The sequence below is a fragment of the Hominimerdicola intestinalis genome (assembly GCF_054655215.1).
Map to the genome: position 1 here is coordinate 1 of NZ_BAAHNZ010000003.1, position 57,671 is coordinate 57,671.

Here is a 57,671-nt window from a genome sequence, read left to right on the forward strand (position 1 = left end):
GGGTAATACAGCAAAGGCCTTCCTGCTTCTGTCCTATAACGACTACGGGGATCCTAAGCTCGTCTATAAGTTTCTTATGCTCGGAGGAAAGCTTGACTGACATCATAATTATCCCGTCTATCTGCCTTTGATTCAGGGTTTTAAGGTATTTAAGCTCTCTTTCAGCTTTAAGACCTGTATTTGCAAGCAGAATATCATAATTATTCTTTTCGCATTCCTCCGACGCCCCCTCAGCTATCTTTGACATCGACTCCGAGGAAAGCTGAGGTATAATAAATCCGATAACGTTGGTTTTCTTGCCTTTAAGAGATTTAGCCACGCTGTTAGGCACATATCCCGTTTCTGTTATTATCCTTTCAACGCGCTCCCTTACCTCTGCGCTTACATATCCTGAATTATTTATTACTCTTGATACAGTAGACGGAGCAACTCCGGCAATTCTCGCTATATCCTTGATCTGCATTCTTATTATCAAGACTTCCCAAGGGAAGCTTTTCTCCTTTCACTATGTACCGCCTTTTCCGCACTGCTTACCGACAGCAGTACGAAAAAAGGCTGATATGCGTTTACTTACGCCTCGTCTTTAAAGCCCAGAAGCCTGGTCGCTATAAATGCTCCGGCAAAAGCTATAGCCATGCCGATTATATACATCAGTATAGAGCTAGACTGAACTATGGCGATTCCCGGGATACCCGTAACGCCTATTCCTGTCATTCCTACCTTCATAAGAACAACAAAGCCTCCGCCCAGCGCTCCTCCTATTGCCGCCGCTATAAACGGCTTTACAAGCCTTAGATTTACGCCGAAAATCGCTGCTTCGGTTATTCCCAGAAGACAGGAGAACGAAGCCGGAGCGGCAACTGCCTTTAGCTTTTTGTTCTTTGTCATCATTGAAACCGCAAGAGCCGCTCCGCCCTGAGCAACGTTAGCCATTGACCAGATAGGCAGCAGGAAGTTTGTTCCTACGTTTCCAATAAGCTCTGTTTCCACTGCATGAAAGCTGTGATGCATTCCCGTAAGCACAATTGACGAGTACGCCCCGCCGAATATAACGCCTGCGATCGCTCCCAGCTTATCATAAAGGAAAGTGAGAACAAATGAAATACCGTTTCCGATAAACCTTCCCGCAGGGCCTATTACTATAAAGGTAGCAAAGCCTGTAATAAGCAGAGTAAAGAAAGGCGTAAGAAGAAAATCAATTGAATTAGGCATGATTTTATGCAGACGCTTTTCTACAAAGGCCATAAGCAGTACGGCGATCAGTATGGGAAGCACAGTTCCCTGATAGCCTATCTTTGCAATATCCAGCCCGAATATCGAAACGTATTCCGTAGTCTGTCCCGCTTTTCCCATATTCCATGCATTCTGCAAAGCCGGATGGACCATTATTCCGCCCAGCGCCGCGGCAAGATAGGGATTGCAGCCGAATTCCTTAGCGGCTGAAAAAGCTACGATTATCGGAAGAAATGTAAAAGCCGCATTGGAGAAAATATCAAGCAGCTGATAAATTCCGCTTTCGGTATTGATAACATTAAAATTTGTCAGCATTCCAAGCAGTCCCATTAAAACACCGCTTGCTACGATAACGGGAATTATCGGAACAAAGATATTTGAAAGAGTTCTGGCAAAGCGCTGAAACCAGTTAAGCTTCTGAGCCGCTTCCTTTTTAAGCTCCTCAGAGCTTACCTCTTTTATATCCCCCTCTCCGGTCATCGCCTCGTATACCTTATTTACATGACCCTGACCGATTATTATCTGCAGCTGTCCTGAGTTAACGAAAACTCCCTTTACTCCGTCAAGCCCTTCAATTGCCTCCTTGTCGCATTTCAAATCGTCTTTAAGCACCATACGAAGTCTTGTGGAGCAGTGGGAAACACTCTGGATATTTTCACTGCCTCCGGTAAGAGTCCGTATCTGTTCGGCTAGTTCCTGATAATTCATAAATATGACCCTTCCTTTCCTGATTTTAAGTTTGCACCGATAAACTCAGCTGTGCAAATCTCTGAAATTTTACCAAATATTCTTACGTTCACTTGTGACCTGCTTATATTCCGGAATTTGTAGCAAATCGTTTCCACAATCTCATTATAGCATATGTGGAAACGATTTGCTAGTGTTTTTTCACAATTTTATAAAGTTTGTATACTTGAATAAACGACACGTTGTATAGTTGTACAATCTGCACAAAATTAACATATCTGTATCTTCAAATATAAGTATGTGTAATATCAGGACTCCGTAAACATAAAATCTGAACAAAAACCAATAATTTTTTATCACATCTTATTTTCGCCGTAAATCCCTTGACCTTTTAAAACATATGATGTATAATTACTTAGTTAACGTTCATAAATATAAGATAAAATTTTTCAGGAGGTAAAACTTGATAGACATTTTACTTGACGCATTGCTTGATACTCTGAAAACGCTCCCGTTCCTTCTGGGCGTTTATATCCTGATCGAATATATTGAACACCGCTCTTCAGATAAACTAGTCAAAGGACTTAGAAAGCTGGGACCGTTCGGAGCAATAGGCGGCGGACTTTTAGGCGCAGTTCCTCAGTGCGGATTTTCCGTTGCCGCAGCAAACCTTTTTTCAGGAAGACTTATTTCTGTCGGAACTCTGGTCGCCGTTTTTCTTTCGACAAGTGATGAAGCGATCCCCATGCTTTTGTCCAATCCATCAAGCGTCGGATCACTCTGGAAGTTTATTGTAATAAAAACTCTTATAGCTATTGCGGCAGGAATTGCCGTAGACGCAGTTTTGAAATTCTTCAAGCTTGAAAAGCAGGAGGAGCCGTTCAAAGAGATCTGTGCTCACTGCGACTGCGAACATCACAGTATTCTAAGGGCAGCGCTGTCACATACTGTGAATATTATAATATTTATACTTATTGTAAACATAATTCTCGGCTTTGCGATCGAATTTGCAGGTGAAGAAAATATCCGAAGAATAATGATGACAGATTCGGTATTTCAGCCGCTTATAACAGCTCTGTTCGGATTTATTCCAAACTGCGCCGCTTCGGTAGTTATTACACAGCTTTATATAGACGGCATAGTTTCATTCGGCTCGGCGATCGCCGGACTATGTACCGGAGCCGGAGTCGGACTGCTTGTACTTTTCAAGACAAATAAGCACATGAAGCAGAACTTCGCTGTAATGGGTATCCTTTATATTACAGCGATCGTTTCCGGAATTATTATAAATTTTGCAATGTAACCGCAAAGATCCGCCGCATGAACAAAAATTCATGCGGCGGATCTTATTTTACCGTAAATTTTTCTCTGAACTCTTTTGGTGTCATATCCTTTTTCGCTACCAAAAGCGGATAGCGTTCTCCTGTATTCTCATAGCCCTCTGACTTTTCCTTGTCAAAGTACTGCCATATGCTCCAGTTATCGCAGAAATTCGGTTCATTTGAAGTGGATATTACCCATATCAAAGCTTCTGAAAAATCAGACCTTATATAGCTTTCATAGCTGTTCTTATCACAGATAAGAAAAACTCCGCAGCCGTATTTGTCGAAAACATAATCACAGAAATCTGAAATTCTTCCGCATACCTCCGCAGGATCTTCATCAAATATCTTTTCCCTGATATTCATTGTAAGATCAACCGCAGGATACAATCTTCCGCTGATATTTTCGCCAAGAAGCGAGCAGAAATGCTCAGCCTGAGCCGTTCCGTCCTTCTTGAAATCAAAATCATGTACAGCTCCTGTCATAAGCTCAGAATCCGCTGACCTTTTCCAATTCTCCTCAAAGCTTTTATCAATAAAATCCGTACCCTTTGAGGCCTGTATATAAACGTAAGACATATTTCGGTTAGCAAGCGTCCCCCACTTTATTTCCCCGAGCCTGTCAGAAACAACGGCTCCTCTGGCTGGATAGTCCCGTTTTCTCGGTTCGTTTACCTTAATAACGCCGCTGAATACAAGTACAGCATAATTCAAAGCTATTACGGCAATACAGACGATCGCCAGCCTGAATAGAAAACGCCGCCGTTTTCTGCGTTTCTGCCTAAGGTAAGCGTCGTCCTCGTTCGGAAATTCTTCGTCTATCAGCTCTTCAGCTTCCCTGCTGAGCCTGAACTCCTCCGCCCTTCGGCTTTGTTTATTTTTTCTGCGGTGAAACAGCATTCTCCTTTTCTTCCTTTGTGAATTCTTCAGAATTTGCTATCAGATCAGCAAAATTGTAGCTTTCCAGCTTCCGTCTTACCATTTCCGATATTTCACAGAAAGCTTTCTGATAGCAGCATACCCCAGAGGCTCCCCTGCTGCATATTCCGTCGGGTGACAAACACCTTGAGAAATAGTATGTACCTTCGATAGCTTCGGTTACCATTTTAAGGTTAATATCCTTGGGGCTGTGATTTATCTGATACCCCCCCTGAGTTCCCTTATAGGATCTTACTATTCCTGCGGAAACCAGCTTTCTCAGTATCTTCAAAGCAAACCGCAGCGTAACTACGGCTCTTTCCGATATAGCCTTCGCCTCTACTCTTCCTCCGTCAAGACACAGCACCGAAACGATTCTTACAGCATAGTCCGTTTCAAGAGTTATATGCATTCTTATTCCTCCGATTAATCCAGGTAATCCCTTACCTTATTGCTTCTGTTAGGATGACGCAGCTTTCTGAGAGCCTTTGCCTCTATCTGGCGTATTCTCTCTCTGGTAACATTAAACTGCTGACCTACCTCTTCAAGAGTTCTGGAACGTCCGTCCTCAAGACCGAAGCGCAGTCTTAAAACCTTTTCCTCGCGCTCCGTAAGAGTAGAAAGCACCTGATTTATCTGCTCCTTCAGAAGGACCTGAGAAGCCGCCTCAGCAGGCGCAGGAGCGTCCTCATCAGGAATGAAGTCGCCGAGATGCGAATCCTCCTCCTCACCTATGGGAGTTTCCAGAGAAACGGGATCCTGAGCTATCCTCATTATTTCCCTTACCCTCTCAACAGGCATTTCCAAACGATCGGCAATTTCCTCAGGGGAAGGATCGTGACCGTTTTCATGCAGCAGCTGACTTGATACCTTTTTAACCTTTGTAATTGTCTCGACCATATGGACAGGAATTCTTATCGTTCTCGCCTGATCTGCTATCGCTCTGGTTATAGCCTGTCTTATCCACCAGGTAGCATAAGTAGAAAACTTGAAGCCCTTTGTATAATCAAACTTCTCAACTGCTTTAATAAGACCCATATTGCCCTCCTGGATCAGGTCAAGAAAGGACATCCCCCTGCCTACATACCTCTTTGCGATAGATACGACAAGACGAAGGTTGGCCTCGGCAAGACGCTTTCTTGCGTTTGAAGCCTCCTTTTCATTGTTTCCGCCCATTTTCTCAGCAAGCTGGATCTCCTCCTCCGATGAAAGAAGCGGAACGCGTCCTATTTCTTTCAGGTAGATCTTTACAGGATCGTCAATAGCGATACCGTCGGTAGAAAGCCCTATATCAACCTCGTCGGGAGTAATATCGTCCTCCGGATTTACAAGAATAAGCGTATCGTCCGGTACAATATCGTCGATTATCTCAATATTGAGCGCCGAGCAGTTGTCATAAAAAGCGTCCATCTGGTCAACGTCGTAATCAAGCTTTTCAAGCGCGTCGGTTATCTCCTTTGTGGTAAGCTTTCCCGTAGCCTTTCCCTGTTCCATAAGATTATCCATAATACTCTTTTTATTGTCTGTCATATCAAACTCTCCAATCATTGTGATTTACTTATATAATTCCTTTTTTCCTTTTAAGCTGTTCCCTGAATTTAAGAAGCTCGTCGTCCGACATTTCCTCTGCTTTCGGTTTATCCGGACTGTATTCCAGCAGAGCGGACACACAATCGTAAACCACGTTTTTATCTATTCCCTTATCATCATATTCCGAAAGAATCGAGGTTATTTTACCCACTTCATCTGCCGAAAATTCATCATTGAACGAGGATACCGAATAATCCTCTCCGTTGAGTATTTTATTCACCAGACTCTCATAAATACGCCTGTTGAGCGATGTAATCATTTTTTCCGGCGAAAGCCTTCCGGCAATATCCTCACAGAAGTCGGGATTCGTATAAATAAAATATATTATCTCCTGCTCCGCCCTTGCCTGCTTTGTATGAGCCGCCGCCTCAGGATTAAGAGGATCCCGACGGTCGGCAAAACTCTGTATACTGCGCCATTCCTGCTTTTTCTTCTGATAATTGCGTTTCCTTATAAGACTGTTTATTTCCTCGTTCAGCGCCTGCTTTGAGATACCCTGCTCAAGAGCTACCTTTGAAATATAAATATCCCTTTCGACCGGAGAATGTATTGAAGCGAGAATACCGTAAATTTTTTTCATATAATCCGCTTTTCCGACTTCCGTATCCGTATCAATTCCGTCCTTGGCTTTCATAAGCTCAAAATTGACCGCACCCTCGGAATGATCCAGAAGATGCCCGAATCTTACCGCGCCGAATTTATTTATATACTCGTCCGGGTCCTTTGCGTCCTCCATTTTTATAACAGTCGCCTTCAGCCCCGTTTCGCCGAGAATATATATAGCCTTTTTAGTCGCCTTCTGCCCTGCCTCGTCCGAATCGTAGCATATTACCGCTTCGTCGGCGTAATTTGAAATAAGCTTCGCCTGCTCGGGAGTCAGCGCAGTTCCGCAGGAGGCGACGGCGTTTTCAAAGCCAGCCTGATTAAGCGATATAACGTCCAGATTTCCCTCGCATAAAAGTATCCTTTTATCCTTGACCGCCGCATTTTTTGCGAAATTCATAGAAAACAGAAACCTGTTTTTATTATATACCGCCGTATCCTTTGAATTAAGATATTTTCGCTTGTCATCAGGACTTAAAGCCCGTCCTCCGAAGCCGACAATATTCCCCCTGAGATCTATAAACGGAAACATTGCACGGTTAACGAAAAAATCATATGTATTCTTAGTATTCTTCAAGGATCTTGATATAAGACTTGCGTCTATAAGCTCCTGCTCCGAATAGCCCTCTGAAAGCATATAGCTTTTAAGTTCAGACCAGCTGTTCGGCGCAAAACCCATTCCGTATTTCATGATCGTTTCGGCTTTAAGTCCGCGCTTCGCCAGATACTCCCGGCATGGCCTGCCCTCAGGAGAACGCAGCCTGTCGTAGAAAAACCTTGCGGCTTTTTTATTTATCTCGTAAATACGCTTGCGCCTGTCGATACCTCCGCTTCTGAACTGACCGTCCTCAGGAAGAGGTACTCCGCCACGCTCAGCAAGCAGCTTAACTGCTTCCCAGTAGTCAAGGTTATTATATTTCATTGTAAAGGTTATAACGTCCCCTCCGGCTCCGCAGCCGAAGCAATGAAAGTATTCTTTGTCGGGATGAACGTGACAGGACGGGGTTTTTTCGTTATGGAACGGACAAAGACAGATATAATCCCGTCCGGTTCGTTTAAGACTTACATAGCTGCCCATTACCTCCGCAATCGGGTTAGCGGCTTTAAGTCTGTCCAGAAATTCAGCAGGCAACGGCATTTATGTATCATCTCCTTAAATAAAAAAACCTAATTCTCCTCAACTGTAAACCAATCAAAAAAACAAAAAGCTTTTCTCAGTAACAGTCAGTATATCCTTGCTGTCATAATCTGTAACATTATAATTAGTTTTCTCTTCACCATCAATAACATACTGCGTTTCACATATTTCGACGCCGTATAAAATATCCACCGTATAAACTCCTTCGTCCGAGTCGGCGTCTATTTTGATATTATACTTCTCTTCATTGTCGTTTGAGTATATAGTTGTACGATTCATACATTGGCAGAAGATCCGACACATCGGTAAGGCTGTATTCAAAGGTATCAGATTCCCCTATATATCCGTCATCCTTCAAACATTCTATTATTTCATCACGGGTCTCGCTGCTTACACAGCCGGTCATCACAAGCAAAACAGCCGGAATAAACAGCAAAAAGACTCTTTTCATAAACTACCTAACCTTCCATGCAGCAGGTACGAACAGCTCGGTAAATACGTCAACAGCATAGCTGTCGGACATTCCCGAAATATAATCGCATACAGCCTGATCTATTCCGTATTTATATGCAAGATTTATATACAGCGCCGGCATTTTTTCCAGATGAGCGGAAAAATATTTATAAAGCTCCTCGATCATCGCCTGTGCCTTTGCTTCCTCCGATTTGCATTTCGGATTCCTGTAAACGCTTTCAAACATAAAAGCGTGAAGAGCCTTATAAGCTATTTCAACCTCTGACGACATTCCGACTGCGGCATACGGCTCGGCAGGAGGCATTTCTCCTCCGTCAGGAATCTTGTCGGTCATGTACACGCCGTTTTCCACCAGTGAATTAACGAGAGTTGTAATCCTCTCAGACTTTGAATTACCCAGTACAGAGGTTATTGACTTCGGAATATCCTCTTCGCAGATAATTCCTCCTCTTACTGAATCATCAATATCGTGATTGATATACGCGATTACGTCGGCATAGCGGACTACACAGCCTTCAAGCGTTTCAGCAGTCCGGTTGGTATGCTTTAAAATCCCGTCACGGACCTCGTATGTAAGATTCAGACCACGGCCTTCATTTTCTATACAATCGACGACCCTCAGTCCCTGCTCATAATGATGAAAGCCGTGGGGCGAAAGCTCGTTGAGTATACGCTCGCCTGCATGGCCGAACGGAGTATGTCCTAAGTCATGACCCATAGCGATCGCCTCGGTTAAATCCTCGTTAAGCTGCAAAGCACGGGCAATAGTACGTGCTATCTGCCCTACCTCCAGCGTATGAGTAAGACGCGTACGGTAATGATCTCCTGTCGGAGAAAGAAATACCTGAGTCTTGTGCTTGAGGCGTCTGAAAGAATTGCAGTGGATTATCTTATCTCTGTCACGCTGATATTCGGTTCTGTAAGGACATTTTTCAGCATCGTACGCCCTTCCTTTGGTTTCTGACGAAAAAGCGGCGTTTTCGCACAGCATTAATTTTTCAAAGCTTTCGTATCTTTCTCTCGGCGTCATCGGCGTCACGTCCTCTCTTTACTGCGGAGTATGCAGGCTTCTAATATATTATACAAAATCCGCAGTAAAAAAGCCTTTACTGCGGACAAAATTTTGTATATATGCACAAATATCAAGCAAAATCATGCCATAAATCTGTGATTTCCGATATATTTATTCTCCCGTTTGAAACGTCGGTAAGTTTTGCCTTAAACTTATCGGCAATCTCCGATCTGACGAGCATCGTAACGCTTACGTCATCGGCAAAGCTTTCGTTCGTTACCATAGCTCCGAATTCCGGAAGAATATACGCCAGCTTTCCGTACAGCGGATAACCGCACCTGACGGTAATTTCCGAACAGCGGCACATTATCATTTTCTGCGCCGCATCTACTGCAAGTTTACAGGCGTGTGAGTAGGCTCTTACAAGTCCTCCGCCGCCCAAAAGCACTCCGCCGAAATAGCGTGTAACCACTACGCAGACGTCGGTAAGCCCCTCCTTTTTCAATACGTCAAGCACAGGAACTCCTCCGGTTCCCTGCGGCTCTCCGTCATCGGAATACCTTGAAGCGTTATTTTCCCTGACAATATAAGCGTATACGTTATGCCTTGCCTTTCTGTGCTTTGCCCTGACGGAATTTATAAACTCTATAGCCTCGTCCTCAGACTTTACAGGACATATCTGACCTATAAACTCCGACTTTTTCTCGACAAAGCTGTCCTCGGCAGGCAGCTCAACGGTAACATAATCGCTTTCCGCCACAGCATATTCCCTCCAAAACAAAAAAAGAGCGGAATGATCCGCTCTTCCGATTATCAGTCAAGATTAAATCTCTTCTTGAATCTGTCTACACGTCCGCCTGTATCAACAAGCTTCTGCTTTCCTGTAAAGAAAGGGTGACACTTTGAACAGATTTCAACCTTAATATCCTTCTTTGTAGAACGGGTATTTATTACGTTACCGCAGGCGCAGGTAATCGTAGTTTCCTCGTACTTAGGATGGATTCCTTCTCTCATTAAAAACGACCTCCTTCCAAACTAAAAATTATGAACTCATAGAAGCCCATCATCCTCAGTTCAGACAGTAGTTCTATGCAGTAATCACATTGACTAAAATATTATATCACAGCAATACAGATTTGTCAAGTGTTTTTTATACTTTTCGCCGAAATAAATTTTGCTGTCTTCAAAAATATATTTTATCCGTTTGCTTTCTTGTGAAGCGACCTGAATTCCGCCGGAGAAAGCATTTCATGACGCTTGAAAACCGCACAGAAATAGCTGCAGTCATTATAGCCTACCATTGCCGCTATTTCATTGATATTTTTCTGATCTTCAAGCAGAAGAAGCTTCGCCTGCTGTATCCTTTTCCTTGCGAGATACTCAAAGGGACGCATATTAAGACATTCCTTGAAAAGCCTGCAAAGATACTGCGGAGAAAGGTCTATCAGATCCGACAGCTCCACAAGAGTCAGATCTCGCCTGTAATTTTTATCTATATAGTCGATAACCGGCTGGAGCTGATTCAGCTTAGCTCCGTCCTTTGTTCCGTTCTGAAGATTTACCACCCTGTTAAGCTCGATAAAAAACTGATACAGGTGAGCGGAGCACTGATGACCGCTGTAATAGTAATTCGTTTTCATAAGATAAAGTATTTTCTTGAATATGGCATCTACGGCGTTTATATCGTGAATGTGGAATACCTTTGCCCTGTCAAGCTTGATATAGTCAAGCACAGGCTTTACCTCTCTGCCCTCAAAGGTTATCCAGTGAGTTTCCCAGATATCCTCCGACGGATAATATTCATGAGGGATATGCGGCGGCAGATAAAAAGCGTCACCGGCAGCTACTGGATATTCCTGACCGTCAAGCTTTAAAACTCCTCCGCCCCTTATACAGTAAACTATCTGATGATTCGGATATCCCTCCTCACGGATAAAATGAAATTCCTTATCTCTTGCACCTACTCCCAGCACATACATCGGAAGATTTATTTCGTCGCTCAATACGGGATAATAGTAATCGGTCATAATATCACTCTTTTCTTTCTGAAAAACAGGCGTTTTATGATTTCATATTCTACTATTATATAATATCATGGCATGGATATATTGTCAAGCATTTATAAAAATTTTCAAAAAACAGTTGTACAACAGATAAAAATATGATACAATAATATGTAAGAAAAGTATCATAAGGAAATAAGGGTGAACTCTATGTTTAAAAAACTGTTATGCATAGCCGCCGCACTTGCCGTTTCCGTTCTTTTCGGTACGGTCTGCTACGCTGAAACCGAGTTTGAGGACGTTGAGGTGAACGTTCCGCCGCAGATGCTTTTTCTCGGAGATTCCATTGCCTCTGGCTACGGACTCGACGGCTACGATACCGGGCGTGAGAACTGTCGGTCGTACGCCAATATTCTTGCAGGAGAGTATTCCGGGGAGCTTTCCCAAAGCTGCGGATTTTCTATGACTAATCTTGCCGAGGACGGTCAGACTTCCTCCGAGCTTCTGGAGAAAATGAATAACGGAAAATATGACGACGATATAAAGAACGCCGACTGTATAGTTATTTCAATAGGCGGAAACGACTTGCTCGGAGTTATGCTCGATACCATAGTTTCCTCCGGTATAGGAGGAGATCCTTCATCTGATATAAGCTTTGACCTTAAATCTCTTATTTCAGGTATAAAAGATATGTCGGAAAGATTAGACAAGAATCTTGACAGCTTTGATGAAAACATAAGCGGAGCAGCCGTATATATAAGGAAAATAAGCTCTGCAGAAATAATAGTTCAGACGCTTTACAATCCGCTGGAGGACTTTGAAATTATTCCTTCCTTCAAAAAGCTTGCAGATGAAAAAATCGGAAAACTCAACGAAATAATCAACAGCCATTCCGAGGACAGGAACGGCGGATATACGGTCTGCGACGTAGCTTCGGCGTTTTCGGGGAAATCAAAGGAGCTAACAAGAATCTCCCAGTTAGATATTCACCCTAATTCCAAGGGACACGAGGTAATTGCCTCCTGCGTTGACAAATCGGTAAGAAGCCGCAGCTACAGCTATAAAAAGGCAATAGAAGCTTCTGCTGAGATCAGTAAGAAAAAGCCGACTGCACTTACGGCGGCTTTGGCAGGATCGATCATAATCCTTACGGCTTTTGCCGCATTCGCAGTCCGTATGATAATATCCGCAAAACGAAACAGGCATTAACGCCCGAAACATTTTAACATTTAATATACTTATGAAGCAAAGGAGGAACCATGCACCGTCTGAATGTGCATGGAAAACTGTATGAACGCATATCTGATAGACTTTGAAAACGTAAAATCAAAAGGACTTATCGGTATCGACAGGCTGTGTGAAAACGACAAGGTAATTATTTTCTACAGTGAAAATTCAGATACCATAAGCTTTGAAATGCACATGAAAGTAATGGAAACGCTTGCAGGCGTAGAATATCTGAAAGTCAGGGTGGGCGGAAAAAACGCACTGGATTTTCAGCTCTGCTCCATGGTCGGATTCCTCGCCGCGAAGGACATCTACACAAATATTTCTATAATCAGCAACGACAAGGGCTTTGACAAGCTGCATGATTTCTGGAATGTCAACGATCTTAACCAGACCTCATGTACAGTATTCAGAAGTCCTACGATATATGCGGCGCTGATAAATTTCGGTATAATAGAAAAGCCGGCTTTTGCGGAGGACGCAGACGATCCCGTACAAATCCAAAGCGCAGCCTCTGCACCGTCTGTACAGTGTGAGGTCAAACCTGCAGAAAGCACAGATGCCAAGGCGTCGATAATGCAAAGCGAGGTATCAGTTTCGGTAATTAAAGCTGAATTGACTGCTGAAGCGGTAAACAGTGAGGAATTGCCGTCCGGCTGCGTAAGCTCAGGCGCAAATGATGATAAATCTGCCCCTGATATGGTCATTACAAAGATACCCGCAAAAAAAAGAGGACGACGTCCGAGATCAGTTTCGGGACAGATAAGAAATACTCTGCTGGGCATTTTTGACTTTGAAGCCGAGGATATTGAAGAAATAAAGGAATGCATTAACAACTCTGTTTCAAAGGAGGACTTTCATAATTCTCTTGCCAAGGTCTTTAAGCAGCAGGCAAGCGAACTTTATAAAATTCTCCGTCCGAAGTACCTAAAGCTCAAGGCTCTGCTTGATTATGAAAATGAAAGAGCAACACTTGATGAACCTCATGAAGAGCCTCATGTTGAAGAACCTGACTACAGCGAACAAGCTGAAGCAGCTGAAGAGCCTGGATCTGAAAATTCGCAGGAAGCCAATGAGACTGAAACTGAGGCAGCGGCTGACTCAGAAGAAAAGGAGCAGCCGGTTCTGTTCAGCGAAATAAACCGTCTGCTTACCGGCTTCTGCTCTGATGAAGAGATCAGCGACGTTTATAAGATAGTCAACGGAACTGATACAAAGCAGCGTCTTTATCTGACTATAGTAAAAAAATACAAAAAGGACAGAGGCTGTGAGATCTATAAGCATATCAAGCCGGAATATACTAATCTGGCAAAGCTGAAGGCTGAGGCGAATGCATGAAACTCATGATAGCTTCTGATATTCACGGCTCAGCGTATTACTGCCGAAAACTGCTTGACGCATTTGCAATGCATAAAGCTGATAGGCTGCTTCTGCTTGGAGATCTTCTGTATCACGGCCCGAGAAACCCTCTGCCTGAGGGACACGATCCGAAAGCGGTCGCTTCAATGCTTAATGCCGCAAAGGATAAGCTTCTCTGCGTAAGGGGCAACTGCGACTGTGAGGTCGATCAGATGGTACTGGATTTCCCCATACTTGCCGAATATGCATTGCTGTGCGCTGACGGGGTTACGGTTTTTGCGGCTCACGGTCACAATTTTAATCCCGATAATCTTCCGCCGCTTCATAAAGGCGACGTACTGGCTAACGGACATACTCATATTCCGATCATTAAGGATATGAACGGATTTACCTATATAAACTGCGGCTCTGCGGCGCTTCCTAAGGAAAACTCTCCGCACAGCTATATAATAATGGAAAACGGACAATTTGCCTTACATGAACTAAAATAAAAAAATGTCCTGAGCATAGATCTTACATTCTGCTCAGGACATTTTTATGCTTTAAGCTATTTCGGCTTTGAAGTTTTCCGCTTTTTCAGATCATATGCCGCAAAAACCGCACATATCAATAGTCCCGCCGCTGAAACAGCGATTCCCTCACGCTGAAAAGGAGCGGTATAAACTATTTTTATATCATGACTGCCTTTTGAGATCGGAAAGCCTATGAACGCAGTATCGACCTTCTCATAATCCTGCCTGCTGCCGTCCACATAAATCTCAAAGCCGCTGTCATACGGAACGGTAAGCTCAAAATATCCGTCTGAGGAGCAATCAATACTTCCCTCCATCACGTCGCCCTTTGTTTTGTTTTTGTCAAATACCAGCTCGTCATAGTATGGCGTTGGATAATCAATTGTATAAGCGTTTATCTCGCTGATCGTATAATCGCCCCGGCTGAATTGAAACTCAAGCTCAGACAGGCTTTCTTCATTTCCGCTTGTAAGCACATATTCAAAAAATGTATTTTTGTTATAATACTTCCATTCGGGATTCGTTAGAGTATTTTTAATTCCGTTTATTGATATTTTCACATCATTTCTTTTTCCCGTTTTGTTATCTGCTTTTATTTCTATTATAAATATCTTATTCCTCGGTATCGGCTCCGTCAGCTTAACAGAGGCTTTAAAATTCTCAGAGCTTTTTATTCTGTAGCCTCCGGAAAGCGCTGTAATATTTTCACTTTCTTCAAGCAGTATCTCTCCGTACTGCTCCGCCGACGATTTATACCCCTGCATCTCTTCTCCCTCAGTTACGATACAGTTAACAAGAGCCTCCATTCTCTGCACTGAATTCAGCTGATGATAATCAGCGGCGCTTATTACCCTGTCCGTACTTCTTCCTACAGGGAGGGCGTTATTATTTTTGTAAAGCCTTAACTCTCCCATACTGCATACCTGCTCATAGCCGGTTTCGCTGTGATCCTTATCGGTTATGAGATATTTATTTCCCATAAAAATATCAAAAAGAATATTTGACGAACGAGTTGTAAGAGCTGAATTTCTGTATTCGTTTTCGTTTCGTATCTCATTGAAATAAAAACTGTTGTAGCCTTTATGATGAAGCGACGAATATACATACGGACTGTAGTAATCTATATTATAGACCATATTTACCGTATCCGACCTGTTTACTCCGCAGGAGCTTCTTACCAGCTTTTCATCAGAAGCTATTATATCCGCAAGATATTCAAACTGCTCTGAATTTTCATATTGAAGAGTTTTAAGCGGAACAAGCTTATCCGACAGATTGAAAGAAAGCATTGCCGTAAAAGGAACCGCCATTGCAGCAAACCAGAGAAAAACTTTTCTGCCGAGCCTTTTAAAGCATATAATGCATATCGTCAGAACCAGCATATCTGCCGCCATAAATTCCCATGTACCTTCCGATCCGTCGTAAAAAACTGCTCCGGCAGCGTAAACGATAATAAATATACCAAATATAATACGATAAGACCTTTGCCCTGCGCAAAGCTCCTCATAGCAATCCCCAAGAAGAATAATACAGAGGGGAATAAAAGGTATAAGCACCTTTGCGTCAAAATACATCGTTCCGTTTAATATATAAACTATCGCAGGAAAAACAGAGACCGCCGCTATGACACAGCCAAGAAACCGCCTTGCGCCGTTTCTGCTGAATAGAGCCGCAGTAACAGCCAGAACCGCAAAACAGGACAAACCCATTGAATATGCGGACATTCCTATATAATTAAGCTTAAACTGAGGTATAAATTCAGACCAGTCGATTTTTACGTTTGCAGAATCCCGTCCGGACAAAAGCGCAGCAGCAGTAGGGAGCAGCACAACTCCCGCAAGCATAACCGCAGTAAAAAGCCTTCCTGCATACCCAAAGCCGGCTTTAAGAAGGCTTTTCAGCTTTATACTGCCGCTGCTGACGGAAATATAGCTGTACGCTCCGTAAACAAGCAGCGCCGCAAGCGCCGAAACGCTGAAAAACCAGCTTGAAAGAATAATCATAAGAGTCCAGAAAATAAGCCCTGATTTCTTCCCCTTTTTAAAATATTTATCCGCCGAACCCAGTGCCAGAATAAGAAACGGCATATAGCTTACGAACATGATATGCCTGTGACTGTGAAATATAAGCGGTACTGCGCACATAAAGGCAAAAGACAGCAGAAACGCCGTATTATCGCTGAACTTAGTCCTCATAAAACGATAGAAAAGCACTATGCTTATTTCCATTCCGATAATACTTACCGCCTGGATATAAACGGACATTTTGACAAACGGCAGAAGATAAGATATAAGAATTACAGGCGAATAAAGACCGTAATAGGAGAAATTATAAATATTTTCTCCTGCTCCGAGATTTGCCGCAAAGCTCGGAAATATATCTCCGGTATCATAAAAAAGCTTCCTGAAATAATCGGGAATAGCGTAATGCTGTCCCCCCCAGTCGATCTTCGAGCCGTAAGCGTATTCAAACCGCATTATAAGCAGCACAGTCAGAGTATAAACGGCAGTAAGAACTGCAATATGTATTATATTTATACGACCGAATTTTTTAGCGTCCTTCAAAATCTATGCTCCTTAGGTTATGATTCGACAGTTAATACGGGCGGCATATATTTCTCCCACATTTCATAGCTGTTCATATGACTCAGATGTTCAACGGTTCCGCTCTGCGATACATAAAGCTTTTCAAGATTTTCCTTAAAGCTGATCTGCTGCGCCGTCATAGGAGTAAGGGTATTTTTAGCGTCTTTAAGCTTAGATCTCTTGAAATACTTTCCGAAGCAGTAAAGCTGAGTATCTATCTCATCGTCGTTATATATCTGAGTTACAAAGCCGTGCAGCATCTGATGATGAGCATGACCGTATTCTCCGTTTTTATTGTGAGTAACTATAAGCTCCCATTTTTTATATTTCATTACCTTTTCAAGATCTGAAATAATACTGCTCCGAACTCTTGACCAGTCGTCGCGTTTCCCTCTTACCTTATCGGGATAATCCAGTATTATGCCCTCGTTTCCCGACTCCTTCATTACTCTGTAAAATTCCTTTGAGCGCACCTCGTTTTTTCCGTTGGTAACGCACACGACCATATATCCGCCTTCCATAAGATGTCCTCCGCCCCACAGCACCTCGTCATCGGGGTGAGCGACTATCATAAGCTTATTAGCATTATTTACGTCGGCTCTCTTTATCTGTTCTTTTGAGATCGGCTTTACGTCGTAGGCATTATGGATAACCGCCTGAACATAAATACATCTTCCTCCGATAATTACAAGAAGCGCCGTCAGCGTAAATACAATTATCCTTTTCAGGGCCTTCTTTCTGCTTGCAGTCATTTCTGTTTTCCTTTCTCTGTTTTCTATATCTGCCGTATCTTTTTTATGCCGGCAAAACAACAGGCGGTATTTTAAACCGCCCGGAATATTATCCGTTCACATAGTCTATAAATCTTGAAAAATATTCTCTGCCCTTTTCGTTACGCTTGAATACACCTGCGTGTTCAAGCACCTCGGCAAAAACCTTTCCTATTTCATTCTGAATTATTTCATTAACGTTGCCCGCCGTTATATCATATGCCTTTGAAAATTCCTCCGCCCAATCAGCGTGCTTGGAAAGAACTTCGTCGCTTCTAAGGTCTGCACCGCTTACAAGCGCGTCAGCTAACCTGCTCATCTCTTCTCTAAGCCTTGCTGGAAGTACCGCAAGACCCATTACCTCTATCAGACCTATGTTCTCCTTCTTTATATGATGAAGCTCCGCATGAGGATGATATACTCCGAGAGGATGCTCTTCGGTCGTAATATTGTTTCTCAGCACAAGGTCAAGCTCAAAGCTTCCGTTTCTCATTCTTGCTATAGGAGTTATGGTATTATGAGGCTCCCCTTCCGTCTTAGCAAAAACAAACGCCTCCTCGTCCGTATAGCCTCTCCAGCAGGTAAGGATCTTGTCAGCAAGCTCCGTCAATTCCCGGCGGTCAGGCGAAGCTATTCTTATTACCGACATCGGCCACCTTACTATACCCGCCTTTACGCTTTCAAAGCCCTTGAAAACGACCTCTCTTTCAACAGGAGCCTTTGCCATCGCAAAGGTATAGTTTCCGCCCTGAAAATGCTCATGAGCAAGAATAGAGCCGCCCACTATAGGCAGATCGGCATTTGAACCGATAAAATAATGCGGAAACTGCTCTACAAAGTCAAAAAGCTTTGAGAATGCGGCTTTGTTGATCACCATAGGAGTGTGCTTTTTATTAAAAAGAATACAATGCTCGTTGTAATACACATACGGGGAATACTGCAAGCCCCAGTCCTCGCCGTTAATTTTCAGGGAAATAACCCTGTGGTTCTGCCTTGCCGGAGAATCTACCCTTCCGGCATAACCCTCGTTTTCATAGCACAGCAGGCATTTCGGATAGCCTGACTGTTTTGCGTTTTTAGCAGCCGCTATAGCCTTGGGGTCCTTTTCAGGCTTTGAAAGGTTTATGGTAATATCAAGCTCGCCGTATTCGGTAGGAGCGATCCAGCGCATATCCTTTTTAATTCTGTAACGCCTTATGTAGTCGCTGTCCTGCGAAAGCTTATAAAAGTAATCCGTCGCTTTATTTGGTGAGGAATTATTATAAAGCCCCCAAAAAGTTCTGTTTACTTCGCTGGGTCTCGGAGTCAGCAGTCCCATAAGCTTTGTATCAAACAGATCCCTGTAAACCACGCTGTTTTCACACAAGCCGTTTTCACAGGCATAATCAGTAAGCTCTTTCAGTGTTATTTCGATATCAATATTATGATATTCCTCTTTCGGTTCCTCGTATTCGTCAAGCTGAAGCGCTTCAAGAATACGATTAATACTGTAAACCCTGTCCTCATCTTCAATAAGTCCGGTTTCAATTCCGTAAACTATAAGCTTCTTTATACTGTCAAAAATCATGTATTACGCTCCCTTTTAAGAAGATTGCTTTTTATTTAACAATTATATTATACTCCCAAACCAATATATTTGTCAACAATCCGTATCTTAGGTATTTCTTAATATGAATAAGATTTTCTTAAAACTTACGAATAAAATGTGCTTAATACGCAATTGTAAAATAAGTATGAACACAGTTGACAAAATCTGATCCGTGTAATATAATAATGATAATATAAATATTTTAAATGCGCTGATGGGAAGAAAAGCATATCTTTCAGTTTCAGAGAGCTGCCGTTGGGTGCAAGGCAGTACGGATCTTATGTAATAGCTCGTCCCTGAGCAGGTGCGGCGAAAACGGCTGAACAGCTTCGGTCAAGTAGCTTCACACGGAAAGCTTCCGTTACAGAGCGGCACATTGTCTGATGTGGCTGAGGTGTATAATGCAAATTATACATAAATTAGAGTGGTAACACGGGTAAATAATACTCGTCTCTTGTAATTAAGAGACGGGTTTTTTTAATTTAGACGAAAGGAGCGGATGTCCTATAATGCAATATTACGGAAAATGGCTTTTCGACCGACTATGTACGGACATTCGCAGCTGATTGACGAAGCATATGAATATATAATTTATAAGGAGGAACTTACTATGAAAAATGCGCAGAAATATCAGAGAGGCTATTTTATGCCGCCTGTAGAATCATTAAAGTGGACAAAAAAGGAATATATAGACCATGCTCCAAAGTGGTGCTCAGTAGACCTGAGGGACGGAAATCAGGCTTTGATCATTCCAATGAGCTTAGATGAAAAGCTGGAATTTTTCGCTCATCTTGTTAAAATCGGATTTAAGGAAATAGAGATCGGCTTCCCTGCCGCTTCGGAAACAGAATATGAGTTCTGCCGTGCGCTTATTGAAAGAAATATGATCCCTGACGACGTTACGATCCAGGTTCTTACTCAGTCCAGAGAGCATATTATCAAGAAAACCTTTGAGGCAATAGACGGAGCGAAAAACGCCGTCGTCCACCTCTACAACTCCACCTCCGTAGCGCAGAGAGAGCAGGTTTTCAGAAAATCCAAGGATGAGATAATAAACATTGCAGTAACCGGCGCAAAGCTCTGCAATGAATATAAAAGGTCGGCTAAGGGAAATATCGTTTTTGAATACTCTCCCGAAAGCTTCACAGGTACAGAACCTGAATTTGCGCTGGAAATATGCAACGCCGTTATTGACGTCTGGAAGCCGTCACCTGATAACAAGGTCATAATAAATCTTCCTGTTACGGTAGAAATGTCACTTCCGCACGTTTACGCTTCTCAGATAGAGTATATGTGCGACCATCTGAACTGCCGTGAAAACCTTATCATATCGCTTCACCCGCACAACGACAGAGGCTGCGCCGTAGCAGATTCAGAGCTTGGCTTGCTTGCAGGCGCTGACAGAATAGAAGGAACCTGCTTTGGTAACGGCGAGAGAACGGGAAATGTTGATATTGTTACGCTTGCTATGAATATGTACTCTCACGGCGTAGACCCTGAGCTTGACTTCTCTGATATGCCTGCTCTGGTCGAGATCTACGAGAGAGTTACAAGAATGAAGGTATACGAAAGAAGCCCCTACGCCGGACGTCTTGTTTTCGCCGCTTTCTCCGGCTCTCATCAGGATGCTATTGCAAAGGGTATGAAGTGGCGCGAAGAAAAAGACCCGGATCACTGGACAGTACCGTATCTTCCTATCGACCCCAAGGATGTAGGAAGAGAATACGACGGAGACGTTATAAGGATCAATTCTCAGTCGGGCAAGGGCGGTATCGGCTATCTTCTCGAGCAGAAATACGGCTATAACCTGCCCAAGAAAATGCGTGAAAACTTCGGCTATGCTGTTAAGAACGTTTCAGATCATAAGCATAAGGAGCTTATGCCTGAGGAAATATATGAGATATTCAAAGAGAACTATCTCAATATAAAAACTCCCGTAAGCGTAAGCGAATCTCACTTCGTTCAGGAAGCCGACGGAGCTATTACAGCAAAGATCACAGCTGAGATACCTGGTAAGGGAAATGCCGTTTATACCGCTAAGGGCAACGGCAGACTTGACGCTGTAGCAAACGCTCTTAAAGCGGGAATACCCCTTGATTTTACAATTGAAAGCTATGAAGAACACGCTATAGACAGACATTCATCGGCGGAAGCTGTTTCATATGTCGGCATTTCTGCCAACGGAAAAACAGTATGGGGCGCAGGAAGAAATACTGACATTATCGTTTCTTCAATAAATGCTCTGCTCTCAGCTATAAACCATATCTTAAAAGATTGATATAATAAAACATAAACAGCGGTCCGTATTTTCAGGTAATACGGACCGCTTTGTTTACCGCTTTGATTCAAGGATACGCAGAGTTTTCATCGAAGGAATATTAAGTCTTTTATATACTGAGCCTTTAAGCTCCCTGCGCTTTTCGTCTGCAATGCTCCTATATTCTTCTCCGGCATTTTCAAAGCTGCCGCTCTCTAAAAGAACAGACCAGGCGTCGTCAGATAATTCGGTAAGCTGATGTACATCAAGATGTTCCAGAGCTCCGGATTCATACTTTTCAATATTATAACGGGCAATAGCATAATCGGGACGTGAAAAGCACAGAACGGCGAACATTAAGGTAAAGGCCGCTGCGCCCCATTTTGAAAGCCTAAAATCAAATCTTATCTGCTTGATAATTATAAGCACGAAAAACAGTGCGCAGAGAATCATGAACCACGACGTAAAAAACCTAAGTCTGGTAAGACCGTATTCGGATATATACATTGCCATCTTACTCATTGCTACTACTATCATTATAAGAGTAAAGCTGCAAAGCATAATACTGTATACCTTCAGTGCGGCAGGCTTTTCTCTTCCGCCTTTCAGCGCAATTACATTAATGACTGCAATTACCGTCAGATTTATAGCGGTAATAGCGCAAAGCTCGAAAAACCCCTGTCTTGCATACCCTGCGTAGCTGTAGCCTGAGGGAAGTTTTCCCGAGAACGCCGACAGAAAATAACCTGCCTGAGAAAAGAAAAATATCACATAGAGTATGCATATAGGAGTAACCGAAGCGTAAACTGCGGCATTTCTTACCTTTCCTGCCGAAGCCAAACGTCTTTCACAAGCCTCCTCATCGAGAGGCGCAACACCTTCTCTGTGTATATTTGAATATAGCATTCCGAACAGATAGCAGGAAGCAGGAACAGCGAAAGCAAGCTGAAATACGATCTTTATTACACTTTCCGGCTCCAGAAAGTCAGTTATACTGCTTAAAATATGCCTTACCCCGTCGTCCGCAGAAATAAGAAGCGCCGCAACTACCATGGTAAGCGGAACAGTTACAATAATACCGATTATTATTACCCTTATATTATCGCTCAGCTTAGAACGCTTAGTAGCCTCCTTAACAGTTTCTATCTCCTTATTAAATTCGGAAAAAGGATACTCAAACACTGCTTTGAGCAATGCAAAAGAAAAAAACCTTTCGATCTTCTTGTTTCCTGCCGCCGAAGCGTAAACAAAATATGCACCTGCTCCCATAAGAAAAAACGTATCCATAAACTTAATAAGCACATCGTCGGTTAATGAATAAACAAGGCTGAACAAATAAAGCATAACCGCTGTAAGCCTGCAAAGCCATGAAAACTTACAGCCAGATATTTTAAGGAATACCATCGCTGAAGTAATAATAAGGATATATACTCCAGTAGTTATAAAGCCTGAAATATTAAAAATCGTAAACCTCACAAAGCAAAATGACAGAGCAAAAATAATTATTGAAAATACATACTCCGCTCTCTTTGGTTCAGGACTTTTAACCATAGGGATCTTCCTGCTTTCAGACGGCTCAAAGCCGTTCTCTGTAATATCCGTCATAATTAGATCTCCTTTTTTGTGCATAGTTTTATTTATCTATTCTCCGCTGTACCATTCCAATATATCTCCCGGCTGACAATCAAGCGCCTCGCAGATCCTTTCAAGAGTAGAAAACCTTATCGCCTTTGCCTTACCGGTTTTCAGTACAGATAGATTTGCGGCAGTAATTCCTATTTTTTCGGCAAGCTCTCCCGAGGAAATCTTTCTCTTAGCCATCATAACGTCAAGATTAACAACAATAGGCATAAGCTCACCTCCGCTAAATTGTAAAGTCGTTTTCAGACTTCAGCTCGACCGCCTTTTCAAACACATTCTTCAATACCCGTATGACAAGACCAAGCATTACTGCAAAAAACGCAGCTGTCATAAATATAAACCTTAATAATCCCAGAATGAAAAATGCACACCCTGCAAGCATACATGCCCAAGATATTACCCTAAGACAAACCGTATTGCTGTCAACGAACACACGCTCCTTTGAGATATTGAAGAGCAGGATATGAAGCGCCGCCATAGCCGCAAGCGCAAACGCTTCGCATATATAAAGTATTACTGTCATAGGAACGCCAATACTGATCCCATTAAAAAAACCCTTTCCGATTGAAATATCCTCGTACCACTCCGACAAATACGGCACAAAAAAAGCAAGCGCTGCAATAAGAGCCGTTGCGGCACAGGCAAGTATTCTTGAAAGCGCAAGCGATTTTGTCTCAGTCCACATATATAAGACCCCTTTACCTTTTATTGCTGTTATTATATCATACACTTTACTAATTGTCAATACTTTTTTATCGTTTTTCAATAAATTTTTATTGCATTTCAGTTTAATCATACAAGTTCCTGCTCTCAAGTAAATGCAAACTCTCAGCAAAAAGCGGCCTCAGCCCGTTCCTGCCATTAAGCAGAAAACGAACTTCAGCCGCCCGTTACTTCATATAAACTTCAAGATAAAAACAGTTTTTACTGCTATTTTACAATACAATCTGCAAGCTCAGACAGCGCCTTCTCAGAATCGCTGTTTAAAACCGAACGTATCGTAACCGCAGGTTCTGCGACAGTAACGTTTTTAAACGCTTCTGCAAAGCCTTTCATTACTCTTCCGGCAGTCGGACCCCATGAACCGTTTTCAACAATACCGACTGTACGGTTCTGAAACAGCTTGGCTTTAAGATGATTAAGAAAATCCTCCATTGCCGGAAAAACTCCGCCGTCGTAGGAAGCAGCCATAAGCACTGTTCTGTCATACCTAAAAGCGTCTGCAACCGCCTGCGACATATCGCATCTTGCAAGATCACGCACCGTTATATTTTCTTCTCCTCTTTCCCTGAGCATTTCCTCAAGCTTCAGCGCCGCTCTTCCCGTATTTCCGTGAATAGAAGCATATGCAATTAGAATTCCCTTTTCCTCTGCCCTGTAGCTTGACCATGTATCGTATTTGTCAAGATAATATCCTAGATTTTCTTTAAGAACAGGCCCGTGCAGCGGCAATATCATTTTTATACCAAGAGCTGAAACCTTTTTCAGCAGCGCCTGAACCTGCGCCCCGTACTTGCCGACGATATTGAAATAGTATCTTCTCGCTTCGTCAGTCCAATCCTCGTCTGAGTCAAGAGCGCCGAATTTTCCAAAGCCGTCAGCCGAAAACAGCAGCTTTTCGCTTTGCTCATAGGTAACCATTACCTCAGGCCAATGAACCATTGGAGCCATAATAAACTGCAGCGTATGATTTCCCAGAGAAAGCGTATCTCCCTCTTTGACAATTACAGAACGCCCCTCAAGCTTTTCAATTGAGAAAAACTGCTTCATCATTGTAAAGGTTTTAGCATTGCCTACAATTTTCATATCGGGATATTTTTCGGCAAGTCTTTGTATATTTCCGGCGTGATCCGGCTCCATATGCTGAACTACCAGATAATCGGGAATTCTTCCGTTCAGAGCCTTTCCGAGCTTCTCGAACCAGACATCTGTTATTCTGCTGTCAGCCGTGTCCATAACCGCAGTCTTTTCATCAATTATTACATAGGAATTATAAGATACTCCGTTCGGTACCTTATACTGACTTTCAAAAAGATCAATAGCTCTGTCGTCAGCTCCGATATAAATTACGCTGTCTGAAATTTTTATGTCACCCATTTTTATTTCCTCCAAACTAAACTAATTCAGTATACAATAATTGTACCACGCAGAAATTTATTTGTCAATAACCTGCCATCATTTATCCAGTACGAACCTCCACAGCCTGTCAATATCCTTCTGATCCGCATAATTTATGCCTACTCTCTTCTCGGTATGAAAAGAATGCTTTTTTCCGTCGTCCTCTATCCAAATAAGCGGATTATCAACTAACGACTGTAAATTAAGCTCGCCGGTAACGCCCAAACGCTTTGTAAGCTTGGCAGGGCCTTCAAAGCCTTCTCCTGCACGGAAAAGCACTCCCTGCGGCGTTCCCTCATCACCTGTAATAACGTTCATCAGCCAATGCATACCGTAACAGAGATAAACGTAAATAACGCCGCTCCTTCCGTAAAGTACCTCAGTGCGCTTTGTCCTGCCCTTATGAGCATGGCAGGCGGTATCCTCTTCGCCTCGGTATACCTCAGTTTCTGTAATACGAACTCTTACTTCACTGCCGTTGATTTTGGAAACTATAGTCTTACCCACAAGTTCCGGAGCTACCTCCAAAGCGTCGCGGTGAAAAAAATTTTCATCAAGCCTTTTCATATTAACACATCCTTATATGTCCTGTATCTTATTATAAAACAAATTTTAGATATTATCAGCATCTGCTCGGTTTATATCGGTACAGGATTTTAAAAACCCGAATATCGCAGCAGCAAAACGTTCAGGAACTGCCGAGATTTCCAATAAGAGAAACATATAAAAATAAACATTTTTGCAATTTGAAGAACCGTAATTTCTTGTTATTCTGAGATCAGCATTATTGTGCTGCATAAACTCAGCAAATCCGTTCACATCAAAACTTGTTTCATACAAAACTCCGCAGATCTTTGCGCAAAGCTCAACAGAAAGCTTGTTTTTTTAAGCAGGCTTCTGACCGATAATCAGAATTTTCGTATGACCTCCGCCTTAAATCTTTTCACAAAGCTGACGGCAGAAAACGTCCATATCGTTCCTTAAAAAAGTCTGTCTATCTCCTTATCAAGTATACCAAGTATAATCTCAGAGCAATTATTTTCCCACCTCAAACCCAGCCGCAAGCGTTCTCGTATTTCATTTCTCTTGAGCAAATTTATAGTCATTATCGCCAAAATTCAAGCCAATAATTTGTTCAATTATACGATTTATATTTTAGCTAAGACATATTTCATTAATAGTTGCACATTTGCATGCAACTTTTACCCCATTTTCGCCTATAAGTGAGGGGGGTCTTAGCGCAGACTGCGCAGTTCGCGTGATCGCTCCTGACGTCGCTCGAATCTGCAAAAGTAAAATACAGTGCCGCAGCTAAGGCAATGATATTTTGCCGAATATCCTGTAATCGTCTTAGCGCAGACGGCGCAGTTCGCGTGATCGCTCCTGACGTCGCTCGAATCTGCAAAAATAAAATACTGTGCCGCAGCTAAGGCAATGATATTTTGCCGAATATTCTGTAATCGTCTTAGCGCAGACGGCGCAGTTCGCGTAATCGCTCCTGACGTCGCTCGAATCTGCAAAAATAAAATACAGTGCCGCCGCAAGTCATCAGTTATTTAGCCGCAAGCCTTTTGACAAGCTCCTCGTCAGGCGTAACATAAAGCGTACGGTTGTTTGTAAATATAACCATTCCTGGTTTTGCTCCGTTTGGCTTCTTTACATACTTTATCAGCGTATAATCCACGGGAACCTGTGACGAATTTTTGCCCTTTGAATGATAAGCCGCAATTACCGCTGCTTCCTCCAGTGTTCTGTCGGGAGGAGTTTCTCCGCCGCAGGAAATAACGGTATGCGACCCCGTGATTCCCTGAGTATGAAGCCATATGTCCAGCTTATCGCTGTCCTTGCAGGTAAGCCTGTCGTTCTGCTTATTATTTCTCCCTACCCTGATCTCATATCCGTCCGAAGATACAAACCTTATCGGCGGCAGGCTCTTTGGAGGCTTTCCCTTTATCTTTGAGGACTTTACATACCCCTGCTCCGCAAGCTCCAGCCTAAGCTGTATAATATCCGTTTCGCTGTCCGCTCTTGTAAGAGAATCGAAAACTGAGTCTATATATTCAAGCTCCTCCTCCCCCTGCTTTATAAGTCCTATCAGCTTTTTCTCCGCAGTATCCGCTTTACGGTATTCCTTGTAGTATTTCTGCGCATTCTGAGAAGGAGTAAGCCTTTTGTCAAGAGGAATTTTTATGACAGGACAGTCCGGCTCGTAGTAATCTCCGACCTCTGCCGTTCCCTGTCCCTTTTCAAGGCAATAAAGATTCGCCATAATCAGATCGCCGTATTTTTTTAGCTTATCACGTCCGGCACATTCCTTCAGCTCCTCACGCTGATTTGCAGTTCTTCTCGCTATTCTTTCTGAGGTACTTACAAGCATTTTAAAGAGATCCTGCGCCCGCTGCTTCATTCTCGCCGTTCTGTCCCTTTCGGAAAAGAAATAATCAAGCACTTCGCTCGGAGATCCAAACTGCTTTGTTACCATAAGAGCGCCGTACTGATTTACTGCCGTAAAACAAAAATCCTTCAGCAGTCCGTCCTTTGTTTTTAATACAGTATACTTATTTTCTCCGTTTCTTATTTCAGCGGCCGTTTTCCTGAGGTAAAATTTAAGCCTGTCAAATTCCTCGTCAGTCATGTCCTGTACTGCGATTTCTGTTCCCCGAGCAGCAAAATACTCCGCTTCTCTTGCAAAGACAGGAGAGATTCCCTCTATTGCTTTCATTAATGCCTTAGACAGACTTAGCTGAGGATACCTCCCTATCTCCGCACATATATCCTCCGCTTCAGAATCAAGCAGCGAAAGTTTAGGTTCTCTGGGCGGCAAAGTATACGCCATACCCGGAAGTACCATTCTTACCGCTGACATATCCTGACCTACACGCTTTATACTGTCGATTATTCTTCCTTCGGAATTTATAAGTATAAGATTCGAGTGCCTGCCCATTATTTCAGCCGCAAGCGTCAGCCGGCATATATCTCCCATCTCGTTGGCGGAATCAAAATCAAAATAAAGTATCCGCTCAAACCCGTCCTGTCTGATGTCCACAAGCTTTCCGGACGACAAATGCTTTCTCATAAACATACAGAACATTGGGGGAGTTTTCGGATTTTCTATCTCTGCCTTTGTTACATGAACTCTGGCAGTTCCCGCTCCCGAATTTAAAAGCAGCTTATATGCGCCATCCTTAGTCCTTATCCCGAAAACAAGCTCCTCTCTTGAGGGCTGATGTATCTTCTCTACACGTCCGCCTATAAGAGGTGAAAGCTCGTTTTTTACCAGTCTTAAAAATACTCCGTCAAGAGCCATAATTTTTTGATCTCCTTAAAATTCATATGATAAAATATCTTTGTTGCTCTCAGCCACAGAAAACTCAGCCTGCGGAAATTTTTCCGACAGAATATTTTTCATATATCCGCAGAATATATTTTCGGTATGAAAATGACCGCCGTCGATTACGCATATTCCTGCATTGTGAGCGTCTGTAAATATATCATGCTTTACGTCGCCGGTTATTAAACAGTCCGCCTTTTTGGACATAGCACTTCCTAAAAAACTTCCTCCGCTGCCTGAGCAGACTGCTATCCGTGACAGCATACGGTCATCTCCCAGATCATTATATCTTACAACCGTATTGCCAAGCGCAGATCTGACCCTTGCCGCCATAGCTCTGCAGGAGAGCGGCTGACGATCGCAAACATATCCGATAGGTGCTCCGTTTTCCACAGCAAGCGGTTCTTTCGGCACAAGTCCAAGCTTCTCGCACAAAATATCGTTCATCTTAGCCGAATCGAAATTCGTATGCGCCGAAACCGCAGAAATTCCTGCCCTGCAAAGCTTGACCGCAGGATTATTCTCATCAAGAGTTTTCAGTCCCCTGAAGATCACAGGATGGTGAGTAATGATCAAATCAGCCTTTACCCGCTCAGCCTCGGCAATAATTTCATTTGTAATGTCGAGAGCAATAAGCGCGCGCCTTACCTCACCGCCGTTAAATAGCACATTAAGACCGCTGTTGTCGTAACCCTCCTGCAAAGAGTACGGAGCGATCTCGTCTATGTAATTGTAAATATCCTTAGCTGTTATCATTCTGATCCTCCTCTTTTTTCGGGTTTCTGTCTTTAATTAAGGCATTGAGAAATTCGTACAATCCTATCAAAACGGCAAATACAACTAGCGGAATACCTGAAAACAGAGCTAGTCCCATATGAGCCTCGCTGAGATAGAAACTGAATACATTACTGTACTCCTTTGCCGTCTCTTCAGTTCTCATCATGTCAAGGTATCATACGGTAATTTTTGATTTAAGAACCTTGGCGGTTTCGATCATTTTATCTCCTTCGGATTTTTTCCCTTCCGAACGGAGCATTCCCCTACCAGCCGTTTCAAGCCTTTCAGCCTGACGTAGCAGATATTTTTTTCCGTCCTCGGTATCCGCAGTAACCATTCCTGCGTAAAGATAAGCCGTATCGCATTTATAATCAGGAGCTCTGCCTATGTAAACCGCCTGCATGACCGAATAGACAAAACGTCCGTCCTCACAGGGAATTTCTCTTATTATCCTGAAGCCGTTATCATAAAGCCACTTTCTCAGATGATCCCACTTTGTCATAGGCTGAAGAACTAGATTTATTCGGTTTTCCCTGATCCATTCCGCCCTGTCTATAATTGAAGCAATAAGCTCTCCGCCCATTCCGGCTATGACAATATCTGTAACTCCGTCGGGGCATATTTTGTCCAGTCCGTCGGATAATACCAGCTGTATCTTATTTTCAAGTCCAAGTCTTTTTACAGTAGCCTCAGCGGCTTTAAGCGGCTTTTCGTTTATATCGCAGGCTATACAGCTTTCACATATTCCCTCAGTAATAAGATAAGCCGCCAGATGACCGTGATCTGTACCGACATCTACAGCCTTTTTTCCGCTGCAAAGCTCAGCGCAGGCAAGAAGTCTGCGGTCGTTCATTTAAATCTCTCCCGAATTACAATATATCAAAATACGCTGTTTCAAAGTCATAAGACCATGAACAGCGTACCCTGAGCATAAATAAAAAATTTAACCGCCGATATGCGCGTTAAGCTTTTCGATCATACTTTCAACGTCAACTCCGTGAACCTCACAAGCCTGTTCAAGAGTTTCCCCTCTGGACGAAGGACAGTAAAGGCAGTGCATACCCATTTCAGTAAAAAACTTTGCAGTAGTTTCATCATGATCCATAATTTCTCCGATAATGGTATCCCTTGTTACTTTAAAAGCCATTTTTAATACTCCTTTCATTTAAACTGCTTATTTATATTATAACCAATTTTTCGGCGCAATGCAATAGCTATTTTTAAATTTATACAGAAATCAGTTTTTGTTTTTACAGTTATTATTTTGCCGAACCAACGAGTTCTTTCTGTCTTTTACCAGCCGTATAACAGTTATAAAACATAAAGACCATATTATTCCCTTTAAAATTGATGTCAAAAAACAAAAAGAGCCGCCTTAAAGGCAGCTCAAAGAGTCTTTATAAAAAGATTTCTTCTGAGAAATTAGTTCTCTCTCATTTTTGCAAAGCACTCGCTGCAGTAAACAGGTCTGTCCTCGTTTGGCTTGAAAGGAATAGTAGCCTCTCCGCCGCAGGCAGCACAGGTAGCTGTGTACATCTGTCTTTCGGTTCTTGAAGAGTTCTTTCTTGAATCACGGCAAGCCTTACATCTCTGAGGCTCATTTTCAAAGCCCTTGCTTGCGTAAAATTCCTGTTCGCCTGCTGTGAAAACAAATTCGTTTCCGCAGTCCTTGCATACCAATGTCTTGTCTTCGTACATGATTTTATACCTCGCTAAAATTAAAATGTGCCCTGGTCGGACTTACACCGACATCTTTGTAAAACAACGCTCTGTAATTAAGCTACCCGGCCATACAATACAGAATAATTCTTTTTTGCTATCTCAAAACCGCTTTAAGTTTTCGCCTAACCCTCTGCATTGCGTTGTTAACCGTCTTAACGGACACACCTAATTTTAATGCTATTTGATTATAAGCCAAACCTGATAAGTAAAATTGAAATACGCGCCACTCCAACTCTGAAAGAGCTGAATAGATTTTATTGAAAATTTCATTCATGCGTTCTTTTTCAAGAACAATATTCTCGGGAATATCCGCCGGATCGTGGCCTGACGCTTCATCGTCCTCTCCGGAAACCTCCTCCAAGCTTGCTTTGTCCTTATTGAACGCCGAAATCATTCTGTTTCTGATACACGTTATAGCGTAGGTTGCGAACTTAACCTCCTTTTCAGCATCAAACGTCTGAACAGCCTTCATAAGACCCATCAGACCCTCCTGAATAAGATCGTCGTATACGCCACCGGCAAAGGAACCTGCCCTTGCCTCAATAGTGCAGATATATCTTGAGATCAGCGAAAGCGCCGCCTGCCTGTCGTTGTTCTTAGCCATAACGGCAAGCTGTTCATCGGAACACTCAGCATAACCGCCGTTTCCCAGCTGACTGTTATCCATCAAACTATATCCCACCATTCGCACTATATGATGTAATAATATAATACCATATCAGAACCCCGCTGTCAAGTGATTTTAAAATTTAAATTAACATTTCGGCAAATTTGTAATATCCTACACATTTGAAGCCTGTTTGATAGTAATTTTGACTAACCGCATAAAAAAACAGGAACGAGCAAATACCCGTCCCTGTTAAAATAACCAAAATACAAATATTTATACCTGAAAATATTTAGCCCTGCCTACAGAAAAAATATCTCCTCCGAAGCAGTCATCTGCTACAATAAGCGGAAACTTTTCAACATAAAGCCGTTTAACCGACTCACAGCCCAGATCCTCAAATGCGATAACTTCACATGATTTTATACAATTGCAGGCCAATGCGCCAGCTCCGCCAACTGCGCAAAGATATATCGCCTTATTGCGTACTATAGCTTCCCTTACCTCTGAGGAACGCTCGCCTTTCCCTATCATTGCGCCTAAACCCAGATCAAGAAGTCTGGGAGCGAATCTGTCCATTCTGCCCGAAGTAGTCGGCCCACAGGAACCGATCGGCTTTCCATCAGGCGCAGGAGTAGGCCCTGCATAGTAAATAACTGCGTTTTCAAGCTCAAAGGGCAGTTCTCCGCCCTCGTCAAGAAGCTTCATGAAACGCTTATGAGCGGCGTCGCGCGCAGTATAAACCGTTCCCGTCAGAAGAAGCTTATCTCCGCACCGAAACTCCTCAGCACGTTTTTTCAGTTCCTCCGCCCTGACTTCTATAAGCTCAGCAGTGTCAGCCATCGTCTTCAACCAGATCAAGACCCTCGTCGATAAGATCTCTTGCAGTATTTACAGAGCCTATGCTTGCTCCGTACAGGTCGTTAAGCGAAGTAACAAGCTTCTGTACCGTATCGCTGAGCGCGGTAAACTCCGTCTTGACAGAATTTCTGAGCCCGGCTGATTTCTCTCTGATAACTCCGGCTTCGTTGGTTGCGTCTGAGATCATTTTATCAGCCTTTGACTTAGCTTCATATGTAACCGATTCTGCCTCTGCCTTCGCATTGGAAGTAAGCTTTTCAGCCTCAGCCTTTGCAGAAGAGGTTACGGCTTCCGCCTCGGCTCTTGCAGCGGCAGTCATAGCGTCAGCGCTCTGCTTAGCGGTCTGGAGTGTATTGTTAGCCTCAGTCTGAGCGTCAGTAACAAGCTTTTCAGCCTGAGCATTAGCGTCGTCAAGGATCTGGTTCTGAAGCTGAGCAGCTTCCTCTTCCATCTGCTTAGCCGCCTTTTTAGCCTCTGTAACTACCTTATTTGCGGTATTTTGAGCTTCTATAAATACGCTTCCGAGATCAAATGCGGGAGCAGCTCCGGTACCTGCGTTAGCTTCAGCATTTTCAAGCTTCTCCTTGAGATCCTCTATCTCATTCTTCTGCTTTTCAAGCTCTGCGTCCTTCTCAGTTATCTGCTGTTCATAGTCTGCGATCTGAACCTTCATGGTATCGGTAGAAGCCATCAGCTCGGCAATTTTATTCTTAGCCTCTTCAACCTTTTTCTCAAGTTCCTTCTTGCCCTCGAAATCACCCTGAGCGCCGCCGCCGGTTTTTTCAAGCCGCTCGATAGTTTCCTGCTGATCGGCAACCTGAGATTCAAGATTGTAAATTTTAGAGTTCAAATCATCTACATAAGCCAGAACGTCCGATTTATCGAATCCGCCCATACGGACCGTTCTTAAATATCCATTACTTGCCATAATTCATTACCTCCAAAGATAATTAAAGTTCAATAATATTATACTATATTCAAGACTTATTTTCAACTGCTTTCCTGTCATTTTTAAAACTTTATAATGTTTGACTAAATTCCGACTGTTTTTTTGGGTATTTTGTCAAAACTTATTTCTGTAAAAGTCTTAATAAATATCCTTATTTTTTATTACCCAAAACCAAAACAACTCCTCATAAGTCGGCGTGACTTTTCAATGCTAAGTCCCCGAACCTGCATGAAATGAGGCTTTTCTCAGAATATAGTGATCACTTAAATCAAATGATAGTTTTTGTCCGAATAAACTTGTTCATTCGTCCATCTTTCGGGAAATCCTGTATTCATACGCATTTTCGGTATAATTGGCAGCTGAAACATACTGGTATCGACATTATTTTTATTATATCAAAAATTCAGCAAAATTTCAAGTGAATTTTATCCAAAGCTTTCTCTTTTACTTGAATTTCCTTATAAAGCTCCGCTATTTTTAATCCGATCATCTTTTTCATAAAAGTCAGGTAGCTTCTAACCAAACCACCTCCATTAAATATATTTTCCCCATAAAACGCTTTGCCTGCAAAAAAAGGACGGATACAACGATCCGCCCATTGAAAATACTTACATATTAACTTATTTCATCGGCAGCCGCTGACGCTTATAAGCAATTCAAAGCTTCAAAGCAAGCTTAGCTGTTTTTGGTTTGCCGAAAACTAATTATTTATTTTTAAAGATATTGAAGATGTCGTCATAGTAATTCGGGTTGTCAGCAGCCTTTACCCCCGCCTTATGCATAGCCTCTGCGTCAGCCTTGGCGTCGTCTGAAGCTGCACTGAAATTTGCTGAAAAAGCAGCCTTTTTAGCATTGCTGTCGGAATCCTTTTTGCTGCCGTCAAAATCAGCGGCGATAACAGTTACATAAACCTCATCGTTAGAATTGGAATCATAGCCGTTGCCGAAAATGATCTCTGCGTCGGGATCTACAGCCTCGGTAATAGCATTTGTAAGCTCGTCGATCTCATCAACTACGATATCCTCAGACATTGTGATATTAACAAGCAGTCTCTTTGCTCCTGTAATAGACGTCTCAAGAAGATCGCTTGAAATAACCTGAGCAACAACGTCCTGAACCTTGTCCTTGCCCTGTCCGTGTCCGATAGCCATATGAGCAAAACCGGCATTTTTGATTATTGTTGTAATATCTGCAAAATCAACGTTTATCTCATCGTGTCTTGTAATTATTTCAGCTATTGAAATAACGTCGGTCTTTAGTACCTCGTCTGCAAGAGCGTAGGACTGACGCATAGTAAGCTTCTGATCTCCCGAAAGCAGATTCTGGTTAGGAATAACAATAAGAGCGTCAACGTGCTCCAGCATTGCCGCGATTCCCTTTTCAGCCTTATCCATTTTCTTAGGGCCTTCAAACTTGAAAGGCTTTGTAACTACCGCAACGGTAAGCTTCTCCATCTCCTGAGCTATCTCAGCAACTACAGGAGCAGCGCCGGTTCCGGTTCCGCCTCCCATTCCGGCAGTAATGAAAACCATATCGGCGTCCTTGATGACCTCTGCTATCTCATCTCTGCTCTCCTGAGCCGATGCCTCGCCTATCTCAGGCTTTGCTCCGGCGCCGAGACCATGAGTAAGCTTTGAGCCTATCTGGATCTTTTCGGTTGCCTTAGAATTCTTCAGCGCCTGAATATCTGTATTAATAGCTATGTAATCAACGTTTCCGGTAATACCTGCGCAGGCTATACAGTTAAGAGCATTGCCGCCGCCGCCGCCAACGCCTATTACCTTGATCCTTGCACCCTCTACCGGCGCTTCAACATATTCGTATGACATAATTGACATCCTCCTAATAGCATTTTATAGCGTAATATCCATTATTTTAACAGTCAGCTTACGGCATAAAACCGCATAATTCCCCATAGATATAGATATATTACTATATTATCACAAAACACAGCAAATGTAAAGCAGTTAATTGAACGCTATCTGAACATTTTATTAAAAATATATAAATCAGAAATATTTCCTGTAAAATCAAGGATTACTGCCATATTTCAGTTTGATTCCCGTTATATCCGTCCTGCCAGCCTTCGTATACGCCGGTACTTCCGCTTTCCTCCCATGACTGTGAGCTGTCGGAATATGAATCTGCGTCCCCGGAGCCGTCATACGACGTATCTCCCGCCGCTTCGGTATTTGCCGCTTCCGCATCCTGCGAAGATGAGCTGTCCTTTGAGCTGTCAGGAACAGAGCTTGAATCGCTCTTTGGAATAGCTGATATACCGCTGTTCATTCCGTTATATCTCAGTGTGCCCTCATAATTATCGGAAAGACTTTTATCTATAACTGCCTTTATATATGTAAGCTTGTAATCAATATCCACAGAACTTCCCAGACGTATTTCAATTCTGTTGTCATAGATCATTTTAATATCTGTTCTGTCCGAAAGGTCGATAACGCTTATATCCTCAAAATCCAGAGTCTTCAGCTCGCTCACAAGCTGTTCAAGTATCTTTGTCTTAAAAGCGTCCTCCGACTCAAGAACCTCTCCCGGAGTCAGACTTTTAAGCTCAAAGCCTTTTACAAGAGTAAGTTTGCTGTCTAACGCAGCGGAAGCTTCCAGTATCCTGTCGGAACCGGAAAGAATATAGTATTTTCCCTTATGCTCGATCTGAGCCGCCTTTACAGCTTCAGTAACGTCTATAACAAGCTCGGAGGGGTATTTGCGGCTGACCTTAACATCATCTATATAGACCAGATTTTTTTTAAGCCTTTCAGCAACTGCTCCCGTATCGGTTCTGATAAGGTTTACGCCGCTGTTTACTCCCCCGACTGCAAGTATCTGCTCATTTGTATAAAGGCTTACGCCCTCAATACTGATTTTCTTTGCGTTAAAAAATACGGTAAGGCACAAAACAAGAACGATCACTGCGGCAAGAACAACGGCAAGCGCATAGTAAGTGTTAAGATTGCTTCTGCGCTTCCTTCTGTTGACCTTTACACGCTGTCCGTTTATAAGCTTATATTCGCCGTCGTCCTGCCGGCTTTTTATAACGTCCTTCATTTTTTCGCTGCTGCTCCCTTCGATCTTTCAGACTCCGCAAAACGGCTCATAAATAATAAAATCAGCTGCTTTCACGCCTTATAGACGCACCTATCAGGCTCAGCTGCTTTTCGATCTCCTCATAACCCCTGTCTATAAGCTTTACATTGGTAAGTACGGTTTCTCCCTCCGCCGCAAGCGCCGCTATTGCAAGCGCCGCTCCTCCTCTGAGGTCTGTCGCCCGAACATTGGCTCCGTACAGCCGCTTTACACCCTCGACGACTGCCACCTTGCTTTCCGCTTTTATATCGGCTCCCATTCTGACAAGCTCGTCAACGTGACGATAACGGTTTTCAAATATGTTTTCTACTATAACGCTGGTTCCCTGAGCTTTAGTCAGCGCCGCCATGATAATTGCCTGAGCGTCGGTAGGAAAGCCGGGATAAGGCATAGTCCTGATAGTTTTTACAGCTTTCAGCGGCTTCTTGCTGCAAAGATATATACGGTCCTCATAGGGATATATCGTACATCCCATCTGCTCAAAGACAGGAATTACAGAATCTATATCCTGACTTCTGGCGTTTTTCAGGCTTATTTCACCGTTAGTTACCGCCGCCGCCGCAAGCAGAGTACAGGCGGCTATCCTGTCGGGCATAACGCTGTATTCACAGCCGTGCAGGCTTTTTACTCCGGTTATATAAACTGTGCTTGAGCCGTATCCGCTGATCCTTGCACCGCAGGCATTGAGAAAGTTGGCCAAGTCGGAAATTTCCGGTTCTCTGGCCGCATTGTAAATAACAGTATCTCCCTTTGCAAGACAAGCCGCAAGCATTATATTCTCAGTGGCTCCTACAGAGGGAAAGGAAAGAGTTATTTTAGCTCCCTTTATTCCTCTCGGACAGGTACAGCTTAAAACTCCGTGTTCCTCCTTTATTGAAACGCCCATCTGCTTCAGGGCTGAAATATGCATATCTATCGGTCTTGGCCCTAGCTCGCAGCCTCCGGGAAACGAAAGCGAACATTCACCGGTTCTTCCGAGAACAGCCCCGAGGAAAACTATGCTAGACCTCATTTCTCTCATCAGCTCGTCTGGAACGCTGCTGCCCGTAAGCTCATAGGATCTTACGGTTACCGTATTGCCCTGAGTCCTGCATTTGCAGCCAAGACAGGTAAGTATCCTACAGGCGGCAAAAACGTCCGAAAGCCCGGGACAGTTATGTAACACAACCTCTCCCCTTGCAAGCACACACCCCGCCAGAAGCGGCAGCGCGCTGTTTTTCGCCCCCTGAACTTCAATTTCTCCGCTTATACGCTTCTCTCCCTCGATCACCAGCCTTTGCATAAAGCTTTCTCTCCTTTTCAAAGAAATTCACCGCCAGCGAATTAAAATCATCTGACTTTACATATAATATGCAGAATTTCCTATACTGGTGAGAAAGGTCAAACAGCGTTCAAAACGGCAGTTATTGCTCTAGTATAAAGGACGAAGCGTTTGAAACAGGCACAAACGCCGGTATGCACGGACAGTAAAGAGATTTTCCTATCTTCTTCTTCATACCTGAGGTTTTAAGAACAAGACTAGTGACCGCTTCGTCAAACTGCAGATCAGTCATTGACGCCACATTTACGAGAACCTCTACAGTTACCGGCTCGTTTGAAAACGGAGGAATAATATCTCCTCCGCTTTTCTCAGGCGAAGCATATATAAATCTTTGCTTATAGTCGCTGTCTGCCGAAACAATATCATATCCGGGGATTTTCAGCTCAAAGGGCGTCATGTTCTTTATATTAAGAGATACTTTACAGATACGGTAGTTTTCGCTCAATTCTGAGGATAAACCCTCCTCACTGTAAACCGATTTATTTTTCAGAATATCCTCCTTAAGCTCAGTAAGACCCATAGTCTGAAAGATATTTCTTTTTTCGGCTGAGCTTTCATCGGTATTGTTTGTAACGAACGGAGGAAAGAAAAACAGCACGACTGCTGCCGCAATAACGCAGCATGCAATTATCTTCGCCATTCTTTTCTTGGATACATAGCGCTTTCCTACTTTTACACCTATATTGTTTGCTTTCCTGTTTGGATCGGGCTTAGGGATAAAATCGTCGGGATCGTCCTTTTTATCCTCTTTATTGGGAATATCCTGAACCTTTCCGGCTTTTGCAAAGGTAGGAGCAGTAACCTTGTCAAAATCGTCGAATGAGCCTGTACTTTCCGGCTTCTTTGTTATAAAACCGTCCTGAAGACTGTCCAGCTTATCCTGATCCGGAAGCTTCAAACTGTCCATTGTATTTTTGGAGCTGTTCATTTTTCTATCTTCTCCTTGTCCGTTGTTTTTACTTTCTGTATCAATTTTCAGCGCTTTCAATCAGCGGTCTCAGAGTTCTATATATCCTGTCTGCGGTATCGGGGATAAACAGCCTTGCCGCATTTTCGGACAGCCTTTCAAGCTTAGACGGCTCTTCAATAAGCTCTTTTACCTTAGCGGTAATAGTGTTATCAGTCAGATCCTTCTCCTCGAAAACATAGCCTGCTCCCGCTTTCTGAAGCACCATTCCGTTATAATACTGATGATTTTCAGCTACCGAAGGCGACGGAATAAGAATAGCTCCCCGTCCTACTGATTCCAGCTCTGTAAGAGTGCTTGCGCCGCAGCGGGTTATTACAAGATCCGCAGCCGCCATACACAGTGGCATATCTATATATTCCTTTATAATAAGCCTGCGGTTGTTCTTCACCTTTATCCCGTCAGCTTCCAGCTCGGAAATATAATTTGAATAACCCTTATACGTTCCGAAGGAGTGGATATGATTTACCTTGACGCCGCTTTCCTGATACCATTTAAGAAGTCTTGCTACATTTTCGTTCAGGACTCTGGAACCAAGGCTTCCGCCCGCTGAAAGGATCACGATCTCATTATCTGCAAAGCCCAGCTTATGCCTTGCATCTGATTTTGATATACGCTCAAAGGCTTTTCTTACAGGAAGTCCGGTAACCTCCGCCTTATCTTTTACAGACGGATCAAGATTCTTGGTATCCTCTACGGTCAGCATTATTTTGTCCACATTTTTGGACAGAAGCTTCGTTGTTACTCCTGCGAAGGCATTCGCTTCGTGAATAGCGGTCTTTATTCCCAACTGAGCGGCTTTCCTTACGACAGGACCTGAAACGTAGCCTCCGGTACCGATAACAATATTCGGTTTGAAATCGTTTATTATCTGCTTAGACCTGCTTCCTGTACGGCTTAGATACCACACCGCTTTTATATTGCGCTTTACGTTCTTAAAATTCAGCTTTCTCTGAAAACCCTCGACCTTAATAGGCTCGAATCTGTAGCCGGCCTCGGGAACAAGCTTTGCTTCCAGCTTTTCAGGATTCCCTGCAAAGCAGAACTCCGCGTCCGGATAATGCTCCTTTATTATTTCGGCAATTGCCAGAGCGGGATTTACATGACCCGCAGTTCCGCCTCCTGCAAGCAGTACTCTCAGCATAAAAATAAACCTCTCTTATTCAAGTATTCGGGTTATTTAGGCGTTCTCGCCTGTCTTGAGATATTCAGCAGTATTCCCATTTCCGCAAGCTGTATAAGCAATGCGGTTCCGCCGTAGCTGAAAAACGGCAGTGAAATTCCCGTGTTCGGAAAAGCGTTGCTCGCAACCGCAATATTCAGCAGCGCCTGAGAGCCTATCTGCATTGTGATACCCGCTGCAAGCAGCATTCCGAAACGGTCCTTTGCTCTCGAACCGATATAAAAGCCTCTTATTATAAACATAAGAAACAGTATTATTACGACCATTGCCCCTACAAATCCAAGCTCCTCACAGACTACAGAAAATACAAAGTCATTCTGAGATTCCGGGAGATAAAGGTACTTCTGTCTTGATTCTCCGAAACCGAGACCGAAAAGTCCGCCGGAACCAATCGCAAGAATAGACTGATAGGTCTGCAAAGTAGTGTCGCTTGTATCCGATGTCGGATCCTGCCAGCTCTTGAATCTGTCAAGAATATAGTTGAAATCGCCGGTAGCGAATATTTTATACAGGACCAGTATTACTCCTGCCGCTCCGACGCAGGCAATAAATATCCAGAAGGTTTTCCTTGGCATTCCGCTGACGAACATCATGGTTATTCCGATAATTCCCACAAGCAGCACCGCAGACATATGACGCTGAAGAACCAGAACTCCCGCAACCATTCCGAGTATGATCGTAAACGGAAGCACACAGTATTTCCAGTCCTTGAACTTCGGAAAGTTGACTGACATTATATATGCAAAAATAATTATGAAGCCGATCTTAAGCAGCTCCGAAGGCTGGAGCTGAAGCGAGCCTATGTAGATCCATCTGCGGGCGTCAGCAGTTTCCACTCCGAAAAAAGCCGTATAAAGCGTAAGCAGCCAAGTGACCGAGAAAATTATATATGCCATTTTTGTATTCTGGAAGAAGTGATAATCCAGAAAGGACATAGCGAACATTGCCACAAGTCCGAGAACCCCGGCAAATATCTGTTTTTTTACATAATGATAGCCGTCGTTGTATTCTGAAAGACCCCATGCGTAGCTTGCCGAAAACATCATTACTATCCCGAATACGAGAAGAACCAAAACCAATATGAAAAACGGCTTGTCGATCTCGCTTTTTATAAATCTGAAATTTATTCTTTTTCTTGCCTGCGCAATGGGTTGTCCGGCAGACCCGCGGCTATCTTCTCCTGATGCGCCGCTGTCTTTTACTCTGCCTTTGTCAGCCATGAAAACAACCTCCCTTTGTTCTATAATTTAGTGCTGTAAACCGAAAACGCCGCCGCTCCGGCTCCTCCGATAAGTGTAATAAGCGAGAAAACAGCTATTATTCTGTAATCGCTCCAGCCATTCGCCTTAAAATGCGCATGAAGGCTGTTTCCTTTAAATACAAGCTTTCTGTTTTTCCTGAATACAAAATACTGTATCAGAGTACAGACCGAATCAATAATAAAGCCTATACCCGCCAATAAAAACAGAAAATGAAGCTTTGATAAAATAACCGCAGACGCCATTGCTCCGCCCAGAAAAAGCGAGCCGCTTTCGCCTATATACAGCTTTGCAGGCGAAAGATTCCAGATAAGGACAGCCGCCGAAGCTCCTGCCGCACAATAGGCGTAAAGCTGCCCCTCGGCGTTCCCGGTAATATTGCAGCAGCAGGCTGTTATAAGTGAAAAAACTGCGCATACAGCCGGACAAAGTCCGTCACAGCTGCCGGTGGTATCTCCCGCAAAGCAGTCGTTAAGCTTAACTGCATTTACCGCCCCTGTCATCATCAGTCCCATAAGCGGATAGTAAAGGTATCCGAAATTTATATATCCCATACGGAACGGAAGCAGTACCTCTCTTGTTTCGTCCCCCTGAAAATAAAGAACCAGCAGAAAGCCGGCGCTCATAATAAACTGAGCCGCAGCCTTATGCCGCATTTTAAATCCCAGCGCCGCCCTGCGGCAGTCCTTTGCATAGTCTTCAGCAGTCCCCACAGCCGCCAGCAGCAGACAGTATACATATGCCGCCGCGATCCTCTTACCGCTTCCGCTTTCTCCGAGACTGTAGCCTGAAGCCAAAACGCTGGCTCCAAGGAACAGTCCGAGACCCATTGACGCCGCAATTATTATCCCGCCGAACTTAGGCTCTGAACCGTCCTTTTTGAACCTGTCGCCTAAACAGAATTCCAGCTTTCCGGTTTTAAGCCTTCTGAAATAGGGGATAAATATCCTGCCGAGCATATATACGGCGCATATTTCTATCGCAAGAATAATTATGATCTTATTCCAGACCATTTACCACCTCTTCAAGCCTCATGCCGCGGCTGCCCTTGACCAAAACGGTATCTCCCTTTTCAAGGATCTTCTTCAGATATACTGTAAGCTCCTTTCGGTCTGAAAAAAGCCGGCAGCTGTCCTCCGGAAAGCCTGACTGAACTGCACCCTCTATATAGTACGCCGAGTTTTCTCCATAACAGAGAAGCATATCGGCGTCAGAAGCCGCAGCGTATTTTCCGACCGTTCTATGATATTGCCTGGAGTTTTTCCCAAGCTCAAGCATATCGCCAAGAACCGCATATTTTCTGCCGTCAGTATGAGTCTGAGCCAGAACCGCCAGACTTGCTTTCATAGAATCGGGAGCGGCATTATAGCAGTCAAGAATAAATTTTATCCCGTTTTTTTCGGTAATATTCTGTCTCATGCCCTCAGGTCTGTATTCGGCTATTCCTCTGACTATTTCCTCAGGCTCGATCCCAAGCTCAAGGCCTACGCAGAAAGCCGCAAGAGCGTTTTTAACATTATGCTCTCCGGGGCAGTTTACGACCGCACTTATCCTACCTCCCGGATAGTTTACCGTAAACGATACCGAGTTTTCACCGTTTTCAATTTCCGTCGCAAATACCTGGCAGTCCTTCTTTTTTACGGAATAGTAAACCGTTTTTCTCCCGCCGTGTATCTCCGCTCCCGCCAGAAACTTGTCGTCCCTGCACAGGATCAGCGGCGCTCCGTATTCAGCACCGTCAAGTATCTCAAGCTTTGCTTTGAGAATATTCTCCTGAGTGCCGAGATTTTCAATATGAGAAACCCCTATATTCGTTATTACGGCACAGGTCGGACAGGCGCACATAGAAAGCCGCGATATTTCTCCAAAATGGCTCATTCCCATTTCTATGACCGCCGCCTCGTAGCTTCTGTCAAGTCCGAAAAGCGTCTGCGGAAGTCCTATTTCGTTATTGAAATTCCCCTGCGTTTTAAGCGTTTTATACTTCCTTGAAACTACGCAGGCTATCATATCCTTAGTGGTAGTTTTTCCAACGCTTCCGGTAATGCCGATAAGCGGTATATCGAACTTCCTGCGGTAAAAGTTAGCAAGATCCAGCAGAGCCTTTGCGGAAGAATCAACTATAATGCATTTTGCTCCCTCTACCGGTCTTTCGGCAATCACTGCGGCAGCTCCCAGCTTCATAGCCTCAGCCGCAAAATCGTGACCGTCAAACCTTTCACCTTTAAGGGCGACAAATACTGAATCTTTCGTTATTTTCCTTGTGTCGGTTGAGATTGCACTGACCATAGTGTCAACGGGAAAGCCGAAACTTCCATCGACAGCCTGTATAATTTCAGCCAAGCTCATTTTCTCCATATACGTTTGCTCCTTAACTATGCCTTTTTGCAGTAATCTTCTATTCTTTATTTAAGCTTCGCAAGGGCCTCAGCAACTACCTCGCGCTCGTCAAAATGTATCTTTACTCCTCCGGCAAGAATTTGATAATCCTCATGACCCTTTCCGGCAAGTACGATAATATCATTCTTCTCAGCGTTTCTGACCGCCCAATAAATAGCCTCTCTTCTGTCGCATATTTTTATGTAAGGCGTGTTTTTACCCTCAAGTCCTTTTAAAACATCGCTTATTATCTCTTCCGGATCTTCGTTTCTGGGATTATCCGAAGTAACGATAAGAAAATCAGCGTTATCTGCTGCTGCCGCCGCCATTAAGGGACGCTTTGTAGCATCGCGGTTTCCTCCGCAGCCGAAAAGACATTTGACCTTTCCGCCCGCGCTTTCCTTTATAGCAGACAGAACGTTTGCCAGAGCGTCGGGAGTATGCGCATAATCGCATATGACTGTAAAATCCCTGCCGGTAGGAACTACCTCAGCTCTTCCCCTTACTCCCTGCATTTTATTCAGCGCCTTTATTACGCTTTCCGTATCAAAACCCAGCGTTTCGCAGCAGGCGATAACCGCCAGCGAATTTGAAACGTTGAAAAGTCCCGGCATTTTAAAATCAACGTTATGCTTAGTCTTTCCGTCGCAGAAAACATATTTTACGCCGCTTGCTGAAAGCAGAATATCCTCTGCGTAAAAATCTGCCTTTGATACAGCCGAAAAAGTCCTGTACGGACATGAGATCTCTCTGATATATCTTTTTCCGTATTCATCGTCGATATTTATTATCGCCTTATCGGAAATTTCAAAAAGTATCCTTTTTGCCTGATAATAATTCTCCATCGTTCCGTGAACATCAAGATGATCCTGAGTAAGATTTGTGAATACTCCCGCTGTAAAACGGCAGGGTCCCAGACGCTTCTGTTCAAGTCCCTGCGAGGACGCCTCCATTATTGCATATTCACAGCCTTTACGAACCATATTGTCAAAAAGCTCAAACAGATCGTAAGGCTCGGGAGTAGTTCTTGAGGTAGGATATATCTCGTCGCCTATCTCGTTCTGACAGGTACCTATAAGACCCGCCTTGCACCCCAGCGCAGAAAGAACCTTTTTCATTACCGTAGTTATAGTCGTCTTTCCGTTAGTTCCGGTAACTCCCACAAGCTTCAGCTTTTTTTCGGGATGACCGAACCACGCCGAGCAGAGCATAGGATATGCCGCTCTGGTATCTTCAACTATTATTTGCCTGTCAAGACCCAGATCACGCTCAGCTACAACAACCGAAGCGCCCTTTTCAAGCATTTCAGCAGCTGCGTTGTGACCGTCGAAAACTGCGCCTTTAATACAGACGAACATTCCTCCCGCTTTCATTTCGGTTCTTGTATCCGAGGTAATACAGGTTATTTCAGTATCCGGCAGACCGGTTTCAGCCACACCTTTTATAAGGTCGTACAATTTCATTATTATCAGTCCTCTTAAACTATAGAATATCGCAGAATTACTGCGAGCCTACCGAGCTTTGCTCAAACGTCACCTTTACCGCAGTACCTACGGGAACGTTTGCACCCTCGGAATAATCCTGATCGTCCTTGGCTAGAGCGCCTTCTTCATATGCAGCGCTTCCCTGAGGAGAAAGATTTAGTCCGTAGGCTTCAAGAGTATTTTTAGCCTGTTCCTTAGTAAGGCCCTGAAGATTAGGCACTACGACCGTATCCTCCGTATAGCCCTCCTCAGTATACAGAACCACCGAGCTTCCTCTTTCAACAGAAACCGCCTTAGGAACCTGCTTCAGCACACTGTCGCCGGAGCCTTGGAGCTTTACTTCAAGTCCGAGATCCTCAAGAGTTTTCTTAGCGCTGTCTATTGACGTATATTCAACGTTCGGAACGGAGACCTGAAGCTTTTCAAGCTCCTCCTCAGTATATTCCGGGAAGAATCCCATATAAGGAAGCACCTCTGAAAGCACCTCTACGCAGATAGGTGCAGCGACCTGAGAACCGTAATATTTTTCTCCGGTAGGATCGTCTACCATTACAAGCATTATTATTTCGGGATCGTCGGCAGGAGCAAATGCGCAGTAGGAAGCAACATAGGTATTTCCGGTCGAATCAACGTCTATCTTCTGAGATGTACCTGATTTTCCGCCTATACGGTAGCCCTGTATATAACAGTTTGAACCCTGCTGACCGTTTACTACTCCCTCAAGGATCTCCCTCATAGCAGCAGAGGTTTCCTCTGAGATAACCTGACGCTTTACAACAGTATCAAAATCCTTGACTACATTTCCGTTTGAATCTACGATCTTATCCACGATCTGCGGGGTAACGAGATACCCTCCGTTAACGCAGGCTGAATAAGCAGTTATCATCTGTATCGGAGTAACCTTGTTTGTCTGTCCGAAGGAGGACGACGCAAGCTCTACGCTTCCCATTCTTGACAGCGGCATATAGATCGAGCTTGCCTCTCCTGGAAGGTCAATACCGGTTAGCTCCGTAAAGCCGTATGCCTTAAAATATTTGAAAAAGCCTTCAGTTCCCAGACGCTGACCTATCTGAACAAACGCCGGGTTGCAGGAGTTGAGCATTGCAGTTGCGAGATTCTGAGAGCCGTGATCATATGTCGCCCAGCAATTGAAGTTTCTGTCGGCAACGGTAATGCTGGTATGACAGGAGAAGGTATCCTCAAGTGATATTGCCTTTTCCTCAAGAGCGGACGAACCGGTTATTACCTTAAATACCGAGCCGGGGAAATAAAGCTCAGATATAGCCTTGTTCTTCCACTGAGTAGACCAAGCGTTAAGCTGAAGATCACTGTATTCCTGAGAATCGGGATCAAGCTTTTCAAGCTCTGCCGCCATTTGATCGCTTGTTATCTGGGCAGGATTATTGGGGTCGTAGCTGTAGCTTGTCGCCATAGCGTAGACCTCTCCTGTCTTAGGGTTCATTATGATCCCGCAGGCACGCTCGTTTGGCTTGTTTTCATCGTAAGCCTTCTTCAGCGCTCTTTCAAGATGATACTGAATATTAACGTCGATATTAAGCTTCAGCGAATCTCCGTCCTGAGCGTCGTAGCTCTGCTTATATCTGTACGGTATCTCAGTTCCGTTTCTGGCGGTAGCGGTTACGACCCGTCCGTCAATCCCCGAAAGATAATCGTCGTAATATGACTCAAGTCCGTAAATTCCGTCTCCGTCGTAGCTGAGATGTCCTATTACATTTGAGGCCAGCTCGTTCTGAGGATAAAATCTTTTGGTTGACGGATCACACCTTATACCGTCAAGACCCTCCTCTGAAAGATAATCCTCTATCTTATCGGCTGTGGTTTTTTCTACGTTCTTTTTGATAATTACATACCGTGAGCCTTTATCGGTACAGAATTTTTCAATTTTAGTGGTATCCATTTCAAGTGTTGACGCCAGAAATTCCACCAGATCAGCAAAGCTGTCATCGGTCGATTTTGCCTTGTCCAGCTTTTTCTGATAGCCGGCTCTTTTATCTGCGTCATCTTCGTTTGCCACAAGCTTCTGAAGCTCCTGAAGCCGCTCATCTTTTTTGTCTAGATAATCGTTCCACAGCATCTGCGGATCGCAGTAAACCGTATATACAGTAGCGCTTTGTGCAAGCACCTGATCGTTTGTATCATAGATAGTTCCTCTTGAAGCGGGAACTACCGTACTTTTCAGCTGCTGAGAGTTGGCAAGCTCCTGCCACTTTTTTGATTCAGTGACCGATACTTTAAATATACAGATTATTATATAAGCAACCAGAGCAATAATTACAAGATTTATCCAAAGATTTAGCCTTCGCTTCATTATTCTGCTGGGCTTGTCAGTCATATTTTGCCTGCCTTTCCTGAAATGCCTTTTCTAAAGTATGAGTAATTCATTGAAGAAAACAGTCTTGTCCGCCGTTTTCACAATAAAAAGACAAATTTCATCATTAATTATAATAGAACAAGAAAGCTAAGTACATTTTACTGTCCCTAACTTTCCCCGTTAATATTCTATTGGACTACGCCCCGATATATTCCAGCAAGTCTGAGAACCAGCGCTTGATTTTAACAAATATGTTTGTATCCTCCGGAGCGACTACCTCTGCAACTGTATCGCCCTCTATTTCAACGTACTCTATCTGGGATTTGTCCAGCTTCTGAAGTCCCAGCTCGTTTTCAGCGTATTCCTCAACCTTTGTAAGTCCTGTTTTCTGAGCCAGCTCAGATTCAAGACTTATATTTTCGTTTGTAAGCTGAGTAAGCTGAGCCTCAAGCTCCGACTGCTGAGTATAAAGGCTTGACAGCTCCACTCTTCCGTATATCATCGAGCAGAACAAAGCCAATGCGGCAACCGCTGCTCCGAGAGCCTTGATACCGCCTGCTGTTTTTTTCTTCGCAGGATTTACGCGATGCTTTATCTTACGGGGAGCCTGTATCTCCTCCTCGTCATATACGCTGTAATCGTATGCCAAGTTATTTATCTTAGCCATTTTTAACTTCACCTCTTACCGCGTATATACGCAGTATGTATTTTTACACGTCAATTATGTTATAGCTTTTCAATTATACGCAGCTTTGCGCTTCTGCTGCGGCTGTTTGCGGCAAGCTCTTCTTCGCCCGGTTCTATAGGCTTTCTGTTCACAAGCTTCCCTTCAGGCTTTCTTCCGCATACACAGACAGGGAATTCCGAAGGACATATACAGCCACGGCAGAACGAAGCAAATCTCTGCTTGACCAGCCTGTCCTCAAGAGAATGAAATGTAATTACCGCAAGTCTTCCTTCGGGATTAAGACAGCCGAACGCCGTATCCAGCGCTTTGTCAAGATGACCAAGCTCGTCGTTTACCGCGATCCTTATCGCCTGAAAGGTTTTCTTACAGGGATTTTTCTCCCTGCGCACCTTCTGCGGAACCGACCCCTTTATAATCTCCGCCAGCTGACCGGTAGTTTCGATCGGCGAATTTTCACGTTCTTTTACAATATTGGCGGCTATGCTTCTCGCAAATTTTTCCTCGCCGTATTCAAATATGATCCTTGCAAGCTCCTCCGCGGAAGATCCGTTCACAATATCCTTTGCCGAAATACCTTCGCCGCTCATTCTCATATCAAGAGGAGCGTCGCTGTGATAAGAAAAACCTCTTTCAGCATTGTCCAGCTGATAGGAGGAAACACCCAGATCAAGCAGTATTCCGTCGGCTCCGGTTATTCCCAACTCCTCCAGAACCGTATCCATATCAGAATAGTTTGAACGAATTACCTCGGCTGGATATCCCGCAAGCCTTTCAGACGCAGTCTTTACAGCTTCAGGATCACGGTCGAGAGCAATAAGCCTTCCCTTTTGAGGATCGAGCCTTGACGCTATCTCACGGGAATGACCCGCACCGCCTGCCGTACCGTCTACATATATGCCGCCGGGCTTTATTGCAAGTCCCTCTATACACTCGTTAAGCAGCACTGAAATATGCTTAAACTCCACTAAAAATCAAGACCTTCCAACGCATTCATAAGCATTTCGTCGTCAACGCTGCTGTTAAGCTCGTCCCATTTCTGCTTATCCCAGATCTCGCACCTGTCAGAAACTCCGGCTACAACAACGTCCTTTTCAAGTCCTGCCATCTCGCGCAGGGCAGGAGGAATAAGTATTCTTCCCTGCTTATCCGCCTCGACTTCACTGGCGTTTGCCATAAAGCTTCTCTGAAGATTTCTTCCCTGTGCCATAGGAAGAGCCTTGATTTTATTGGCTCTGACCTCAAAATCCTCAAGCGAATAAACAAACAGACAGCCGTCAAGGCCTTTGGTAACGATGAACCTCTCGCCGATAATTTCACGCAGCTTTGCAGGAAACGTCATTCTTCCCTTAACGTCCATACTCTGATTATACGTTCCTTTAAGCATACTTGTCAGCAAGCTGTCCACCTCCTTATACATAATGCATTGAAAAGCTTTTAAAGCTTAGGGTCTTTTCACCACTTTTTTGCACTTTTCACCGCTGTGTCTTTATTATACACTATGCATAAAGAAATTGCAACTGTAAATTTCGCCAAAACTCAATAATTAAAACGTAAATTGCCTGACAAACGCCGTCGAACCGTATGCTTTTAAAGCGTTTTTTTGTAATATTCAGTCGAATGCAGGTTACTGTTTTGTAACTTATGAATAAAATATTTCAAGAAAATTCTTCCTGATGCAGCCATATCCATACGTTTTCTGCAAACTCCAGCACTCGCTGCTTCTTTAAACCGTCTTTTGTATGTTATTAATTATAGCACAATATATAGTATCGGTCAACAGTTTTTTTGAAAAAAACCACAATTTTATCAGGTTATTTTTATGAGTTCAAAAAAATGTACTCCTTTTTACGCTTCGTACCACATAATGTAAATTAGGTTACAAATATTATAGTTAAATAAAATAATTATTACAAAAGGAGTGCTGTGATTTTGTTTTTAAACTTTTTGTTAACAATACAGCTTTTCATTGTAATAATTTCGGCTATATTTTCCCTCTGACAAAAAACGCCTGCATACCGGTCGTATCAAAACCGGCACGCAGGCTCGCCTTACCAAAAACAATTATTTATTTGCAGTACTTTTCTATATAATTATCTATACAGAACTGAACGATCTCAATAGCAGTCTGGGCGTCCTTAACGTCGTCAATAACGGTATCCTTGCCTTCAAGCTGCTTATAAACCGAAAAGAAATGCGACATTTCGTCAAAAATATGCTTGGGAAGGCTGGAAATATCCTTATATAGATTATAGGTAGGATCATTTTCCGGTATGCAGATTATTTTTTCGTCTGCCGCCCCGTTGTCAAGCATTGAAATAACGCCGATCGGATAGCACCTTACCAAAGACATAGGAACAAGAGTTTCCGAGCAAAGCACCAAAACGTCAAGCGGGTCGCCGTCATCAGCAAAGGTACGCGGAATAAATCCGTAATTTGCAGGATAATGAGTTGAAGTATACAGTATTCTGTCCATTTTAAGCAGTCCGGTTTCCTTGTCAAGCTCATATTTTACCTTTGAGCCTTTAGGTATCTCGATCACTGCCGTAAACAAATCTTTAGTTATCGCCTTAGGCGAAATATCGTGCCATATATTCATTTATCAACGCCTCTATTCGTATTAAATTTACTGTTCTTCAAGAGTATCAGCCAGATACATTCCCTCAGGCTCAAGATTTACAGGTATATCATATACTGTTTCACCGTCTTTTTCAACGGACACACTCGTACCGGGTGTATCCGCAGAAAAATTGTCCCAAAGAGTTCTGAAATTCTTTTCTTTTACTGCTCCCAGTTTTTTGAAAACAGGTTCAAATTTTTCACAGCTTCCGTAAACCGAAACGACCTGATAATTAAGACAGTATATCTCCTCTCCGCTTGCGTGAGAACCAAAGCCGAAACGACATATCCCGTCGTTTACAAGCAGTTCTCCGTAGCGCCCCATTATAGCTTGGGCAACAGGCAAAGTACAGTTGTCAAGATAATACAGATCATAATGAAAAGAATCCGTCTTATTTTTCCTCAAGGCTTTCTCTTGATCCTCGCCGCAGGGCAGCTCAATAAAAAAGAAAACCGGCTCGTCAAGCCTTTTTATCAGAGAACATACAGCACTTTCAATAAGCTCTGCGCTTAAAACGGCAGAAATCCCGTTTTCATCAGTATAATAAGCAGAATGAATCCCGTCAAGATCCTCCGCAGTAACTCCCTGTATAAGCTTAAAGCTCAACTCCGTTCTCCTCCGATTCAAAAACTTTTATATGGTTATTATACACCGAATTCCTTTCAAAAGCAACCGTACGGTAAAATTATCTGCCTCTCTGCTGAATTATTTCCGCCATTTCACCTACGTTTTTCATTCCTGAGACCTCGCCCATTGTAAAACGCATTTTAAACTCGTCCTCAACGGCGCTTATAAGCGTAATATGTTCGATAGAGTCCCAATCGTCAATATCGTCAGCAGTCGTTGAAGAAGTCAGCTGTATATCCTTATCGTCAAAAACATCCTGAAAAACTGACTCCAGCCTTTCGTAAATCTCCTTCGTGTTCATATAAATTCTCCTTTCAGTTTACCTTTATTACTTTATTCCTGACGGAATATTCCGTTATATCAAGCTCCCAGACAGTAACGCCCTGCGGATCAGCGGAAACAGGCGAAAAGCCTAAGACATCTGGATATAAGTCCTTTACCATTTTATTTTTGGCAGAGGGGATATATGTTCCTTTAAGCTTTGAGATTCCCTGAGCCTTTGCCTGAGCCGCCAGTGCGTCAAGCATTGCAAGCTCCATATCTCTTTTCAGCACACGGCAGCTCATAAGCCAAAGCTCGATATTAAGAGAGTTTCCGTCCTTTTCTCCGACTATGACCGATACTACCCCATTATCCCCGAACTTATCTGTCAGCTTTCCGTAAAGAGTAATATAGCTTTCGTTTTCTGATATATCCTCAAGCTCCGTCTGAGTATAGCGCCTCGTAGTCAGATTAAACTGGTTGCTCTTATTGGTAAGCTGAGTTATCCGCTGGATATAAACCGGCTTGAACGGCTGTATTTCGGCGGTCATTTCAAGACTAAGCAGATAATCCTCATAGGATTCAAATCTTGCCAGAGAATTTTCCCTTGCAATATTCGCCTTATACATTTCATTTCTTTTCAGATCGTCGGCAGAAAGGCTGGTGACCTCAAAAAATCCTGAGCGGTCAATCGTTTTTATGTAATCGGACACATCGTTTATTTCAGGAACGCTTACGCTTGTCTGCGACCGCACTATTTCCCTCTCGGCAGGGTTATCGTCAGCAAAAACTATAGCCTCCGGAAGAATATTCAGCTGTGCCGCCGTATCCTCAAGATTTTTATCCTTAGGCTCCCAGTTCGCCTTAATAATTATAAAGTCGTCAGGAGAAACCGCTCCCTCAGGGTGAGAAAGTCCGGCAAGCGCATTTTCCTCTTCATTCTTTGAGCATACTGTAAGCAGAACTCCCATATCCTTATATGACCTTATATACTGCTGAAACTCATAATAAGCCTGAGCCGTTCCGGTTTCCTGGCCGATCTCCAGATTTTCAGCTCCATCGTCACCGACTATTCCGCCCCACATAGTATTGTCCAGATCAACGGCTATACACTTTTTATTCTTACCGAAAACAGATTTTATTATATTTGCAGTCTGAAACGCATATTCAGGAACAGCCTCAAGGCTCATGGCGTATTTGTACATATACCAGTATTTCAAATCATACCATTTATCCAGCCCGTACGCAGCGGAAAGCCAGTTTATATCGTTTATATAGAAGCTTTCATGCTCCGCTGCATAATCGTAAAGCTTCATATTGAGCCTTGTGATAAAGTTTACCGTTCCGTGATGATCGTACGCCTCTCTGCTTCCCATGAGCCTGAAAAAAGGCAGCTCAAAGTTATTCTGAATTATAGGGCAGCGGAATTTTTTACTGAGAGCGATCCACATCTGCTCCAGTCTGCTGTATCTTTCTTCCAGAAGGGCGTCCGTTTCCTCACGGGTCATTCTGATATTCAAAGAAGCTTCAAGATTACGGTATGTTGTATGAATAAAAATAATATCGGGGTCAAAGCTATCAAGCTCAGAGTTTCCGAAAACTGCGTCCTGCCAGTACTGAGCGTATTCCGACTGATAAAACTCCGCTTCTATACCGAAGTTGAGCAGAAAAAGCTCCATGACCGAAACTATATCGCTTGTCGTAGAACCGCCCAGAACCGCTATCCTTTTTTTCAGTCTGACTGACCCGTCCGAAAGCAGCTTCTTTTTAAGCGACCTTTTCTTTTTAAGAATATAAGCCGAGTCAAAAGGATACTCAAGTTCTCTCATAACCATACGCACTCCTTTTTCTTCATAATCCAAAAGCGGCTGTCCCGCAGAATCGCCGAACAGCCCGCAGTATTTATTTTTCGCTGTATTCTACCGCCGCACGAATAAAATCCTTGAACAGCAGCTGAGCATGGTTAGGACGGGATTTAAATTCCGGATGGAACTGAACTCCGACAAACCACGGGTGAACATCTGCCGGAAGCTCGACTATTTCAACAAGCTTTTCATCGGGAGAAAGACCCGCAAGCACAAGACCCTTTTCAGTAAGTATCTTTCTGAACTCGTTATTAAATTCCCAGCGGTGACGGTGACGCTCGTAGATAAGCGGTTCATTGTATATTCCGGCGCATCTCGAACCCTCCGCAAGCTTGCAGGGATACAGTCCAAGACGCATAGTTCCGCCCTTTTCCGTAATATCCTTCTGCTCGTCCATTATATCTATAACAGGATACGGAGTTTCACAGAACTCAGTTGAATTAGCTCCCTTAAGCCCTGCACAGTTTCTTGAAAACTCTACTACAGACATCTGCATACCCAGGCAGATACCGAACATAGGTATCTTGTTTTCCCTTGCATATCTTATAGCCTCGATCATTCCCTCTATTCCTCTGTCGCCGAAGCCGCCCGGAACGATTATTCCGTCAACGCCCTTTAATATTTCAGGCGCGCTTTCTTCAGTAATATCCTCAGACTGAAGCCATTTTATATCTACCTCTGCTCCGTTTTCAAAGCCGCCGTGACGAAGCGCTTCCGCAACCGAAAGATAGGCGTCCTCAAGCTCGACATACTTTCCTACAAGACCGATAGTTACAGTCTTATCACAGTTCTTCACACGCTCTATCATTGCTTTCCAGCCGGTAAGGTCAGGCTCGCGGTTTTCAAGGTGCAGATGCTGACATACAACGTCTGCAAGTCCCTCCTCCTCCAGCCACAGCGGGACCTCGTAAAGTGACGGCGCCGTAAGATTCTGAATAACGTCCTCCGGACGGACATTGCAGAACAGACTGATCTTCTTTTTCATATCCTCAGGAATTTCCATTTCCGAGCGCAGAACCAGAACGTTCGGCTGGATCCCCATAGACAGCAGCTCTTTAACCGAATGCTGAGTCGGCTTTGATTTCAGTTCCTTAGAACCTGAAATATACGGAATAAGACATACATGGATAAACATTGCGTTATCTCTGCCGAGTTCTGTATACGCCTGTCTTATAGCCTCAAGGAACGGTGTGGATTCAATATCTCCTACAGTTCCGCCGATCTCGGTAATTACAACATCGGTATTAGTATCCTTGCCTACTCTGTAGAGCTTATCCTTTATCTCATTCGTTATATGAGGAACTACCTGGACCGTTCCGCCAAGATAATCCCCTCTTCTTTCCTTATTAAGTACATTCCAGTATATTTTCCCAGTAGTTACATTTGAATTAATGGAAAGATTCTCGTCAATAAAACGCTCGTAGTGACCGAGATCAAGGTCGGTCTCCGCGCCGTCGTCGGTAACAAAAACCTCGCCGTGCTGATACGGCGACATAGTACCGGGGTCAACATTAATATAAGGATCAAATTTCTGAATTGTAACGCTGTAGCCTCTCGCTTTAAGCAGACGGCCCAATGAAGCCGCAGTTATACCCTTTCCCAGCCCCGAAACAACTCCGCCTGTAACAAACACATACTTAGTAGGCATATACCTTTACCTCCGAACAGAATAAAATATATCAGACATTCCCGCAGAAAACGCTTTACAGGAACAAAATAAACCTTATATACTATCATACCAAATTATCCGACAAAAAGCAAGAGGGTGCAGCAAAAAATATTGTTATACCTGAGAATTTTCCGTCCTTGTATCCGAAGCCTTATTCTTTACGTTCATCTGCATCATCATTTTCAGGCACCTCAGAGTCAGGCTCATTATAATCTTCGTATTCAGCATCGTTCATATCCTGCTCATAGATCCTCGGCACAGGTGCTTTGAATTTATCAAACGGTTTTACAATAATTATATATTCGGCAGCAATAGCGGCAATTCCGACAATAACTAAGCCAATTATGACCGCCGTTCGTCCGGAATTTTTCTCCTTAGGCAGCTCTGCTTTCTTTTTTACCGCAGTATCAGAGGACGAGGATTCCTGCGGCTCTGATACTAAGACCCTGTAATAGCTTTTCGTACCGTCGCTGTGAGTAATTATAAGATCAGTCTGTCCCGCTTGAAGAGTTTTAATTTCCCCGTTCTCAACAAACGCGATCTGATTATCAGATACTGCCGCTTCTTCTATATCTGTAATTCCCAGATATTCAAGCGCTGTCGGCTCATCAGAACGATCAAGCTTTATTTGGATAAAGCTATCCGGATCTGCTTCTGCGTCGGCAGGCTCTGCGCTGCGGTAGGTAACGATACCGTTCTGTATAACATTTGCAATGGGCAGCAGATTTATATCCTCAAGCGACTCCACTGAAACATAAATAACACACGAGGTCATAGTCTTATCCTTTATCCTGAACGTCAGCGTTGAATACGTTCCGTCGTACTGTGTTCCTGCGGTATTCATATATGTAAAGGTATATTTTCCGTCGGCACTGCTGTCAACCGGTATACCTCCGATCGCCGATTCATTTATCTCTGAGCCTTTCAGCTCCAGCAGATCGCTGTCATATTCAACATTTATCGTCGCTCCTGAAAACAGTATCTTCGGCGATATATTCAGCTTTACTTTAAAACGGAGATTTTCAATTTCTCCTACTTCAAGAGATACCTTTGTCGGCTCCAGCGTAGGAGTATCCTGCGTAAATATTTCAGTTCCAACAGTCGTTTCCGGCGGCGCCGTTACAGACTGCGGGTTCTCCGTCTGCTGAGTGTACAAAGGCTCGGTTTCAAGCGGCTCTGAAACGGAAGCTGAGGTCGCAGCAGACGCCTGAGTCTGCTGATATTCTTCAGTCTCCGGCTGAGCAAATACCGAAGCAGCCGAGACAGCCGCAACGCACAGTGCTGAAAGCAGCGCAATTAATCTTTTTATTTTCATGCAAACATCTCCTTAAATAATTGCCGAAAACAGATAAAACGACAAATCATATGCAAAAGCTTCGCCACTCTCCGTTATAGGAAAATGGCGGAATATTTATCTTCTTGTTCTGTAGCTGCTTCTGTTAGCAGACTTATGGCTGTACATTTTTTCATCTGCAAGCCTGATAAGCTCGTCTATATCGTCATACGAGTCGGTACATTTTACAACTGCGCCAACGCTGGCTTTTATTTCATAGCTTTTACCGGAATGCTTATTGAAATAATCGAGATATTCTTTAAAACGATTTCCGTAGTTTTCCTGATATTCCTCGCTTACATTGCAGCCTGCCGCAATAAATTCGTCGCCCCCGAATCTTGCACAGATCTCCCCCTTGACAGAAACAGAATTCAGTGCTCTTGCGATCGTATTGATAGCAAAATCTCCTTCAAGATGTCCGTAAACGTCGTTTATCTCCTTTAGACCGTCTACGTCGATCGAAATTATCATAACGTTGTTTACCTTGTTATTCTGAAGCGTTTCCCTGAGGATACGGAAAAATCCTCTTCTGTTGTAAAGCTGAGTCATAGAATCGCGTATATACATATTTTCAAGCGTTGATATCATTTCTCTCATCTGTGACTGCTGCCTTATAGTTTCCAGAGAGTTAGACAGATGCATGGCATAAGAAAACCACTCATATTCAACATAGCTTGCTGCGTGTTCCTTTACTATATAGCCTACCGCCTTATTATTTACATGAAGAGGAGTAAACAGCAAGGAACGGCATTCGTTAAGCTCCTCATCCAGTCTCGGAAGAAGCTCCTTGGTTTCAAAAGTTTTATTCTGACCCTGAGAAAAGCCGTTCTTAAAAGCTATAAGCTCCATTTTCTCAGGATATTCGCTCAGACCGGAATTATTATACTCATCATGATTGGTGAAAAAGCCTTCCCGAACGCACACCCACATTTTCTTAGTCCAGGTATTCATGATATCCTGCTTTAGCAGATCAATAGATTCGTGGACAGCCGAACATTCCACAAGCCTTGAATTCATTCTGCAAAGCTCCTGATTGAAGCTGACAGCAGAATCAAAGCTCTTTACATATTCATGATGATATTTATTAATATCCTCTGTTTTATTATTTTTACAGCCGCAGCTACCTCCGTACCTAACTTTGCAGGAAAATTCATAGACCTTATCGGAAGCTGTTCCGTTTATCAAATCATAAATAACCGATATTACTTTTTCAGCCGCCTCCTTATAGCACATTCCGGCTGTGGTAATGACCGGAGTATGATACCTTCCCTCTTCAAGTTCGTCGATACCCGTTACCGAGACT

54 protein-coding genes and 1 other annotated feature (1 of these 55 running past the window's edge) are annotated in these 57,671 nt (G+C 43.5%); of the genes, 5 read left to right on the top strand and 49 right to left on the bottom strand.

The window, feature by feature from the left end; translation table 11 throughout:
• Both ACYQ0H_RS04160 and ACYQ0H_RS04165 read right to left on the bottom strand, forming a co-directional pair.
• Nucleotides 1–463: LacI family DNA-binding transcriptional regulator (locus ACYQ0H_RS04160; RefSeq protein ID WP_459811587.1), on the bottom strand; the 463-nt coding region annotated here is incomplete at its 3' end.
• Between the two features lie 107 nt (nt 464–570).
• Nucleotides 571–1,941 carry a sucrose-specific PTS transporter subunit IIBC gene (locus ACYQ0H_RS04165; protein WP_459811588.1) on the bottom strand — a complete coding sequence of 457 codons (1,371 nt, stop codon included), beginning with the start codon at nt 1,939–1,941 and terminating at the stop codon, nt 571–573.
• 442 nt (nt 1,942–2,383) lie between these two features.
• Here ACYQ0H_RS04165 and ACYQ0H_RS04170 point away from each other — a divergent pair, with 442 nt between their 5' ends.
• Nucleotides 2,384–3,223 carry a putative manganese transporter gene (locus ACYQ0H_RS04170; protein WP_459811589.1) on the top strand — a complete coding sequence of 280 codons (840 nt, stop codon included), beginning with the start codon at nt 2,384–2,386 and terminating at the stop codon, nt 3,221–3,223.
• 43 nt (nt 3,224–3,266) lie between these two features.
• On the opposite strand, the gene ACYQ0H_RS04175 is transcribed toward ACYQ0H_RS04170, so the two are convergent.
• From ACYQ0H_RS04175 to ACYQ0H_RS04220, 10 genes are all read right to left on the bottom strand, one after another.
• Complete coding sequence (locus tag ACYQ0H_RS04175; protein ID WP_459811590.1) at nt 3,267–4,142, bottom strand: glycoside hydrolase family 25 protein; 876 nt, start codon at nt 4,140–4,142, stop codon at nt 3,267–3,269.
• Nucleotides 4,117–4,572: an RrF2 family transcriptional regulator gene (locus ACYQ0H_RS04180; RefSeq protein WP_459811591.1), complete on the bottom strand. Its 456-nt coding sequence runs from the start codon at nt 4,570–4,572 to the stop codon at nt 4,117–4,119. The genes ACYQ0H_RS04175 and ACYQ0H_RS04180 overlap by 26 nt, the downstream gene beginning before the upstream one ends.
• 14 nt (nt 4,573–4,586) lie before the next feature.
• Complete coding sequence (rpoD, locus tag ACYQ0H_RS04185; RefSeq protein ID WP_459811592.1) at nt 4,587–5,690, bottom strand: RNA polymerase sigma factor RpoD; 1,104 nt, start codon at nt 5,688–5,690, stop codon at nt 4,587–4,589.
• A gap of 28 nt (nt 5,691–5,718) precedes the next feature.
• On the bottom strand, nt 5,719–7,491 hold the full coding sequence (gene dnaG / locus ACYQ0H_RS04190) for a DNA primase (protein ID WP_459811593.1): 1,773 nt from the start codon (nt 7,489–7,491) through the stop codon (nt 5,719–5,721).
• 54 nt (nt 7,492–7,545) lie between these two features.
• Nucleotides 7,546–7,770, bottom strand: a complete 225-nt coding sequence (locus ACYQ0H_RS04195) for a hypothetical protein (protein ID WP_459811594.1) — start codon at nt 7,768–7,770, stop codon at nt 7,546–7,548.
• Nucleotides 7,736–7,942 (bottom strand): hypothetical protein, encoded by a 207-nt coding sequence (locus tag ACYQ0H_RS04200; protein ID WP_459811595.1) that lies wholly within the window; start codon nt 7,940–7,942, stop codon nt 7,736–7,738. The genes ACYQ0H_RS04195 and ACYQ0H_RS04200 overlap by 35 nt, the downstream gene beginning before the upstream one ends.
• Before the next feature lie 3 nt (nt 7,943–7,945).
• A complete protein-coding gene (locus tag ACYQ0H_RS04205; protein WP_459811596.1) occupies nt 7,946–8,995 on the bottom strand; it encodes a deoxyguanosinetriphosphate triphosphohydrolase in 1,050 nt (349 codons plus the stop codon).
• A gap of 112 nt (nt 8,996–9,107) precedes the next feature.
• Nucleotides 9,108–9,737, bottom strand: a complete 630-nt coding sequence (locus ACYQ0H_RS04210) for a YigZ family protein (RefSeq protein ID WP_459811597.1) — start codon at nt 9,735–9,737, stop codon at nt 9,108–9,110.
• 53 nt (nt 9,738–9,790) lie between these two features.
• A complete protein-coding gene (gene rpmE / locus ACYQ0H_RS04215) occupies nt 9,791–9,991 on the bottom strand; it encodes a 50S ribosomal protein L31 (RefSeq protein ID WP_124099252.1) in 201 nt (66 codons plus the stop codon).
• Nucleotides 9,992–10,173: 182 nt separating this feature from the next.
• Nucleotides 10,174–11,004 carry an AraC family transcriptional regulator gene (locus tag ACYQ0H_RS04220; RefSeq protein ID WP_459811598.1) on the bottom strand — a complete coding sequence of 277 codons (831 nt, stop codon included), beginning with the start codon at nt 11,002–11,004 and terminating at the stop codon, nt 10,174–10,176.
• Between the two features lie 186 nt (nt 11,005–11,190).
• Between ACYQ0H_RS04220 and ACYQ0H_RS04225 the strand changes: the two genes are divergently transcribed.
• The 3 genes from ACYQ0H_RS04225 (at nt 11,191) to yfcE (ending at nt 14,057) form a co-directional block, all read left to right on the top strand.
• Entirely contained in the window at nt 11,191–12,189 is a 999-nt protein-coding gene (locus ACYQ0H_RS04225; protein WP_459811599.1) for an SGNH/GDSL hydrolase family protein, read from the top strand.
• Nucleotides 12,190–12,270: 81 nt separating this feature from the next.
• Nucleotides 12,271–13,545, top strand: a complete 1,275-nt coding sequence (locus ACYQ0H_RS04230) for a PIN domain-containing protein (RefSeq protein WP_459811600.1) — start codon at nt 12,271–12,273, stop codon at nt 13,543–13,545.
• Nucleotides 13,542–14,057 (top strand): phosphodiesterase, encoded by a 516-nt coding sequence (gene yfcE, locus ACYQ0H_RS04235; RefSeq protein WP_459811601.1) that lies wholly within the window; start codon nt 13,542–13,544, stop codon nt 14,055–14,057. Before ACYQ0H_RS04230 ends, yfcE begins: the two co-directional genes overlap by 4 nt.
• A gap of 56 nt (nt 14,058–14,113) precedes the next feature.
• Here the strand turns inward: yfcE and ACYQ0H_RS04240 are convergent, their stop codons facing one another.
• From ACYQ0H_RS04240 to galT, 3 genes are all read right to left on the bottom strand, one after another.
• Entirely contained in the window at nt 14,114–16,642 is a 2,529-nt protein-coding gene (locus tag ACYQ0H_RS04240) for a YfhO family protein (protein WP_459811602.1), read from the bottom strand.
• A 17-nt stretch (nt 16,643–16,659) separates the two neighbouring features.
• Nucleotides 16,660–17,415: a PIG-L family deacetylase gene (locus ACYQ0H_RS04245; protein ID WP_459811603.1), complete on the bottom strand. Its 756-nt coding sequence runs from the start codon at nt 17,413–17,415 to the stop codon at nt 16,660–16,662.
• 88 nt (nt 17,416–17,503) lie between these two features.
• The gene (gene galT, locus ACYQ0H_RS04250) at nt 17,504–19,000 is read right to left on the bottom strand and encodes a UDP-glucose--hexose-1-phosphate uridylyltransferase (protein ID WP_459811604.1); all 1,497 of its coding nucleotides are present in this window, start codon (nt 18,998–19,000) and stop codon (nt 17,504–17,506) included.
• Between the two features lie 223 nt (nt 19,001–19,223).
• Nucleotides 19,224–19,479 (top strand) — a binding site (T-box leader).
• 152 nt (nt 19,480–19,631) lie between these two features.
• On the opposite strand from galT, the gene ACYQ0H_RS04255 reads away from it, so the two are divergent.
• A complete protein-coding gene (locus ACYQ0H_RS04255; protein ID WP_459811605.1) occupies nt 19,632–21,299 on the top strand; it encodes a 2-isopropylmalate synthase in 1,668 nt (555 codons plus the stop codon).
• 54 nt (nt 21,300–21,353) lie between these two features.
• Here the strand turns inward: ACYQ0H_RS04255 and ACYQ0H_RS04260 are convergent, their stop codons facing one another.
• The 34 genes from ACYQ0H_RS04260 to ACYQ0H_RS04425 all read right to left on the bottom strand — a co-directional run.
• Nucleotides 21,354–22,883, bottom strand: coding sequence for a DUF4153 domain-containing protein (locus tag ACYQ0H_RS04260; RefSeq protein WP_459811606.1), 1,530 nt, complete (start codon nt 22,881–22,883; stop codon nt 21,354–21,356).
• 36 nt (nt 22,884–22,919) lie between these two features.
• The gene (locus ACYQ0H_RS04265; RefSeq protein ID WP_459811607.1) at nt 22,920–23,129 is read right to left on the bottom strand and encodes a helix-turn-helix domain-containing protein; all 210 of its coding nucleotides are present in this window, start codon (nt 23,127–23,129) and stop codon (nt 22,920–22,922) included.
• A gap of 13 nt (nt 23,130–23,142) precedes the next feature.
• Nucleotides 23,143–23,604, bottom strand: a complete 462-nt coding sequence (locus ACYQ0H_RS04270; RefSeq protein WP_459811608.1) for a DUF2975 domain-containing protein — start codon at nt 23,602–23,604, stop codon at nt 23,143–23,145.
• 245 nt (nt 23,605–23,849) lie between these two features.
• On the bottom strand, nt 23,850–25,016 hold the full coding sequence (locus ACYQ0H_RS04275; protein ID WP_459811609.1) for an FprA family A-type flavoprotein: 1,167 nt from the start codon (nt 25,014–25,016) through the stop codon (nt 23,850–23,852).
• Nucleotides 25,017–25,094: 78 nt separating this feature from the next.
• The gene (locus ACYQ0H_RS04280; RefSeq protein ID WP_459811610.1) at nt 25,095–25,604 is read right to left on the bottom strand and encodes a DNA-3-methyladenine glycosylase; all 510 of its coding nucleotides are present in this window, start codon (nt 25,602–25,604) and stop codon (nt 25,095–25,097) included.
• Nucleotides 25,605–26,589: 985 nt separating this feature from the next.
• The gene (locus ACYQ0H_RS04285; RefSeq protein WP_459811611.1) at nt 26,590–28,344 is read right to left on the bottom strand and encodes an Rqc2 family fibronectin-binding protein; all 1,755 of its coding nucleotides are present in this window, start codon (nt 28,342–28,344) and stop codon (nt 26,590–26,592) included.
• 15 nt (nt 28,345–28,359) lie between these two features.
• Complete coding sequence (locus ACYQ0H_RS04290; RefSeq protein WP_459811612.1) at nt 28,360–29,124, bottom strand: Nif3-like dinuclear metal center hexameric protein; 765 nt, start codon at nt 29,122–29,124, stop codon at nt 28,360–28,362.
• Nucleotides 29,111–29,311: a hypothetical protein gene (locus ACYQ0H_RS04295; RefSeq protein WP_459811613.1), complete on the bottom strand. Its 201-nt coding sequence runs from the start codon at nt 29,309–29,311 to the stop codon at nt 29,111–29,113. The genes ACYQ0H_RS04290 and ACYQ0H_RS04295 overlap by 14 nt, the downstream gene beginning before the upstream one ends.
• A gap of 9 nt (nt 29,312–29,320) precedes the next feature.
• Complete coding sequence (locus ACYQ0H_RS04300; RefSeq protein WP_459811614.1) at nt 29,321–29,998, bottom strand: class I SAM-dependent methyltransferase; 678 nt, start codon at nt 29,996–29,998, stop codon at nt 29,321–29,323.
• 90 nt (nt 29,999–30,088) lie between these two features.
• Nucleotides 30,089–30,292, bottom strand: coding sequence for a DUF1858 domain-containing protein (locus ACYQ0H_RS04305; protein ID WP_459811615.1), 204 nt, complete (start codon nt 30,290–30,292; stop codon nt 30,089–30,091).
• A gap of 275 nt (nt 30,293–30,567) precedes the next feature.
• Nucleotides 30,568–30,843 carry a zinc-ribbon domain containing protein gene (locus tag ACYQ0H_RS04310; RefSeq protein WP_459811616.1) on the bottom strand — a complete coding sequence of 92 codons (276 nt, stop codon included), beginning with the start codon at nt 30,841–30,843 and terminating at the stop codon, nt 30,568–30,570.
• Between the two features lie 118 nt (nt 30,844–30,961).
• Nucleotides 30,962–31,534 carry a sigma-70 family RNA polymerase sigma factor gene (locus tag ACYQ0H_RS04315; protein WP_459811617.1) on the bottom strand — a complete coding sequence of 191 codons (573 nt, stop codon included), beginning with the start codon at nt 31,532–31,534 and terminating at the stop codon, nt 30,962–30,964.
• A gap of 216 nt (nt 31,535–31,750) precedes the next feature.
• Nucleotides 31,751–32,317 (bottom strand): FumA C-terminus/TtdB family hydratase beta subunit, encoded by a 567-nt coding sequence (locus ACYQ0H_RS04320; protein WP_459811618.1) that lies wholly within the window; start codon nt 32,315–32,317, stop codon nt 31,751–31,753.
• Nucleotides 32,310–33,263: a hypothetical protein gene (locus ACYQ0H_RS04325; protein ID WP_459811619.1), complete on the bottom strand. Its 954-nt coding sequence runs from the start codon at nt 33,261–33,263 to the stop codon at nt 32,310–32,312. The genes ACYQ0H_RS04320 and ACYQ0H_RS04325 overlap by 8 nt, the downstream gene beginning before the upstream one ends.
• Nucleotides 33,264–33,988: 725 nt before the next feature.
• Nucleotides 33,989–35,113 (bottom strand): cell division protein FtsZ, encoded by a 1,125-nt coding sequence (gene ftsZ / locus ACYQ0H_RS04330; RefSeq protein ID WP_459811620.1) that lies wholly within the window; start codon nt 35,111–35,113, stop codon nt 33,989–33,991.
• Nucleotides 35,114–35,321: 208 nt separating this feature from the next.
• On the bottom strand, nt 35,322–36,344 hold the full coding sequence (locus ACYQ0H_RS04335; RefSeq protein ID WP_459811621.1) for a cell division protein FtsQ/DivIB: 1,023 nt from the start codon (nt 36,342–36,344) through the stop codon (nt 35,322–35,324).
• A 61-nt stretch (nt 36,345–36,405) separates the two neighbouring features.
• A complete protein-coding gene (gene murA, locus ACYQ0H_RS04340; protein WP_459811829.1) occupies nt 36,406–37,665 on the bottom strand; it encodes a UDP-N-acetylglucosamine 1-carboxyvinyltransferase in 1,260 nt (419 codons plus the stop codon).
• Between the two features lie 121 nt (nt 37,666–37,786).
• Nucleotides 37,787–38,632: a hypothetical protein gene (locus ACYQ0H_RS04345; protein ID WP_459811622.1), complete on the bottom strand. Its 846-nt coding sequence runs from the start codon at nt 38,630–38,632 to the stop codon at nt 37,787–37,789.
• 40 nt (nt 38,633–38,672) lie between these two features.
• Entirely contained in the window at nt 38,673–39,815 is a 1,143-nt protein-coding gene (gene murG, locus ACYQ0H_RS04350; RefSeq protein WP_459811623.1) for an undecaprenyldiphospho-muramoylpentapeptide beta-N-acetylglucosaminyltransferase, read from the bottom strand.
• A 32-nt stretch (nt 39,816–39,847) separates the two neighbouring features.
• Nucleotides 39,848–41,074, bottom strand: a complete 1,227-nt coding sequence (locus ACYQ0H_RS04355; protein WP_459811624.1) for an FtsW/RodA/SpoVE family cell cycle protein — start codon at nt 41,072–41,074, stop codon at nt 39,848–39,850.
• Between the two features lie 20 nt (nt 41,075–41,094).
• On the bottom strand, nt 41,095–42,126 hold the full coding sequence (locus ACYQ0H_RS04360) for an MraY family glycosyltransferase (protein WP_459811625.1): 1,032 nt from the start codon (nt 42,124–42,126) through the stop codon (nt 41,095–41,097).
• Nucleotides 42,113–43,471, bottom strand: coding sequence for a UDP-N-acetylmuramoyl-tripeptide--D-alanyl-D-alanine ligase (locus tag ACYQ0H_RS04365; protein ID WP_459811626.1), 1,359 nt, complete (start codon nt 43,469–43,471; stop codon nt 42,113–42,115). Before ACYQ0H_RS04365 ends, ACYQ0H_RS04360 begins: the two co-directional genes overlap by 14 nt.
• Before the next feature lie 47 nt (nt 43,472–43,518).
• Nucleotides 43,519–44,955 (bottom strand): UDP-N-acetylmuramoyl-L-alanyl-D-glutamate--2,6-diaminopimelate ligase, encoded by a 1,437-nt coding sequence (locus ACYQ0H_RS04370; protein WP_459811627.1) that lies wholly within the window; start codon nt 44,953–44,955, stop codon nt 43,519–43,521.
• A 37-nt stretch (nt 44,956–44,992) separates the two neighbouring features.
• Nucleotides 44,993–47,329 (bottom strand): penicillin-binding transpeptidase domain-containing protein, encoded by a 2,337-nt coding sequence (locus tag ACYQ0H_RS04375; RefSeq protein WP_459811628.1) that lies wholly within the window; start codon nt 47,327–47,329, stop codon nt 44,993–44,995.
• A 175-nt stretch (nt 47,330–47,504) separates the two neighbouring features.
• Nucleotides 47,505–47,975 carry a septum formation inhibitor gene (locus tag ACYQ0H_RS04380; protein WP_459811629.1) on the bottom strand — a complete coding sequence of 157 codons (471 nt, stop codon included), beginning with the start codon at nt 47,973–47,975 and terminating at the stop codon, nt 47,505–47,507.
• A 59-nt stretch (nt 47,976–48,034) separates the two neighbouring features.
• Nucleotides 48,035–48,961, bottom strand: a complete 927-nt coding sequence (rsmH, locus tag ACYQ0H_RS04385; RefSeq protein WP_459811630.1) for a 16S rRNA (cytosine(1402)-N(4))-methyltransferase RsmH — start codon at nt 48,959–48,961, stop codon at nt 48,035–48,037.
• A complete protein-coding gene (gene mraZ / locus ACYQ0H_RS04390; RefSeq protein WP_243113162.1) occupies nt 48,961–49,392 on the bottom strand; it encodes a division/cell wall cluster transcriptional repressor MraZ in 432 nt (143 codons plus the stop codon). The genes rsmH and mraZ overlap by 1 nt, the downstream gene beginning before the upstream one ends.
• Before the next feature lie 669 nt (nt 49,393–50,061).
• On the bottom strand, nt 50,062–50,592 hold the full coding sequence (locus ACYQ0H_RS04395; protein ID WP_459811631.1) for an inorganic diphosphatase: 531 nt from the start codon (nt 50,590–50,592) through the stop codon (nt 50,062–50,064).
• Between the two features lie 27 nt (nt 50,593–50,619).
• Complete coding sequence (locus tag ACYQ0H_RS04400; RefSeq protein ID WP_459811632.1) at nt 50,620–51,219, bottom strand: hypothetical protein; 600 nt, start codon at nt 51,217–51,219, stop codon at nt 50,620–50,622.
• Between the two features lie 79 nt (nt 51,220–51,298).
• Complete coding sequence (locus tag ACYQ0H_RS04405; protein WP_459811633.1) at nt 51,299–51,541, bottom strand: acyl carrier protein; 243 nt, start codon at nt 51,539–51,541, stop codon at nt 51,299–51,301.
• Between the two features lie 13 nt (nt 51,542–51,554).
• Complete coding sequence (locus ACYQ0H_RS04410; protein ID WP_459811830.1) at nt 51,555–53,330, bottom strand: HAD-IIIC family phosphatase; 1,776 nt, start codon at nt 53,328–53,330, stop codon at nt 51,555–51,557.
• Between the two features lie 73 nt (nt 53,331–53,403).
• Nucleotides 53,404–55,014 (bottom strand): CTP synthase, encoded by a 1,611-nt coding sequence (locus tag ACYQ0H_RS04415; protein ID WP_459811634.1) that lies wholly within the window; start codon nt 55,012–55,014, stop codon nt 53,404–53,406.
• Nucleotides 55,015–55,186: 172 nt separating this feature from the next.
• Nucleotides 55,187–56,350 (bottom strand): cohesin domain-containing protein, encoded by a 1,164-nt coding sequence (locus ACYQ0H_RS04420; RefSeq protein ID WP_459811635.1) that lies wholly within the window; start codon nt 56,348–56,350, stop codon nt 55,187–55,189.
• Between the two features lie 96 nt (nt 56,351–56,446).
• Nucleotides 56,447–57,671, bottom strand: partial view of a substrate-binding and GGDEF domain-containing protein gene (locus tag ACYQ0H_RS04425; protein WP_459811636.1) — the 3' portion only. 668 nt of this gene lie beyond the right edge of the window; 1,225 of the gene's 1,893 nt are visible here — the last part of the coding sequence; its start codon lies off the right edge, out of view; the stop codon is at nt 56,447–56,449.

Coding starts and splice junctions, on each gene's coding strand:
- ACYQ0H_RS04305 (WP_459811615.1), bottom strand. CDS start 30,292: ATGGCTTTTAAAGTAACAAGGGATACCATTATCGGAGAAATTATGGAT.
- murA (WP_459811829.1), bottom strand. CDS start 37,665: ATGCAAAGGCTGGTGATCGAGGGAGAGAAGCGTATAAGCGGAGAAATT.
- dnaG (WP_459811593.1), bottom strand. CDS start 7,491: ATGCCGTTGCCTGCTGAATTTCTGGACAGACTTAAAGCCGCTAACCCG.
- ACYQ0H_RS04395 (WP_459811631.1), bottom strand. CDS start 50,592: ATGAATATATGGCACGATATTTCGCCTAAGGCGATAACTAAAGATTTG.
- ACYQ0H_RS04375 (WP_459811628.1), bottom strand. CDS start 47,329: ATGACTGACAAGCCCAGCAGAATAATGAAGCGAAGGCTAAATCTTTGG.
- rpoD (WP_459811592.1), bottom strand. CDS start 5,690: ATGACAGACAATAAAAAGAGTATTATGGATAATCTTATGGAACAGGGA.
- ACYQ0H_RS04410 (WP_459811830.1), bottom strand. CDS start 53,330: ATGAGAGAACTTGAGTATCCTTTTGACTCGGCTTATATTCTTAAAAAG.
- ACYQ0H_RS04325 (WP_459811619.1), bottom strand. CDS start 33,263: ATGGCAAGTAATGGATATTTAAGAACGGTCCGTATGGGCGGATTCGAT.
- ACYQ0H_RS04380 (WP_459811629.1), bottom strand. CDS start 47,975: ATGGCTAAGATAAATAACTTGGCATACGATTACAGCGTATATGACGAG.
- ACYQ0H_RS04295 (WP_459811613.1), bottom strand. CDS start 29,311: ATGATGAGAACTGAAGAGACGGCAAAGGAGTACAGTAATGTATTCAGT.
- ACYQ0H_RS04205 (WP_459811596.1), bottom strand. CDS start 8,995: ATGACGCCGAGAGAAAGATACGAAAGCTTTGAAAAATTAATGCTGTGC.
- ACYQ0H_RS04415 (WP_459811634.1), bottom strand. CDS start 55,014: ATGCCTACTAAGTATGTGTTTGTTACAGGCGGAGTTGTTTCGGGGCTG.
- ACYQ0H_RS04300 (WP_459811614.1), bottom strand. CDS start 29,998: ATGAACGACCGCAGACTTCTTGCCTGCGCTGAGCTTTGCAGCGGAAAA.
- ACYQ0H_RS04230 (WP_459811600.1), top strand. CDS start 12,271: ATGAACGCATATCTGATAGACTTTGAAAACGTAAAATCAAAAGGACTT.
- ACYQ0H_RS04405 (WP_459811633.1), bottom strand. CDS start 51,541: ATGAACACGAAGGAGATTTACGAAAGGCTGGAGTCAGTTTTTCAGGAT.
- ACYQ0H_RS04320 (WP_459811618.1), bottom strand. CDS start 32,317: ATGGCTGACACTGCTGAGCTTATAGAAGTCAGGGCGGAGGAACTGAAA.
- ACYQ0H_RS04175 (WP_459811590.1), bottom strand. CDS start 4,142: ATGCTGTTTCACCGCAGAAAAAATAAACAAAGCCGAAGGGCGGAGGAG.
- ACYQ0H_RS04290 (WP_459811612.1), bottom strand. CDS start 29,124: ATGATAACAGCTAAGGATATTTACAATTACATAGACGAGATCGCTCCG.
- ACYQ0H_RS04220 (WP_459811598.1), bottom strand. CDS start 11,004: ATGACCGATTACTATTATCCCGTATTGAGCGACGAAATAAATCTTCCG.
- ACYQ0H_RS04360 (WP_459811625.1), bottom strand. CDS start 42,126: ATGGTCTGGAATAAGATCATAATTATTCTTGCGATAGAAATATGCGCC.
- ACYQ0H_RS04225 (WP_459811599.1), top strand. CDS start 11,191: ATGTTTAAAAAACTGTTATGCATAGCCGCCGCACTTGCCGTTTCCGTT.
- ACYQ0H_RS04245 (WP_459811603.1), bottom strand. CDS start 17,415: ATGACTGCAAGCAGAAAGAAGGCCCTGAAAAGGATAATTGTATTTACG.
- ACYQ0H_RS04200 (WP_459811595.1), bottom strand. CDS start 7,942: ATGAAAAGAGTCTTTTTGCTGTTTATTCCGGCTGTTTTGCTTGTGATG.
- ACYQ0H_RS04280 (WP_459811610.1), bottom strand. CDS start 25,604: ATGAAAAGGCTTGATGAAAATTTTTTTCACCGCGACGCTTTGGAGGTA.
- ACYQ0H_RS04180 (WP_459811591.1), bottom strand. CDS start 4,572: ATGCATATAACTCTTGAAACGGACTATGCTGTAAGAATCGTTTCGGTG.
- ACYQ0H_RS04345 (WP_459811622.1), bottom strand. CDS start 38,632: ATGAACAGCTCCAAAAATACAATGGACAGTTTGAAGCTTCCGGATCAG.
- ACYQ0H_RS04270 (WP_459811608.1), bottom strand. CDS start 23,604: ATGTGGACTGAGACAAAATCGCTTGCGCTTTCAAGAATACTTGCCTGT.
- ACYQ0H_RS04365 (WP_459811626.1), bottom strand. CDS start 43,471: ATGGAGAAAATGAGCTTGGCTGAAATTATACAGGCTGTCGATGGAAGT.
- ACYQ0H_RS04310 (WP_459811616.1), bottom strand. CDS start 30,843: ATGTACGAAGACAAGACATTGGTATGCAAGGACTGCGGAAACGAATTT.
- ACYQ0H_RS04275 (WP_459811609.1), bottom strand. CDS start 25,016: ATGGGTGACATAAAAATTTCAGACAGCGTAATTTATATCGGAGCTGAC.
- ACYQ0H_RS04370 (WP_459811627.1), bottom strand. CDS start 44,955: ATGAAATTGTACGACCTTATAAAAGGTGTGGCTGAAACCGGTCTGCCG.
- galT (WP_459811604.1), bottom strand. CDS start 19,000: ATGATTTTTGACAGTATAAAGAAGCTTATAGTTTACGGAATTGAAACC.
- ACYQ0H_RS04255 (WP_459811605.1), top strand. CDS start 19,632: ATGAAAAATGCGCAGAAATATCAGAGAGGCTATTTTATGCCGCCTGTA.
- rpmE (WP_124099252.1), bottom strand. CDS start 9,991: ATGAGAGAAGGAATCCATCCTAAGTACGAGGAAACTACGATTACCTGC.
- yfcE (WP_459811601.1), top strand. CDS start 13,542: ATGAAACTCATGATAGCTTCTGATATTCACGGCTCAGCGTATTACTGC.
- ACYQ0H_RS04260 (WP_459811606.1), bottom strand. CDS start 22,883: ATGACGGATATTACAGAGAACGGCTTTGAGCCGTCTGAAAGCAGGAAG.
- ACYQ0H_RS04335 (WP_459811621.1), bottom strand. CDS start 36,344: ATGAAGGACGTTATAAAAAGCCGGCAGGACGACGGCGAATATAAGCTT.
- murG (WP_459811623.1), bottom strand. CDS start 39,815: ATGCTGAGAGTACTGCTTGCAGGAGGCGGAACTGCGGGTCATGTAAAT.
- ACYQ0H_RS04165 (WP_459811588.1), bottom strand. CDS start 1,941: ATGAATTATCAGGAACTAGCCGAACAGATACGGACTCTTACCGGAGGC.
- ACYQ0H_RS04195 (WP_459811594.1), bottom strand. CDS start 7,770: ATGAATCGTACAACTATATACTCAAACGACAATGAAGAGAAGTATAAT.
- ACYQ0H_RS04355 (WP_459811624.1), bottom strand. CDS start 41,074: ATGGCTGACAAAGGCAGAGTAAAAGACAGCGGCGCATCAGGAGAAGAT.
- ACYQ0H_RS04315 (WP_459811617.1), bottom strand. CDS start 31,534: ATGGATAACAGTCAGCTGGGAAACGGCGGTTATGCTGAGTGTTCCGAT.
- ACYQ0H_RS04420 (WP_459811635.1), bottom strand. CDS start 56,350: ATGAAAATAAAAAGATTAATTGCGCTGCTTTCAGCACTGTGCGTTGCG.
- ACYQ0H_RS04265 (WP_459811607.1), bottom strand. CDS start 23,129: ATGCCTATTGTTGTTAATCTTGACGTTATGATGGCTAAGAGAAAGATT.
- ACYQ0H_RS04285 (WP_459811611.1), bottom strand. CDS start 28,344: ATGGCTCTTGACGGAGTATTTTTAAGACTGGTAAAAAACGAGCTTTCA.
- ftsZ (WP_459811620.1), bottom strand. CDS start 35,113: ATGTCATACGAATATGTTGAAGCGCCGGTAGAGGGTGCAAGGATCAAG.